The organism is Paenibacillus sp. 481 (assembly GCF_021223605.1).
In the GTDB taxonomy this organism is placed as follows: Bacteria; Bacillota; Bacilli; order Paenibacillales; family Paenibacillaceae; genus Paenibacillus_B.
Genome location: NZ_CP075175.1, coordinates 2823870 through 2881540, shown reverse-complemented (window position 1 = coordinate 2881540; position 57671 = coordinate 2823870). Strand labels below are relative to the sequence as shown.

Sequence of the window (57671 nt, the reverse complement as noted above, 5' to 3'; positions counted from 1 at the left end):
CCTAATATAAAAATAAACTCTATAGCTAAAATGACAGGTAGCCAAAAAACATTTAGAGTTAAATCAATTCCTGTAATCAAAAGAGCAGCAAATACAATAACTAGTCCAAAGATGTAATTCATTAGATTAGTACACACAACGGAAAGAGGGAGAATCATCCGGGGAAAATATATTTTTTTAACTAGATTAGCCCCTCCTACAATACTATTTGTCGCCCCTTGAATAGAAGTAGTAAAGAAAATCCAAGGAAGTAAGGCAACAAAAAGAAACATAGGATAATTCTCTTGGTTATTTCTTAAGATAAACGGAAAAACAATCGAATAAATAATGAGCTGCAATAATGGATTTACAAAGGTCCATAAAAAACCTAAAAATGAGCCTTTGTACCGAGAACGCAGCTCTTTTCGCACCACGCTCACCAGCATTTGTCTGTATTCAAAAATCTCCCCAAAAATTCGCATCATATTATTACTTGTATACCACCCATCAGATTAGTCTTAATAATAAAGGGTTTATGTTATTTAATGTGAGTACGCCAATAATCTAAAATATCTTTAAGTGACTCGGTCAAAGTTATTCTTGGTTCCCAACCAGTTTCCTGTTTCAATTTGCTATAATCCCCAAAATAGCAAGGGTAATCAGAGGGCCTTAATTTTGTTTCATCTCTTAAGATCTCTATACCGTTTGAAACACAACTAACTTCTATTAATGAATCTAGAATTGATTGGGCTGATTTAGGCTGCCCCGAACATACATTATAAACTTCTCCAGGTATTCCACCCTCCATTAGCCTCACATATGCCTCAACAATATCCCTTACATCTGTAAAATCTCGCTGGGCTTCTAAATTGCCAACATTTATTATTGGAGCTTGTAACCCCTTCTCAATAGAAATAATTTGCTTCGCAAAATCACTAGTAATAAAACCTAATGATTGACCTGGTCCGATATGATTAAAAGGCCTAGCATGAATAATATTCAATTTGTAAACTTTAGAGTATTGCCTAGCAAGCATAGAAACAGACGCCTTTGAGATACCATACGGACTGATAGGTTGAAGAGGAGTTCGTTCTGTAATGGCATTTAGATCATTAATATGACCGTATTCCTCTGAAGAACCCACAGTTAAAATTTTCACACTCTCCCAGACTTCACTCTGCCTTATAGCTTCCAGAATATTAATTGTATTAACTAAGTTAGCGTTGATTGTACTCACTTTAGCCTTCCAAGATTCACTCACAGAACTTTGCCCAGCAAGATGATAAATTTCATCAGGTCGAAAGTTATCTAATAACCTCTTCCATGCATCAACATCATCATAGTTAATTTTTAATATTTCAAAAGTTTCCTTAAAATGCAACTCAGGACAACAGTTTCTTGTTGTCCCGATTACAGTGTACCCTTTATTAATTAGACTATTAGCCAAATGTCCCGCTACAAATCCGGTTCCTCCGGTTATAATTGCTTTTTTCATAGCAGTAACTCCATTCTTAACCCTTGTATTTTTCCAAATCACTATCTACCATCATCTTAATAAGCTGCTCAAAGCCTACTTCAAGATCCCATCCAAGTTGCTGTTTAGCCTTTGTACAATCTCCTAGCAAGAGATCAACTTCCGCTGGACGAACAAACTTCGGATCAATAACAACATAGTCTTGCCAGTTAAGTCCTACGTGCCCAAATGCGATTTCAACCAACTCTTGAACCGTATGCATTTCACCTGTGGAAATAACGTAATCATCTGGCGTGTCTTGCTGTAGCATCAACCACATCGCCTTAACGTAGTCCCCTGCAAATCCCCAGTCGCGCTTTGCATCCAAGTTGCCCATGCGCAGCTCAGATTGAAGTCCAAGCTTAATTCGAGCCACAGCATCTGTTACTTTGCGTGTAACAAACTCAACGCCACGACGTGGAGATTCATGGTTAAACAAAATACCAGAGCAAGCAAACATATCAAAGCTTTCGCGATAGTTAATAGTAATCCAATGTCCGTAAACCTTAGCCACACCATAAGGGCTGCGTGGATAGAATGGAGTTGTCTCTTTTTGTGGCGTCTCCATTACTTTACCAAACATCTCACTGCTGGAAGCTTGATAGAAACGCGCTTCCGGCTTAACAAGACGAACAGCTTCCAACATATTTGTAACTCCAAGTGCTGTCACTTGAGCAGTTAATCCAGGTTGTGTCCATGATGTGCCGACAAAAGACTGCGCAGCCAAGTTATACACTTCATCAGGATTAGCAATTTTAACAGCCTGCATAAGCGAGCTAAGATCCAGAAGATCCCCGTCGATAAACTCAATATCGTTCTTAATATGCTCAATGTTCTCCATAATTGGGACACTTGTTCTTCTTCTCAAGCCAAACACTTTATAACCCTTCTCCAACAACAACTCTGCTAAGTAAGAACCATCTTGTCCTGTAATTCCTGTAACTAACGCGCGTTTTTCCATCAAAATCAACTTCCTTTATGATCGATTTAGAGGTAATGCTCCATCTTTTGAACTCGAATTTCTTTGATCAGAGATTTAATTTCTTGTGCTTTATCTTTATTACATATAAGCGTGACATCATCTGTCTCAACAATAATTAAATCTTCAACGCCTAATGTAGCAATCAATTTCCCATTGCTCTCTATGATACATCTTTTCGTATCTATGTTTAATGAATTCCCACGAACAACGTTTCCGTTTTCATCTGATTCATTAATTCGCTCAAGCGCTGTCCAACTGCCTACATCATCCCAGCCAAATACGCACGGAATCACATAAATATGTTTCACTTTTTCCATAATACCATAATCCACAGATTGATCCGGCATTTTTGGAAATTCCGTACTAACGACCACGTTACGGTCATTGTTCTTAAATGATGCTTTCATCGTTTCTAATATATCATGAACCTGCGGCATATGTTCCTTAATATAGCCCCGAATAACGTCTGTTCTCCAAACAAATATCCCACTGTTCCAGTAGTAGTTCCCAGCTTCTATATACGCAGTTGCTTTTTCCAGATCAGGCTTCTCGACAAATTGCTCAACCTTATGCACGTTAAGTCCGTTTACGGCAACGATGTCATCCGAGCTTTCAATATAACCATATCCTGTTTCAGGGTATGTTGGCTGAATACCTAACGTAACAAGACTTTGTCCATCCTGACTAACCTCTACTGCTGTTTTTAAGATGTTCAAAAATTCATCTTCATCTTTAATAATATGATCTGACGGCAAGACTACCATCGTACTATTCGGAAATTTCTCTTCAATAATAATAGACGCAAGCCCTACACAAGGTGCCGTATTACGCCCAATCGGTTCAATAATAATATTATCAGAAGGCAAAGCAGGTATTTGAGCCTTAATTAATTCGGCATACAGTTTATTCGTTACAACAAAAATTTTCTCAATATCTATGTATTTTTGCAGTCTACTTACACATTGCTGAATCATTGACTTGCTTCCAGATATATTTAAAAACTGCTTAGGCAGATTAGTCCGACTTTTAGGCCAAAAACGCTCACCTTTTCCTCCTGCCATAATGACTGCCGTTACATCCATGGTTGTACCTCCAATTGAATCTAAAATAATATTATACTCTAGCTGGAAAAAATAATTCAATTAACGAATCGTCATCACATACCTTATTTCGTCAAAAAGCGGTATAATTGTGTTGAATCTTTACATATCTTATATCGTAACAATAAATTATACATTTTTCTACAAACATCAAATAATTGCTAGAATATTTTATTCAATTGATTTGGAGGAGCATTCGTTTGGAATACAGGTATAAGACAAAAGAGGCAAAAGAAAATCCGTTTCTACCCTCCTTTGAACTTAATCAACGGATACAAAGTAAAAAGTCGATCCTGAAAGTGTTCTCTTTCTTATTCACAGCTAGTGAAATTTCATTAATAACTTTGATCTATTTCCTATTATATTCGTGGCGTATTCATATTGAATTCAATATCCCTTTTGAATTATTCGAACTCGCTAATCCAAGATTTATAAGTTACCTTTATTTCTATTTTATTTTCCTAATCATATACGGTTTCTTTATACTCAAATTTCGCGTTCACTCATTCATCGCATCATCTGGATTAGTTGACGAGATCATAAAGACATCTAGGGCACTCTCGTTTGCAATCATTTTGGCTGTTGGCTTGAGCTTTTTGTTCAAAATCACGGATTTATCACGCATTGTAATTACAAGTTTTTGGCTAGTGACGATCGTAACGACATCGATTGTGCGGTTCATCAAACGTAAGCTGTATTTAAAACTTGCTTCCCAGCAGCTATTAGCTAAATCAGTCATTATTGTTGGTGCCGGGAAAATAGGTCAGGCCCTAATAAAAGAGTTTCAACAATATAAATGGCTAGGCTATCGAGTCGTAGGTTATATAGATGATGAGATAAACATAAATATTGAAGGGATTTCATGCCTTGGAAAGATAACAGATTTAAGAAAATTGATTGAAAATGAGATCCTTATCGATGAAATCATCATTTCTATCCCATCAGAACGTGAGTTAGTACATGCCATTATTAGTGATTTTAGAAAATCACCAATTGAAATTAAAATTATACCGGATATGTTTAATCTCGTATTCAGCTCTGTACAAGTCGGTAATATAAATTCTTTACCTACCGTTTCATTAGTGCGAACACCTATGAAAGGGGCAGGTTACATCCTTAAAAGGACGAATGATTTGTTATTATCTACAATAGGATTAGTACTCGTGCTTCCCGTTTTGCTTTTCACTGCAGTATGCATTAAATTGGAATCAAGAGGACCTATCCTTTACAAGCAAAAACGAATCGGGAAAAATGGAAAACCATTTAATATGTACAAATTCCGCTCCATGGTTCAGAACGCGGACGATTTACTTACAACTTTAGCACAGCAAAATGAAGTTGAAGGTATTGCGTTCAAAATGAAAAATGATCCGCGTATTACTAAGGTTGGGCGTTTTATCAGAAAATATTCGATCGATGAACTGCCTCAGTTATTTAACGTACTAAGAGGAAACATGAGCCTAATAGGCCCTCGTCCCCCTCTTGAAATTGAAGTACAGCAATATGGTGACTGGGAGTGGCGCAGACTTGAAGTATTACCAGGTATAACGGGGCTTTGGCAAGTTAGTGGTCGCAGTGATTTATCTTTTCAGCAATGGATTAATTTGGATATATACTACATTGAGAACTGGAGTATTGGTCTCGATTTCAAAATATTATTAAAAACAATTCCTGTTGTGCTTAAAGGTGAAGGAGCTTACTAATGAAAGTATGCCTTGACGGCCAGCCATTACTCGGCAATCTGTCGGGTATTGGCCGCTATACGGCCTGTTTATATGAGCAGCTTCAACATTTATCTGATGTCGATGTAACACTAGGGTTCAATCAATTATTTACAAATTTAAACAGTGAAAAGTTACCCGTTCAGGCTAGCCAACAACACTTATTTACTTTTCGTTATCCTTATAAAGTCATTCGAAGATTAATGAAACCGAATTTCAGCTACAATCTACCTTGTGACTGGTCCCTTAAGAAAAAATTCGATATTTATCATGGTACTAACTTTACGTATGTTCCAATAAATAAAGGTCGAAAAATTGTATCCATTCATGATTTAGCTTTTATGAAATATCCCGAAACAACAAGTGATAAGATATACAAGCACCATATGAGCTGGGTACCCTATTGCGCAAATAACGCCGACCATATTATTACCATTTCAGAAGCAACAAAGAGAGACATCGTCGAGTTATTGTCAGTTGCACCTGAAAAAGTTACAGTGACACCGCTCGCTGCAACAGACGAGTTTCAACCTATTGCTCGTAATGATTATGTGGATGTTTTGAAAAAGTATCATTTACCCGACAATTACATTTTGTTTGTAGGCACGATCGAAGCTCGGAAAAACCTTACCACGTTACTTCAGGCTTACCATAGCCTAGTTAGTAATCATCAGAGCGATATAAAATTAGTTATTGTAGGCGCAAAAGGGTGGAAAACGTCATCGCTCTATCAATACATTGAAACGCACCGTTTAGAAGATAAGGTGGTCTTTACAGGCTATGTCTCTGACGAAGACTTGCCTTTTATCTATAACGGCGCAACCCTATTTGCAATGCCTTCTTGGTACGAAGGTTTTGGCTTACCCTTAGTCGAAGCCATGAAATGTGGGGTTCCGGTTATAGGTTCAAATACTTCATCTATACCTGAAGTTATTGGTCCTGACGGATTGCTATGCGATCCTAGTGAACCAGAAGATTGGGCAGATAAAATGTACGCTGTTATTAACGACCGTGCGCTACGAGAAAAGTGGTGCCGCTATTCCATTGCACAATCACGACAATTTAGCTGGAAGAGCACAGCCGACAAGACTATTGAGGTTTATCAAAGTCTTCTTTAATAAAGATTAAGGAGATTAATAATGAAGATAGCGATCGTACATGATTATATTAATCAACATGGCGGAGCGGAAAGAGTACTAGAAGCATTTATGGAACTGTATCCTGATGCACCTGTTTACACGCTTATTTCCGATATGAAGAAGATGCCCGCCGTGTTTCAGCAGGCGCAAATTCACAACTCCTTTATACAAAACATACCTTTTTCAAAGAAGCATTATAAAAAAATGCTTTCTTTATTTCCATTAGCCGTGGAGCAATTCGATTTGCGGCAATATGACGTCGTCCTGTCAACATCAAGCGCATTTGCAAAAGGAGTAATTACGAATCCGAATCAGGTTCATATTTGCTACTGCCATACGCCTATGCGATATGTTTGGGATTTGTACCATCAATACATGGAGGAACTTAAAAACCCATTGTTCAAATGGATGTTACCTCGAGTATTACACAAGATAAGGCTATGGGATTATGCTTCTGCTAATCGCGTAGATCATTTTATTGCTAACTCTTATAACGTCTCGAAAAGAATCAAAAAATACTATGGTCGTGATTCCAGCGTCATTCATCCACCTGTTAACTTAGAACAGTTTACTTTCAGTGATGAAAGTGAAGATTATCATCTTATCGTTTCGCGCTTAATCCCATATAAGCGCATTGATTTAATCATTGAAGCTTTTAATCAATTAAAGTGGCCTTTAGTTATTATCGGTGATGGATATGATCGAAAACGTTTAGAACAGATGGCACATTCAAATATTAAGTTTTTAGGGTATCAACCTGATCATGTTATTGCAGAGCACTACTCGAAATGCCGAGCATTTATTTTAGGTGGTGAAGAAGACTTTGGAATTACACCATTGGAGGCTCAGGCAAGCGGTCGACCTGTTCTTGCTTATGGTAAAGGAGGTGCCCTTGAAACTGTAATCGAAGGTCAGACGGGACTATTCTTCTATGAGCCTAACGTAACTGAAATTATTGATAAATTAAAACAAATTAATAATATTGATTTTGACTCTAATTTCATACGCGCACACGCGGAAACATTTAGTAAAGAGAGATTTAAACAAAGCATACAGCAGTTTATTACTTCTAAAATTACGTAAGGAGTTGAATTACTTGTCTTCATATGGGTATACAAAAAGTAATGCAATTGGTAATCAAAGCAACAATAAACCTACATCTACTTTGGAATGGATTCTGCTTGGCTTGGTAACCTTAATATTAATATGGGCTCCTTTTCAAATGAGCCTTTTTAATGGGCAAATAGCTGGTCATGAGCAAAAAATTTATTATAGTGTTATGCTCACCACTTTAGTTGCTGCTGTCAGCGCAGTAGCAATCTACAAGTCTAAATCAGAGATTACAAACAGGGATATCCTACAGTTAGCCGTATTTGTACTACCATTGGTATATCTCATCTCATTAATACCAGCAGTATCAAATTATTTAGCAACAAACATGGTTCTTATTCAGTTTGTTTGTGCGTTCTTTTTCATTGCAAGCATTCAGGTCACTAAGAATGAGAATCTAAATAGTCTTATAGCAAAAATCATCGTGGGAAGCGCTTATAGTATTGTTATTTTTGGTCTTATGCACTGGTTCAAAACAACGACCGTAATTAGCACCTTATTTGGTTGGTTCATACCATTTAAAGAAAATGGCCTTTACCATGATGCCGTATTAGCTACTAGGGACGGCTTCCGTCTCACTTCGGTATTTCAATATGCGAATACGTATGCGGCATACTTAATGGCCTTTTTATTTGTTGCATTATTTTATCTTACATCTGCACGAAAAATGGTTGCTCAGGCTGCACACAGTTTCATATTAGTACCTATACTTTTATCGATACTGCTTACTCTTTCACGCGCAGGCCTAGTCCTGTTGCCTGTTATTTTTATTCTTGTATTGCTATTTATTAAACCTGCTAGACAATTGCTATGGTTTGTTCATTTAGGCATTGGCGTTATAGCAACCGTATTGATCGTGAATCCTGTAACCGAAATCGGCTTAGCGCTACATAATAACACTGATAATCCACAAGCAATGAAAGGCTGGTTCTATGTCATTGCTGCGTCGTTAGTGGTCATGGCCTTAAGTCTTGTTATTCAACGTTACATAGCGCCGTGGTTGGAGCAAAAGCTTGAGCAATTTTCAGCAAAAAAATTCGCTACTGCCATAATTCCTGTAGGTGGTGCACTTGTAGGAATAGTACTCATCGTCATATTAATCGGTACGAATGCTAAAAGCTTGTTGCCAGAAAACATTGCAACCCGTCTCGATAATATTAACTTACAACAACACAGTTTGTTGGAACGTATCGCATTTCATAAAGATGCACTAAAAATGGCAACAGACCACCCGTTGTTCGGAGCAGGTGGCGGTGCATGGCGGGATTTGCATGAAAAGTATGAGGGCAACCCTTACAGAATAGAAAATCCCCACAGCTTTGCGCTTCAATACTTAACGGATGTGGGTTTTGTCGGATTTCTAGTTATATTTGCGTTTTTGATATATATCTATTATCAATATATTCGCACTTATTTTAAAGCGGACGACGCAACAAGAGATAAACATTTTATCTACTTTATTATTGCAACGAGTATTTTAATTCACAGTTTGCTTGACCTAAACATGCATTATGTATATATCGGTATGCTTGTCTTTTTCAGCTTGGGTGGAATGGTGGCGGCCATAGACTCTAAGCCGCTAGCCAAGTTCAAACCAACGGTATTTCGTGCTACAATGACTAGCGTCTTAGCCTTATCATCCATACTGTTATTTATTACTTCCATTGTTTTTGCTCAAGCTTCTAGTTCATATAAAGATTCGTTGGTAACTTTGGAGCAAACAAAAAATTTAGGTGAAACGATGAAGCATCTGGATAAAGCAATGCAAGCTCGTCCAGCACACCCTGAATATGCTGAACAAAAAGGAAAACTGTATACATCTGTATATAAGCAGGAAAACAACGAAGAGTTCTTTAAAATAGCTGAGGACAGCTTTAAAACAGCATTGGAAGAAGAGCCTTATAATAAAATCTTGCTGTTACGATTAATGCAGTTATATGAAGCTAAAGGATTAGACGATGAAGTTTACAACATTATGTCCAAATATGCTTCTCATTTCCCTTGGGACATGGAATGGTATACAAGATATATGGATATTACGTTCCGCAAAGGTTACAGTGCAGTCACTGCACAGCCAGAACAAAAAAGTAAATACTTGAATGAAGTTATAGCTGCATTTAAGCATGTTGAAGCAGGCGTAGAACGAATTAAATCATTGCCAAAAGGGCAAGAGCAAGGCAGACCGTTCCATGTATCTACTCCGATGGCGCTAAACGCTGTCCGCGCTTACTATGTGATGGGTGATGCAAATCAAGCTGCACAAGCAGTGAAACCTTACTTGTCAGAAGATTTAACACAAGAGAGCAATCGAGAATTAGTTCGCTGGTATGTCGCGGCAACTATTCAAGCTGGTAATGTTGATCAGCAATGGTATGACAAACTATTGGCAGCAGCTCCTTCCGAAAAAGAGCAAGTAGAACAAATCGCAGCAATGAATTTTAAAGCTAACTAATATGGAAAAAACGGCTCCGGTTAATCCCGGGCCGTTTTTTTGTGTGCCTGTTGAAGCTGCTGCTCCATGTAGTGCAGCAAAGGTTCCCTAAGCTCCGAATGCTGCAACGCATAGTGAATTGTCGTTTCAATGAAGCCTATCATCTCGCCAACATCGTGACGCTGGCCCTCAAAGTGATAGGCCAACACGTTCTCTTTCTCACCTAGTCGGGCGATGGCATCAGTTAATTGAATCTCTCCGTTAACGCCTACCTCTTGCTTTTCCAAGATCTCAAATATGCGTGGCGTTAAAATATAGCGTCCCATAATGGCCCAGTTAGAAGGTGCTTCTTCAAGCTTAGGCTTTTCAATTAATCGCTCCGCGTGAATAAGTCGGTCGTTAATCTCCTGCCCCGCAACTACACCATAACGAGACACATGCTCCCAAGGTACAGGCTGCACGCCGACAATAGAAGATTCGTGTTCTTCATATGTCTCTATTAATTGCTGTAAGCAAGGCTTGTCCGCCTGCACAATATCATCGCCGAGCAATACGGCAAACGGCTCATTCCCAATAAATTTACGTGCGCACCAAATCGCGTGACCGAGACCGCGTGGCTCTTTTTGACGAATGTAATGAATGTCAGCCATTTCCGATGACTTACGGACTTGCTCAAGTAAGGAGAATTTATCTTTTTCACGAAGTATGTGTTCCAATTCAAATACGTTATCAAAATGATCTTCAATCGCTCGTTTGTTTTTACCTGTGACGATGATTATATCTTCAATTCCTGAAGCCACGGCCTCTTCAACAATAAATTGAATGGTTGGTTTGTCTACGATAGGAAGCATTTCTTTCGGCATAGCTTTCGTTGCAGGAAGGAATCTTGTCCCTAAGCCCGCTGCTGGGATAATCGCTTTACGAACTTTCATATATATCCGACTCCTTCCGCCCCTAATATATTGTCTGTTCAAGTTATGATAGTAAAGCCATTATACAGCATCTGGAACCTCACATGCATCCTTATAAAAAAGAGGCTCTCACTAATGAGAACCTCTCCAAAAATAGCTCAACTACGCTATTGAAACGTAACTTCGTATCCTTACTTCACCAACTGCCCACGCGTAACGCCAAGCTGGTTCGTTGCTTTCAACTTGCGCCATACTTGCGTACCGCTGATCTCCCCACGAAGTGCACGGCCATACAGGTCGATGACCTCTGTCACCTGCTCCGGCGTCTCCTCCAAGAACTCAACGCGGTATGAGCTTACGCCGTGCTCAAGGAAGTTCGGCAAATATTCCGCGCCAGACTGCTCAACAGCGTTGTATACCGTGTTACGGCAGCCCTCGTCCACACGGACTGGGTGTGACATGCCGATACGGTCACGCAACGATATGCTGCGCTCTTCGCATGGACGTCCGCAGTTCGTGAAGTCCGTTCCTTCGCTCAAGAACGTGCAGTATACACAGTGCTCAGTATGGAACATCGGCAAATGCTGATGAATAACGATTTCGAGTTTGGACGTATCTGAACGACCGAGCATATCGATCATTTGCTGAATGTTCAAGTCATACGACGGTGTGATGAGTTGCAACCCAGCATCTGCGAATAGCTCAACTGCCTTATGGTTCGCAACATTCAGCGAGAAGTCGCCAATCAGTGTTGGGAACGTCTCTCCATTGTTCGCGCCGCCCTCTGCCTGCTGCTTCGCCTCAAACTCCGCCTTCGCCTGCGTATAAAAATGCAGTGCGCCCGTGTTACGCACAAGCACCGCATCCGGCTTCAACTTCAGGATGTTGCGGTGGTAGCCATTTTCGTTCGGCATGTGGATACGCGGTGTTACAAGCGCGATTGGCTTGCCAGCCGCACGACATGCCTCGATAGCTGCTGGGAACTGCTTAATAAATTCGAAATCGGCGTAAATTAACGCCACATCGGTCTTCACCGCAACCTGCACCTGCTCCAACGTACGGCACAGCGCTGTAAGCTGCGCTCCGCCAAACGGAACCACTGTGCGTTCCTGCTCACGCGCAGCATCACCGTACACGTCTACGTCACGTTGTACGTACACAGGAGGCTTCGGACGCTCTCCTGCCAAGTAATCAACCGCACGACGGCGAATTGCATTCAGTTCGCGCATCGGCACAATGACGTCGCCTTCTAATTTCACTTCCATTTGCTCAAGCTGATACACCGTGCCGCCCAAGCGGCCAAGCTGCTCTTCCAGCAGTGCTGCGTCCATCGGGCGCTTCTGTGCCGCTTCCAGTTCCAGCTCTGAGTCTACTTGCACTTCAGTACCCTTTTGCACATCTGTCCACCACGTGCGCAGAGGCTCGCCTACACGGCCTTCTACACGCACATGGACAGGGAACACTCGGTAAGGCTTCTCCGTCTCGTACGTAGCACGCATGCGCTTCTCAAGCGCTTGGTCGCCCGTCTTCCAGATACGGTCGCCAACTTTCACTCGGCGCAAGTCGACATCCTGACGACCAGGCACAATATCAACGATCCAGCCTTCCTCAGCTTCGCCTTCCAGCTTCACACCTTTACGACGCAAGTCATAAATGCGTCCGCCTTCTTCCTTTTGCGTCGGATCACCTGCATCGAACCCAATCCCGTCTCCACGTTTAAGCGGCGCCTCTATCTTACAGACCACGCCATCACGCAACACTTGCTGCACCGTGCCCAAATAAACACCACGGCTCTTCGGGAACGTCCCGTCCACAAGCATCTTGTTGTTCGTACCACTCAAGAAGCCATGCGTAAATCCACGCGAAAAGCTCTGCTGCAACTCACGTACATCTTCCTTCGTAGGTCCCGTCCACGTACCATCAAAATGATCATCAATCGCCTTACGGTACTTGCTCACAACGTTCGCTACATACTCCGGGCTCTTGAGACGTCCTTCAATTTTAAACGATGTCACGCCCGCTTCAATCAAGTCTGGCACCAATTCAATCGCCGCCAAATCTTTCGGCGACAACAAATACGTCACATCGCCCATCGGGAAATGCTCCCCATCGACCATCATGTCATATGGCAAACGGCACGCCTGCGCGCACTCACCACGGTTCGCCGAACGGCCGCCCCACATTTCAGACGTCAAACACTGACCACTGTACGATACGCACAACGCGCCGTGCACGAACACTTCCATCGGCAGCTTCGCCAATTCACCAATTTTTTTAATCTGCTTCAAATTGTTCTCGCGCCCAAGCACGACCCGCTCCATATCAAACGGCTTCGTAAACTCCACCGCCTCAGGCGACGTAATCGTCATCTGCGTCGAACCGTGAATCGGGAAGTCCGGCGAAATTTGACGAATCAGCTTCACCAAGCCCAAATCCTGAACGATAACAGCGTCAACACCCGCCTCAACACAAGCGTCGATAAGTTGCTTCGCGTCTTTCAACTCATCCTCAAACACCAAAATATTAAACGTCAAAAAACCTTTCACACCATAGCTATGCAAAAACGCCATAATTTCTGGCAGCTCGTCCATACGGAAATTGTTCGCACGCGCACGTGCATTAAATTTTTCCACTCCAAAAAAGATCGCATCCGCGCCGTTCGCCACCGCCGCACGCATACAATCCCAATCGCCCGCAGGCGCCAACAATTCAATATCTTCTCGTTTCAACGTAGTCATCCTCATCCTCCGTAACAATGCTTTATAGCAGCTTCCACCAAGCTTTTCTCTATATAAAAGGTGTACTCTACAATCTACGACAGTTAGCAATAGCTTTTACGCTAATCACACTAACTTTTTAAAAATAAATATAAGAAACACTAACTATATAGTTTACCCTAAAGTCCTACAATCTATCCACAACAAAATATCGAGCAAACCACCAGATCAACCCATTTATTAAATTTCAATTGACTGAACATGAAAAATAGGTGCACACATGACAAATCAAGCTAAGTTCATCCGTCAATGCACTTTCTTTTCATTTAAACAAAAATGCCTCTCAAACGAGTTCACACTCATCTTAAGAGGCATATAGTATCATTCTTTCGTAACTCATCATTTCATTCTCTATCGCTCAATGCATTTCATATGCTCTATAACGGTAGGTACACCATCGTCGTTTATGCGTCCATCGATTTGCTTTAGCACATACCACCCAGTCTATAGCTGCATCCCTTTTTCTGCTCAAATACAAACCCTATTTCTTAAACGTGACACTCTCCATCACTCGGTCCATCATTTCCAGCATCTCTGGAGTACGTGCCGTATCATACATCGTGGAATAAATAACTACCTGTCGCCCTCTATACTCTACTAACAGCAGTCTGCTTGTGTAAGGAGAGCTATCATTTTCAAAAATAGAGGCGCCTTTAAAACTAAGCTCATACGCTGGCATTCCCTTAAAAGTGGTCGATTTCCATGTATCAAATTTGATACCGGAATCGGACCCTTTGTAGTAAACTTCCATCGCCTTTTTCGCAGCACCCGTATTTTTTTCCGTTAATAACATCAATGAAAAATGACTATTAGGCAGTTTGTAACTAGCCAGTATTTTGTTCTCCGAGCCTTTCAAGGTGACCTTTAAATCTTCATATTGACTCTGAGTTAATAATTCCCGCCACCATTTCGGAATATCAACTGTGATTCCTGCACTAGCAAAATGAAGCTTATCCGTTACTTGCCAATCTGCTGACCACTCTGTCTGAGTTGGCACGTTACTCAAGATCTTTAGATTATTGGTAAACTGTAAAGAGCGCACGATACGCTCTCCTTCTTTACGGCTTTGTGCCGTCTCGTCTGCATTGTAAGCCAAGTGAAACTTCAATCCCTGCTCAATGACGAACACTTGATAACCAATCCGCCACTGCTTACCATATCTATGCTTCGTTACTACATACTTAGCAGTGATGTTATTTTTGAGCTTTATATTTTCCTCTTGTAGTACTTGTAAGTGCTCGGGTAAGTAAGTCTTCTTTAAAAATGCCAGCTTCTGCTCTGTTAGCTTCTGGACAGTCAATCCTTGTTCTGCCTTAGCCACAAACGATTCCAACTGGCCATTATAGACCTTGTCATGGATGTACAAGTCATCTTCTCGAACAACCCAATTACTAGGCACGTCAAAAGACATGCCACGTTCCCTTACATGCACACGACGGAAGCCGTGTTCCTCCGTGCTTACATCGGTAACTAACGACTTGCCGTGTTTGTAATGCGGACGGAAGCTATTTAGCAGTGCTGCATGCTTACTTAATTGGGTCGCCTGTTTCACAGAGCTATCATGCACGCGATACAAATAGCGGTTCCCATTCGCATTCATCATCCTCATCAAATAGCTTCCTTCATCACTGGTACCGATTACTTCTGCAAACGTTAGATTTCCGATTTTTCCAATACGCTCATTTATTACAGCTGTTTGTTGAACATAATCCTTTAAATGGAGTAGCATTGCCTTCCCTTCGACTGGGACTTTAAATGGCGCCTTGTACAGATTAAACTCGGATTCAATATCTTTCCACGATCGAACATCTACAATTACAGCTACTGTTTCTTGTGCATTCCAAATGCCCATCATATCTTCTTCATACGACAACGAACCATATGTCCAGTCCTTTGGATACGCCATTGACCACTGATAATAGCTATCTCCAATTCTGGATTTGTTGGCATTTGGATGAATAAGCTTATCTAATAGGGATAGGCCCTTCGCTTCGGATTTAACTGCTTTAGCCTCTACCTTTCCTAAATCGGGCAGCACGCTCACCTGAAGCAAGGAGATCAGTATTAGCGTCATTATTGCCCGATTAAGTGTCGTCTTGCTTAACACGCTTGATGCTATCTTTCTTGATCTTGAATCATTTACAAGTGAACGTTTCATACTCATGTAAAGCCTCCTGTTAATACGATATATTAAATAAAAACAGGACTCACAATTAAAGCTTATGCTAATATAAACGTTCTCTTGGTTGGGGAATCCTGCTCAGATTTCACATCTACTTATTCCACAGCTTCTTGTTTCGGCTCATCCGTCAAAGTGACGACTCGAGACACGACCTTCCCTCGCGAAAGCATCGTCAGCTTCACCTGTTTGCCTGGCAGTACCGTCTTCAACGATTCGACAACATCGACGAGGTTGTTCATCTTCTTACCGTTAATCGCCACCAGCACGTCGCCCTTTTTAAGGCCTGCCTTCTTAGCAGAGGCACTGACGACCTCGCTGACCTTCACAGCATCCTTAGTTGGTAAGCCCACAAATGCTTCCCAGCTCTCTTCGAGCTCAGCTCCGATTGAAGCACGCTTTACTTTGCCGAATTTAAAAAAATGCTGCACCGCTAACGTTACCGTGTCCGCAGGCACCGTAAAGCCCATATTTTCAATACCGATAGCCGAATATTTCATCGTATTGATGCCCACGACTTCACCTTTCATATTGACGAGTGGCCCACCGCTATTGCCTGGATTGATTGCCGCATCGGTCTGAATCAACTTATAGCTGGATTCCAGCGCTCGATCAAGCCCGCTTATGACGCCTGCTGTCGCGGAGTTGCGTAAATTGAACGATACAGGAGTCCCAATTGCTACAACAGGCTCCCCTACTTTGAGGGCCCCGTCCGCGCGGACAAATGTAGCCGGTTTAAGCCCTTTAGTATCAATTTTAACTAGTGCAATATCGCTCAGTTCGTCCGCAAAAAATTTCTTCACAGCATGCGTCTTTCCATCAGGAGTCACTACGACGGGCTTCTTCAACGAAGTAATAACGTGCGCGTTAGTCACGATCCAACCATCTGCTTTGACGATAACACCTGTACCGTGTGATAACATTTCAAGTGGATTTTCGCTCTCTTCGGCCTCCTTGTCACGACCAATAATCGCAACTACTGAAGGACCGACCTTTTGGACAACTGTCGATACGTCATTGGGTATGTAACGGAATGAATTTGTCTTTGCATCGTACGTACCACTGCCACCGAACATTTGGACGAACGCATCTGCTTGCACAAACACTTTGCCGCCTTCTTTTTTCGCTGGTAGAGAAACGGAACTACTCGTATTTACCGTACTGGCTGCCACAGTGCTTGCCGCAAACGCTATAGGCACTGAACTTGGCACTGAATTTGGCATTGCGCTTGAAATCGCACTTGGTATTAGCGTGTACCCGATAATAGTCGTTAAACCAAATAATAAAAAGCAGCTGCATAACCTGCGCCCGCACCATTTTTCAAATGTATATCGCTTGTTACTACGCATTCGTATCACTCTCCTTTGAAGCCTGATCGATCAGCAACCTAATCTTAAAAACTACAAAAAAAACTCTCTGATGTTCCCATCAAAGAGTCTGTTCGCGGTCTGTTTGAACTTTATTTTATATGTTAGCTCGCGCTTTCATACAATTTGTCTGTTCTATAACGTACCATCAATCCAACCTTTAATCAAAATGAAGTCAGCTGCTAAAAAGACGAGTAAGCTAACAACGGCAAATCCTAGCGCAAACCAGTTGCGAGGACGCTGTTTGATCTGGCGTACAACTGCCCATAATAAAAGCAATGTAAACGCAAGCATAATAATATTAAAAGGGTCTTTAATACTTCCTAATGCAACTGCCGCTTCGGCCAATAACATGTTGTGACCTCCTTCTACACGTACATTTTACCTATCTTCATCTATGTTATATTTACCCAACATCGGATGCAAGTCTAATTTATTATATTTAACAAGATTGTCACCAATTCTTCACGTTTTTTGCCGCTATGATGTGTAAATATGTATAATTTCATAGATTTCATTCATAAATGAAACACGAAATCACAAAAACATGTAACCGATTACGATTGAACCTTTAATGGCATTAATTCAATTTCATCGTAACCACGAATCATCACATCTGCGGAATCTGGAGCAGCCTCGAACCGATATTCATCATCAATAAATACTTGCAGTATCGATCCAGCGCTGTGCCCCATCTCCATATCACCTACAGAATCGCCAATAACAGCTACCTCGTGAGGCTGTAAACCAATTTCGCGGCACGCGAGTTCTACCATATCTGGATACGGCTTGCCCCGCTCCACACAGTCGTCACCGATGATAGCATCGAATAAATGCCGGATGCCCATCTTGTCTAAATGCTGCTCTGACGGACGTTTGTCGTCAGCAGTTACAACAGCCGTGCGCACGCCTAGCTCGCGACAGCGTTCCAGAAATGCCGCAACACCTGCAATCGGCTGTATGTCGGCCTGTTCAATTAGACGCTCATTCGCGCGTTCATATACCGCTGTCACCCTGCGAACAGCGTCATTCCACGCGACGCCTTCTTTGTAGAGCAAATAAGCAGCGATGCCGATCATTTGCGTCGGCGAACCCATCGCTAACGGCCCCATTCGATCATGCGCCTTTACTTTGCCGTCCGGCTCTAAATAAACGCCTAATATATAGCCAGGCTGCTCGGGCAAATCTGCCCCTTCCTTTTTCAGCTCCTCCTGTAAACCATCGAGCACAATTTCTGCCCACGATCCCCACAAGCTAATAAATTGCAGCAACGTGCCATCCTTATCGAACAAAATGCCGCGTACCTGTACGCTTTGGCCGCCAACGCTCATCTGTACCATCGCCATCATCCCTTTTCGCTTGATGATCTACCTTTCGGCATCAAGGGAAATCATTCCTGCTTATGAGCGTATGAAGATTTTGTTTAGATGAAAAATGAGCGAAAAGACACGGTGCCTCTACTGAGATCATACCGTGCCTTTCCGTACTATTTCGCGCCTTTAATGTTCCTACCCTAAGGACAAACAGTCGATTTGTCTATACAAAAGTGGACAGGCTAATCGGTCCAGCACGAGCTGGCACGAATTAAAGCTACACCTGCTGTGTTTCCTTATCTTCCAGTTGCTCCGTCCGCTTCCGATCGCGCTCCAAGATCGGCTTCAAATAGCGGCCTGTGTACGATGCCGCCACATCTACCACGTCCTCCGGCACACCTTGCGCGACAATCATACCGCCGCCGCTGCCGCCTTCTGGGCCAAGGTCGAGTATATAGTCGGCCGTCTTAATAACATCGAGATTGTGCTCGATGACAAGCACCGACTCCCCAGAATCGACGAGGCGATGCAACACTTCCAGCAATCGCTCGATATCAGCGACATGCAAACCTGTCGTTGGCTCGTCCAAAATATACAGCGTCTTGCCGGTGCTACGACGATGCAGCTCTGCCGCCAGCTTCACACGCTGTGCTTCACCGCCTGACACCGTTGTCGCAGGCTGACCCAGCTTCATGTAGCCTAGACCAACATCAAGCAGCGTTTGCAGCTTGCGATGAATCTTAGGAACGTTCTGGAAGAACTCTACCGAATCCTCTACGGTCAACTCTAGTATATCGGCAATGTTCTTCCCTTTATATTTCACTTCCAGCGTCTCTCTATTGTAACGCTTGCCTTTGCATATCTCGCAAGGCACATAGACGTCCGGCAAAAAGTGCATCTCAATTTTAATAATTCCGTCGCCGCGGCAAGCCTCACAGCGGCCACCCTTGACGTTGAAGCTGAAGCGACCCTTTTTGTAGCCGCGAATCTTTGCTTCGTTCGTTGTCGCGAACAAATCGCGAATATCGTCAAACACACCGGTATACGTCGCCGGATTCGAGCGCGGCGTACGACCGATCGGCGATTGATCGATATCAATAATTTTATCGATATGCTCAATACCGCGAATTTCACGATGATCGCCTGGACGAACCTTCGCTCTATTCAATTCACGCGCCAACGACTTGTACAAGATTTCGTTAATAAGCGTTGATTTACCCGACCCGGATACGCCTGTTACCGCTGTAAACACACCTAGCGGTATCTTCGCGTTGACGCCACGCAAGTTGTTCTCCTTCGCGCCCCGCACTTCAAGCCAACGCCCGTCTGGTTGACGGCGTTCCAACGGTACCGGAATGAACTTGCGGCCACTTAAATATTGACCTGTCAGTGACGCGCTGTCAGCCATAACTTCCTGCGGCGTTCCCGCGGCTACAATCGTACCGCCGTGAATGCCCGCACCAGGACCGATATCAATAATATAGTCGGCTGCTAACATCGTATCCTCATCATGCTCTACAACAATAAGCGTGTTGCCTATATTGCGCATATGCTCCAACGTTTTAATCAATCGATCGTTATCCCGTTGGTGCAACCCGATACTCGGCTCGTCCAAAATGTACAACACACCCATTAAGCTTGAGCCGATCTGGGTAGCCAATCTAATTCGTTGCGCTTCGCCGCCTGATAGCGTGCCCGCCGCACGGTTTAACGTTAAATATTCTAAGCCGACGTTCACTAAAAAGCCGAGTCGCGCGTTGATTTCCTTTAAAATAAGATTTGCAATTAACTGCTCTTTCTCGGTTAACTGCAAGCCCGCAAAGAAGCGCTCTGCTTCGCCAATTGATAGCGCAGTGGCAAAGGCCATATTTTTGTCGTTAATCGTTACGCCCAAGCTTTCCTTGCGCAAACGATGCCCTTTGCATCCGCCACAAGGCTTCGCGCTCATAAACGCTTCAATGTACTCACGAATGCCTTCAGATGCCGTTTCCCGATAGCGACGCTCCAAATTATGAATGATGCCCTCAAAGACGACTTGCGCTTCTTTCGTATGGCCGAAATCGTTCTCATAACGGAAGACTACTTTTTCACTGCCTGTGCCGTGCAGTAGCTTCGTCATCTGTTCAGGCTCCAGCTGTGAGACTGGAATATCGGTCGGAATTCCGAAATGTCTGCACACCGATTTCAAAAACTGCGGATAATAGTTCGACGTACTGCCAGCCCACGCCTCGAATGCGCCATCATCAATCGACTTATCCCCATCCGGTATGAGCAGTTCAGGGTCAACGATCATTTTATTACCGAGGCCGTCACAGTCTGGACAAGCCCCAAACGGGCTGTTGAATGAGAACATGCGCGGTGCCAGCTCATCAATACTGAAGCCGCACTCTGGACATGCCAAGTTAGAGCTGAATACAAGCTCCTCTTGATCGATAATATCAACAAGCAGCTTGCCACCAGATAACTGCAATGCCGTTTCAATCGAATCTGCCAAGCGCGACTGCACGTCTTCTTTGACAACGATACGGTCAACCACAACCTCAATGCTGTGCTTCTTGTTTTTTTCCAATTCGATACTTTCAGATACTTCGCGTATCTCACCGTCCACACGTACACGTACGAAGCCCTGCTTCTGAATGTCGGCAAATACGGTTTTATGCTCGCCTTTACGACCAGACACAATTGGCGCAAGCAATTGTAACTTCGTGCGTTCCGGATAAGCCATAATCCGGTCAACCATCTGTTCGACGGTCTGCGACGTAATTTCAATGCCGTGATCCGGACAGTGTGGACGACCGATACGGGCAAACAACAGCCGCAAGTAATCATAAATTTCCGTAACCGTACCGACTGTCGAACGAGGATTGCGGCTCGTCGTCTTTTGATCGATCGAGATCGCAGGCGACAAGCCTTCGATGGAATCTACGTCCGGTTTCTCCATCTGACCGAGAAATTGCCGAGCATATGCGGACAGCGACTCTACGTAACGACGCTGTCCTTCCGCATAAATCGTATCAAACGCCAACGATGATTTTCCCGAGCCACTCAATCCAGTTAACACAACAAATTTATCACGTGGAATCGTAACGTCGATATTTTTTAAGTTATGGGCGCGCGCCCCTTTAATGACGATATGTTCAATAGCCACAAATGTCCCTCCTGCTTCTAGGTCCACGCGGACCGGCTTTAGCATGTTTCTATAAACACAGAGCACACAATCTTATTCCATTGCCCGCAGCTCCATCAACGCATCGCGCAGCTCAGCTGCACGCTCGAACTGCAAGTTTTTCGCTGCATCTTTCATCTCTTTTTCCAAACGCTGAACGAGCGACTGACGGTCTTTTTTCGATAGCTTCTCCATCGATTTGCCGCCATCGTAATCTGCCTTCGTCTCAGCCGTCTTCGTTGCTTCGATAACGCCCCGAATCTTTTTCTGAATCGTCTGTGGGGTAATGCCGTGCTGTTCATTATAAGCGATTTGGATCGTACGCCGACGCTCGGTTTCTTGAAGCGCCTTGTTCATCGAGTCCGTTATCTTATCTCCGTACATAATAACGCGACCTTCTGCGTTACGAGCCGCACGACCGATCGTCTGAATGAGCGAGCGCTCTGAACGCAAGAAGCCTTCCTTGTCCGCGTCCAAAATGGCCACCAGCGTCACTTCGGGCAAATCCAAACCTTCCCGCAGCAAGTTAATCCCGACAAGCACGTCAATAACGCCAAGCCGCAAATCACGCAACAGCATCATCCGTTCCAGCGTCTTTATATCAGAGTGCAAATAGCGCACCTTAATGCCGATTTCCTTCATATAGTCTGTCAGATCTTCAGACATCTTCTTCGTCAACGTCGTGACCAATACCCGCTCATCTTTACTTATGCGCACGCGAATTTCCTCTAAGAGGTCATCGATTTGACCTTTCGTTGGACGCACCTCTACCACTGGGTCAAGCAGCCCCGTCGGACGAATAATTTGCTCGACCATTTCAGGACAATGCTCAAGCTCATACGGCCCCGGCGTTGCCGACACAAATATCGACTGCTTGCGCTTCTGCTCGAACTCGTCGAATTGGAGCGGTCGGTTGTCGAGCGCCGACGGCAAACGGAAGCCGTGGTCGACCAAGACCGTCTTCCGCGCACGGTCACCATTATACATACCGCGAATTTGCGGCAGCGTTACGTGCGACTCATCGACTACGATTAAGAAGTCGTCAGGGAAAAAGTCGAGCAGCGTATACGGTGTCGCCCCCGGCTCACGGAACGTAAGCGGCCCCGAGTAATTCTCGATGCCTGAACAGAAGCCCATCTCTTGCATCATCTCAATATCGTAGCGCGTCCGCTGCTCCAACCGCTGCGCTTCCAGCAACTTTCCTTGCTCATGCAATACAGCAAGCCGCTCTTCTAGCTCCCGCTCAATATTGACGAGCGCAACCTTCATCGTCTCTGCAGCTGTAACGAAGTGCGATGCAGGGAATATCGCCACATGCTCCCGCTCCGCAATAATTTCGCCTGTCAACACGTCGATCTCCGTAATGCGCTCAATCTCATCACCGAACATTTCGATCCGCACCGCATGCTCACTTTTGGAGGCAGGAAAGATTTCAACAACGTCACCGCGCACCCGAAACGTTCCGCGCACAAAATTCATATCATTACGTTGATATTGAATATCGACCAACTTGCCCAAAATGTCATTCCGCGATCTCTCCATACCAACACGCAATGACAGCACAAGGTTTCCATACTCAATTGGCGAACCCAAACCATAAATACAAGAGACGCTCGCTACAATAATGACATCGCGCCGTTCAAACAATGCGCTTGTAGCCGAGTGGCGCAGCTTATCTATTTCTTCATTAATGCTCGAATCTTTCTCGATATACGTGTCGGAGGAAGGAATATATGCTTCGGGCTGGTAGTAGTCATAGTAGCTGACAAAATACTCTACCGCATTGTTAGGAAAGAACTCTTTAAACTCGGCACATAGCTGTGCAGCCAAAGTCTTATTGTGTGCGATAACAAGTGTAGGACGGTTTAGCTGGGTGATCGTCTGGGCGATCGTAAACGTCTTCCCCGTTCCTGTTGCACCAAGCAGCGTCTGCTGTCGTTCCCCTTTGCGCACACCTTCCACCAATTTCTGAATTGCCGCTGGCTGATCCCCTTGTGGAGAAAATTCCGATACCAGCTCAAACGTCTTCGAGCTTATCTCAAATTGTGCCATCTCGTTATCCTCACCGCTCCTTTAGCATATCGTTCAATTATGTTCTGGCGCATCATCACAACGCTATATATAAGTTCTTGTATGGAACTAAAAACCTCATGTACACCGTTCATAAATAGCTTAAAATATACATTATGTCTTACGTACTAGGATAGCCTCTATAGCCCTAGACTAAGCATTCTTTTTAAAATTTCATATGGTTTCACACAATGGAGTAGGACTTCTGAATCAAAACTGCGTCAACCGCTCCCTAATGCATGATTTTGCTAAACTTTATGTTTGATTTACCCGATAATAGGATTAAGATTGCATCATTAAAATAAGAATGTTTGTTCCCGTTTTATTATACTCCTTTCGTAGATTGGATGCAAATGGGAAACGTTAACCACAGCGATAGGGAGATGACTATATTTCATGGATTTAACAACGATAATAGGTATTATAGCCGGATTAACCGCACTCATCGGTGGCTTCATTTGGGAAGGCGGGCATTTAAGCGGATTGTGGGAAAAAACCGCATTCCTTATCGTATTCGGCGGTACGTTCGCTGCTGTAGCAGTCAGTTTCCCTATAAATCGACTGCGCAGCATACCGCAAGCATTCCGCATGGCGTTTCGCCGTTCCGAGACGAATGCCGAGCAAATCATTGACGACATCGTTGCCATGGGCACGATTGCACGTCGCGAAGGTGTACTATCGCTCGAAGATCAAGCTCTGCAACATCCCAACAACACGGTACGCGAAGGGATGATGATGGTCGTAGACGGCACAGACCCTGAACTCGTTAAGCAAATGCTTGATTTAGAAATGGACGCGATCGAACAGAAGCACGACAGTTACGCTAAAATATTTGAGGCAGCTGGCGGCTATTCACCCACGATGGGTATTATCGGTACCGTAATGGGACTGATTCACGTGTTGAGCAACTTGTCAGATCCGTCCTCTTTAGGCCCTTCTATTGCGGTAGCATTTACAGCTACGCTCTATGGTGTAGCGGCAGCCAACATTATTTATTTGCCTATCGCAACGAAGATTAAGACTCGCAGCGAAGAAGAGCTGCGTATTATGGAAATGATTCAGTACGGCGTTCTTGCTGTACAAGCTGGGGAGAACCCGCAAATTTTACGCAAAAAGCTTAGCTCCTTTCTGTTAGCAGACGACTCGTTCAAGTCGCTTAAGACAGCATCTGACGCGAAGCGGGGGTTCGCTCATGAGACGCAGGAATAGACGAAATTCCGAAGGCGGGAACAGCAGTCATGAGCGCTGGCTCATTACGTATGCCGATTTAATTACGCTGTTAATGATCTTCTTTGTCGTGATGTACGCGATGAGTCAAGTCGACGCTAGCAAATATGCATCGCTGTCCCAAACGCTGCAATCGTCGTTCGGCGATAGTGCGGCGTTGCCTGCGGGAGCTGGCATTTTAGAAGGTGCCTATACGAAACCGGGCGACACGGGCGCGCTGAAGACAGCCAAGGATGGCGGCTCGGGTGACATGAAAGACGATAAGCCCGTAGCTATTGGGGCGATTACGGAAAAAGATTTAGCTTTCCGCAAGCAAGAAGCCCAGTTGCGTAATTTTATGAACGTTATTCAGCAATATGTTAATGAGAATAAGCTAGGTGACCAGATTGAAGTTGCCGACACGCCAAAAGGAATCGCCATTCGGATGAGCGATAAGTTGCTGTTCGATTTGGGCCGTGCCGATTTAAAAGCTAACGCCATTCCAACTATGGACAAGCTTGCTAGCTTATTCCCACAATTAGATACAACAGTCAGCATTGAAGGACATACAGACAATTTAAAAATGTCTGCTGGCGGTCGTTATAAAGATAATTGGGAGCTGTCCGCAGAACGCGCTTTGTCCGTGCTGCGCTTTTTCGTGGATGATAAACATATGGATGCGAGCAAATTCCAAATTGCTGGTTATGGCGACACACGTCCGATAACAGACAACGATAGTGCGGAAAATAGACAAAAAAATCGTCGCGTCGAAATTATCGTACTACGTAATATGATTCAATAAAATATTTGTAAACCGTACGCCACATTTAAATCCGATTATTTTAGCCTGTTGAACGTTCAACAGGCTTTTTTGCACCTATTTTTAGCGCATATCCTTTCGACATTGTTCGACTTTTGGTCACAAAAAAGAAGCTCCACTAGCTCTTTAGAGTCATGCCCAAAACGATGCCCGCTTGTATACTGCTTCTAATAACATTGTACATCTTATTTCTGTTCCCATTGGAGGAGTAACATTTGCGCAAACCATGTAGCCGAAAAATTATACTGCGGACTCTAGTCTGCTGCCTTCTCTGTTCATCCCTATTTACAGCATTGCCCGTTCAGGCCAAGCCTGCTTCTCAACCATTAAAAATCGGCATTACGAAAGACGAGAACAGCTTAACTCCCTATACATACGTAACGGGTGTGCCAGGCCGAGATTTGGTTGATCTGATGTACGACACTTTGTTTCAATTAGACGCGCAAAATGTCCCCAAGCCGTGGCTCGTACAACAATTCGAAGTAAGCACAGACAGCAAAATGATTAAACTCACGTTGCATCAAGACGTCAAGTGGTCTGACGGCAAGCCTCTGACCGCACATGACGTGAAGTTTACGATCGATTACTTTTTACAGCATCCGAAATCTCGGTTTACGAATCCACTAAAAGCGATTGCCAAGGTAGACGTTCAAAGCAACCATCAATTAAGCCTTCTCTTAACTGAACCACAGCCTAACTTTATGATTCAGCCACTAGCGGATATGCCTATTCTTCCGCAACATGTGTGGGGCGCTATTTCCGAACCAGAGAAACATACGCAGCCGATGGGTAGCGGCCCTTATATTTTGAATGAGTACGTTGCTGGTCAATATTATAAGTTCAGTGCCAACGCGAACTATTTTAAAGGAAAGCCTGTGGCTAAGGAACTTATTTTACCGATCATCGAGGACCAGACAGCATTGTTTACGGCGTTAACTGCCGGACAGCTAGATGCGGTAGCAGCCACTGTGTCACCTGAAGTTGTGAGTCAATTTGAAAGCAACGCTAAGCTCAAATTAGAGCAAGGGGCAGGCTTAGCAACAAGCTTGTTGCTAATGAACCATGAACGATATCCGATGAGCGAGCCCGCATTTCGGCAGGCAGTTACCCGCTCCATTGATACACAGGAGCTTGTGGATACCATCACACTAGGCCGCGCCATTGTTGGTAATCCTGGCTTTATTCATCCGTCCTCACCGCAATACAAACGAGATTTAGCTGTCAAAACTGATCGTGCAGAAGCGAAGCGTATCCTAGACAGCGCCGGCTTTACTGATCGCAACGGCGATGGCTGGCGGGAAGGTGCACAAGGGGAAAAAATAGAGCTTGAGCTGCTCGTTTATTCAGGCAAAGCCGCACGTATTCGCTCAGCGGAAATGATAGCAGGTTGGCTCAAAGAGACGGGCATTAACATCAAAGTAAAATCAATGGACATGACGACTGTTGATGCGCTTGTATGGCCTGATTTTGATGTTAAAAAAGGGCGTAATTTCGACTTGTCCATGTGGAGCTGGTCGTCAACGATGCAGCTATTTCCTGATCGCCTAGTCGACTTATTTCATTCTAATCCCGATATCGGCGCATCCAATTTAGGCGGCTATCGCAGCGCCGAGTTCGATCGACTTGCTGCACAGTTGGCAAAGACACATGACAACGCGGCAAGAACGAGCACGCTACAAGCGATGCAAACGTTAATCGCAACTGACGCGCCAATCGTCACGCTATATTACGAGCATATCGTAAATGCGTACAATCCGACGGCCTTTAATCAATATGTATTCCAGCAAGGCAAAGGGATTTTGAATAAGTGGTCATTAGTAGCAACATCAGACCATGCAAACCGAGCAGCGAGCAAGACTTCAAATGAGAAGCTAAGCGAGAACTTGGACGCAAGCAAGACTACCGCATCTGCTCAAGTAGAAACGAGCAACACGAGCAGCACGAGTAGCTCGAGCAGCAGCACTCGATCGCTTCTCATATTGCTTGTCCTAGCAGGCTGTGTCCTCGCTGCCGTGTTCCTGCTGCGCAAACGCTCCAAGCATAAACAAGCTGGCAACAGCCATACGCGTAAATGAGTATGGAACGTACGCGTTTTGTCGCCCGCAAGCTGCTGCAATATGCCATCGTCGTATGGATCATTGCCTCGCTGAACTTTTTGCTGCCGCGCATGATGCCTGGCAACCCGCTCGTGTATTTAGCGGGCGAAGATGTCGGCCTTATGACTTCCACACAGAAGGCCGCTATTATGGACGAGCACGGATTGAACGATCCGCTGCTCGTTCAATATGTGGACTACGTAGGCCAGTTGTTGCAGGGCGACTTAGGCTTTTCCTATCAACAGAAGCGCCCTGTCACGGAAGTGTTAGCTGAGCGGCTTCCGTGGACGCTGCTGCTGGCAGGTGCCAATATGGTCATCTCGACGATCATCGGCGTGCTGGCAGGCTCTCTGTCCGCTTGGAGGCGTGGGACGAAGACCGATATGAATATGATGATTTTCTTTATCTTTTTAACGTCCATGCCGTCGTTCTGGATCGGCATGATGCTTGTGTCCGTATTCGCTGGCAAGCTCGGCTGGTTTCCCGTATACGGCGCAGAAACAGCTTGGGCTAACTATGAGGGTTGGGCGCGCGTGCAAGACATCGCTTATCATCTCGCCCTGCCGCTGACAGCTACTTTAATTGTGTCAGTGACAACGCTGTATATGACGATGCGCTCCTCCATGATTCAAGTCTTACAGGAAGATTATATGCTGCTAGCTAAAGCAAAAGGATTGCGTGAGGCTACGGTGAAATACCGCTATGCGATGCGCAACGCCTTGCTGCCTACGGCAACCGTATTTATGCTGAATATCGGCTTCATGTTCGGCGGGGCTGCCGTCATCGAGACCGTATTCTCTTACCCGGGCATCGGCAAGCTAATGGTTGAAGCTGTATTAAGCCGCGACTACCCGCTGATTCAGAGCTCATTTCTCATGCTCACCTTCAGCGTGCTTGCGGCGAACATCATCTCGGATATGTTGTATCCCCTACTTGATCCGAGAGTAGGGAGGCCATCATGAATATAGTAAAGCGAAATAGCCCGCTATGGACTGCGTTTGGACGAAATAACGCAGCATTAGTGGGATTAAGTATTTTTATCTTTTTTGTACTTATCGCCCTATTTGGGCCGTTAATCGTACCTTATGATCCAGCAGAACAAGTTGGGCCGCCCTTTGCGGCACCTAGTGCTGCATTTCTATTAGGAACGAATGACGCAGGGCAAGACATTTTCAGCGAACTCATTATGGGAACACGTGTATCGCTGCTAATTGGCATACTAGCCTCATTGCTTGGCATTGGCGTCGGATGTGTAATCGGCATCATCTCAGGTTATTTTGGCGGATTCATCGACACTTGCTTCATGCGACTGGTTGATATTGTACTCGTAGTGCCATTTTTGCCACTTATGATTATGCTATCCGCATTTGTCGGGCCGAGCTTCTGGAACATGATACTCGTAATTGGTCTGCTGTCTTGGGCAAGCCCCGCGCGCATTATCCGAGCGCAAGTGATGTCCATCAAGACACGCGGCTATATCGAGGCCGCCAAATCAATGCGGACGCCTCATTTCGTCATTTTGTACAAGCATTTGCTACCAGGTGTGCTGCCTGTTATCGCTTCGCAATGGATTATGGCAGCAAGCCATGCCATCTTATCTGAAGCGTCGTTAAGCTTTCTTGGCTTAGGCGATCCACTGACAAAGAGCTGGGGCTCCGTCCTATTTTACGCACAAGCACGCGGTGCATTTTTGACAGAGGCTTGGGTGTGGTGGATCTTACCTCCTGGTTTATTAATTACTACGCTAGTCGTTGGATTCGCGATGGCTGGCTATGCAGTAGAAGAGGCTTCGCAACCGAGATTGCAGAAAGGAAGAATGTAATGGAACCGTTGCTTACCGTTTCTCACCTTACAACTTGCTTCGAGCATAACGGCCATACGGTCAAAGCGGTTGACGACGTGTCGTTTACAATCGAGCGCGGTGAAATGCTGGGCTTAATCGGCCCTTCCGGCTGTGGCAAAAGCACGATCATTCGTTCCTTGCTTCGCTTGCTGGAACCTGCTGGCTGCCATGTATCTGGCGCAGCTTGGTTTGACGGCATCGACTTGCTCCAAGCATCGGAAAAGGAGTTGAACCGTGTCCGTTGGGCACGTATTTCGGTCATTCCACAAAGTGCGATGAATGCACTTAATCCGGTCTGCACGGTCGGGGAGCAGATCGTAGAAGTTATTTTGCGACACGAGCATGTCTCGCGCGCGCTTGCACAGACACGTATGCGGCAATTGTTAGATACGGTGGCCGTGGGCAGCGAACGTGGCAATGATTATCCGCATCAGTTCAGCGGTGGCATGAAGCAGCGGATTGCGATTGCAATGGCGTTGGCGTGCCAGCCTGATTTAATCATTTGTGATGAGGCCACGACGGGCTTGGACGTCATCATTCAATCACAAATTGTCGCTCTGCTCAAACAACTGCAAGTGGAGCATCAGTTGGCCGTGCTGTTTGTATCGCATGATTTGCCTCTAGTGACCCAAATTTGTGATCGAATAGCGGTCATGCAAGCTGGAAAAATAGTTTCCAGTGGCGCAGCAAGCGAACTCACATACCATCTGACCGCGAGCAAGCACACGAGTGCGAACATGAGCACGAACATCAGTACGAACGCGAGTACCAATAACAGCAATAAGAAGACGAACACGCAAACAAGCCTTAATAGCCAACCGCATGCACAAGCGGTGCATGCGGTACAAGCGGCGCACAGTAAAGAGATGTTAGAACAAATTAAAATCGTCCACATCGAACAACTGCACAAAACGTTTGCCAAACGGTCGCTGCGCTCTTTTTTCCGACGGCGCAATGACAATAGCAAACAGCAGCAAGCAGCCGTGGCAGGCGTGGATCTCCATATCCACCAAGGAGAAATCGTTGGCCTGATTGGGGAGAGCGGTAGCGGAAAATCCACTTTAGGTCGCATGTTGATCGATCTAGTGAAGCCTAGTAGTGGACGCATCTTTTTTCAAGGCACCGATCTGTTACATGGAGAGCGTAAGCAAATCGAACTGCTGCGCAGCAGCATGCAAATGATTTTCCAAGATCCTTACGATACGTTGAATCCCGATATGAGTACGTTAGAGCTGTTATTAGAGCCGGTGCAAACGCATATGAGACAGCTATCGCAGCAACAGCAAGTTGAAAAAGCGATGGACATGCTGTCAGCCGTCGGTCTTACTCCAATCGCAGACTTTGTGCATCGTTATCCACATGAGCTAAGTGGTGGGCAAAGGCAACGGGTCGCAATAGCTAGAGCCCTAATCTTAGAGCCAGCGTTTCTTATTGCGGATGAGCCCACATCTATGCTTGATGAAGCGGTACGCAACGATATTTTACAACTATTGTTACAGTTGAAGCAGAAGTTGCAACTAACGATTTTACTTATTACGCACGATCTAACGACAGCTAGTAGTATGTGTGATCGAATTGCGGTTATGTATCGGGGAAAAATAGTGGAAATGGGACCCGCAAACGAAGTTCTCTGTGAGCCGAGCCACCCTTATACACGGGCACTCGTCGCTGTAAATTCCGATCTACGGCAATTTATGCAGCAGCCCACGAAGTTTTTGCTAGAGCCAAACGTCAATGAAGGGATATTATCGACTGAAAATAGGTGTGCTTTCGCTCCTCGCTGCCCGCAAGCCGTTGAACAATGCCGAACAACTGCACCCAATAAACAATGGTTAGCGGACAATCATTACGCGGTTTGCTTCACACCACATATTTCACCCGATGTTGCAACATATGAACAATCCACAGATTCTGCACATTTTGGACATGTCGGACGGCGTTCACCAACGCCACAGTCTGTTCATTCTGTGTAACCTGTTAATAAATAGAGAACGTTTACAAAATAAATAACTAGTTACTCACCTTTTGTTGAAAACGCGTGCATAACTTGCCTTTTTGACACGTATCGGATGGTGAAAAAGTCAGTCACTCACAGTTTACTCACAGTAATATTCGAGTTATACACAATGTTAACCACATTATCAACAGATTGTTAACAAGTCTGTATACAATTTATTCGTTTTCAAAAATGTTGTCCACAGTTAACAACTGAGCAACGTTTGCTCGTTTAGGTTGCACATGTGGACAATAAAAAAAGATTCATACTGTGTCATGGTCCGTTCATATACATGGGACACATACTATATCACATATGCGGAACAAAGAAACGCACAAGTTTGTACCATTCCGGTACGTACTTGTGCGTTTGTTATTAGACCGACGAGCTAACCTCTGCTCCGCCGTCCTGTTTTTTCCCTTTGTTAGCTCCACGTCGTGGTAGGGGCTGCGTAGTTTCTTCGCTACTCGAACTACTTAAGCTATCCGGGCTACTTAGGCTATCCCGGCTTCCCGAGCTACCCATACCACCCGGGATATCCGAGCTATCTAGACTATTCGAGCTATGTGAGTTGTATGAGCTATCCAAGCTGCTCACCTCTGATACAATCGCTACACCACCCGAATCCGCCATTTCAGAGGTGGCTGCTACCTGCTCGTCAGCACGCTCCGCCTTTCTATTTCTCGCTTGCCGCCAAGGCGCAACGAGTAGCAGTGCGAACAGCGAAGGCTGACGTGCAACCGCGACATACGATACGCGGTTGTCCGGCGCCAGCAGCGCCCCTAATTGGTGATGCTCGCCCGCATATAGCGCTCGCTGCAAAAAGCGCACCTCGCCTGCGTAATTCAGCACCTCAAGCTTGCAAAAAGCAGCATTGGCACGCAGCGCCTGATGCAACTGCTCCTTCGTGCGTACCTGAATCCCGTTCGCCCTCACAATAACTTCGCCAGTGCGAATACCAAGCTCAGCCGCCGGACTATCCGGCAGTACCGCCAACACGCGCAAGCCACGACCGTCATGCGTAAATATCGGGCTGCGCTCAATCTCCTCACGGCGGCTAAACCAGATTAGCCCTTCGTGCAGCACCACAGCCATTATAGCCGCTACAGGCAGTAACGGCGCCCAGAACTTAGCTGCTAAGCCAAGCGCCAGCAGCACAGCTGCGTAAGCGAATAGCCTCGAAGCGCTAACAGACGCCTTTTCCTGCGGTAGCCGTGTAAACGTCAGCTCGGAGAAGCCGATCACGATCGGGAATGCGATTACGCTCCACCCTTGGAGCCATACATCGCCACCAAACAGCGGCGTCCACGGTATCGTTGTTCCCGCAGTCATCGTCGGAAATAACATAAATAGCGGCACAGGCCACATGCTCTGCATTTGGTACGCTCCGACGATACGCCCCCGCTTGCTCTCCAAGAAGAGAGGACTAGCGAAGCGCACTGCCTGCTTGCGAATCAACCACGCCTCTGCTGCGTGCAGCAGCGCAACTAGCACAAGCAGCCCAGCAGCATCAAACGTGCGCACCGCATGAACCGCGGTGCCCATCCATCCCTCAGGCACCCAGCCTTGAGCGAACACATTTAGACCCATCTGAATGAGCGCGAGCGCACCCGCTGCATAAGCCAAGCAAAGAAACCGTACTCTTATGAGCATAAATAATAGCGCTAGTCCCCATAGAACAAACATAATCTCACGCGAAAATGTAATTCCTAGCCCGATCACGGCTGCAGATACGATTAGACCCGCGATTAATCCACCTAACATCGTATGCCAAGTTTGTTCGATCCAACTGCGCATTTTCACCGCAAACAATCTGCGTTCCATCACAATTTGCCGCCTGTAATACAGAGCAATAAACAGCATGGACAGCCAGTAAAAAGGCGACAGCAGCCACTGTAATAAAGCTCCCGCCACCTGATAGACGATTTCGGTTGCGAGTTCCACCTCATCCGCTCCTTTCTTCCTCTATTGTTGTGCTTTCTCTATATCCCACGCCTCACACAGCATTGTTCGAGCGACGCACAATACGCAAGGCTATGCCTGTAATGCACCTATCATTTCGAAACAGCAAAGAAGGCCGAAGCCGAAGCTTGCGACCTTCCATGTATTCGACGACAGTTAGCGAATTTCCTTCTGCAGTGTTTCAACTGCCTTCTGCAACTGCTTGTCGTTTTTCGTTTCTCTCATCGCTACCAGAATCGCCTGCTCCAGCTGCTCGGCTGTCTTTGCATCGACTTCGCCTGTTTCAGACAGCTTATGCGCGCGTTGGAACTGTTTCAACGCAGTAGCCGTTCCTTGTGAGAAATAGCCATCTTTACGGTCCGTTTTATAATCCAGTCCGTTCAAGATCACTTGCACATTTTTCACATCGGCATCATTCATATCAAGCTTCAACGTCTTCTCACGCGAGACAGGAGCTGCATGATAGAAATCTGGCTGCTGAACCGAAACGTCGGGCTCAAGCCCCTTTTGATGTATCCAATTGCCTTCTGGCGTAAGCCATTTCGCAATAGTCACCTTAATGAGACTGCCCTCAGCTGCCTTCGTCGTGTAGCTGGATTGCACCGTTCCTTTGCCGAACGTATGCTCACCCACGATTTTCGCTCCAGCTGATTCCTTCAACGCACTTGCGATAATTTCCGATGCGCTGGCACTGCCTTTATTCGTCAACACCGCAATCGGATACGGTTTAACTTTGTCCGTACCTTTGGAGACGAATTTGTCGCGCTCCTTATTGCGGTATTCAACCTGATTAATTAATTTGCCTTTCGGTACAAAGTGCTCTGTCATATCCTGTACGACTTCCAGTACACCACCTGGATTGTTCCGTACATCAATAATGAGTCCTTTCATACCTTGCTTCTCTAGCTTCACCAATTCTTCCTCGAACCGCTTGTGCGTGTTCATGGCAAATTGGCGGACTTCAATGTATCCGATTTGACCGTCCATCATTTTCGGATATACCGTTTCCATATCTACCTGGTCACGCACGACCTCGATTTCGATTGGTTTCGAAATACCACTCCGCAATACCTCAAGCTTCGCTTTTGTCCCTTTCGGTCCACGAATCTTGGCTACTGCTTCGCTTAACGTCTTCCCTTTTAAGCTCTCACCGTTAACAGACAACAGCACGTCTTTCGGACGAACACCCGCCTTTTCAGCAGGCGAGCCTTTAATCGGCGAAATAACGGTTACTTGACCATTTTCAGTCGTCACTTCAGCACCGATGCCTGTAAAAGCGCCCTCGATACTCGTATTAAACTGCTCCGCCTCTTCCTTCTCCATATAAGAGGAATACGGATCATCAAGCGACGAAATCATGCCATGCACAGCCCCATTCACCAGCTTCTCGCGATCCACCGGTGTATAGTATTTACTCTCGATAATGGACAGCGCCGCATTCAGCTTATGCAGTTCTGGCTGCGATAATCCGGTACTGTTCGCGCTAGCTTGTCCTCCGCTTGCAAATATGGGCAAATCCATTGCTGTCATCGTCAATGTACTGCTTACAAGTACTGCTGCTCCTACGAGGAGCGCAACTGTTCGTCCTTTGAACGCCATCAGATCACCGCCTTCGTCAAATCCAACTTGTCTGCGTTTGTTCAATCCTTATTAGTATATGCATATTCGTTCAACATTATTTGAGATAATTTGCAGGGTCGACTCGTTCTCCATTTACACGCACTTCAAAATGCAAGTGGTATCCCGTCGAATAGCCTGTTGTCCCTACCTTCGCGATTTGTTGACCACGTTTGACCTCTTGGCCCTCTGATACTAATATGCCGCCTCTATCAATATGTGCATAAAGAGTCCACAAATTATTGCCGTGGTTAATGATGACCGTATTACCGAAGCCACCTTGCCATCCTGCTACGGTTACAACACCGTTCTCAGCAGCATGAATCGCCGTACCACGTGGAGCTGCCATATCCAGTCCGCCGTGGAATGCACCACGTCTGCCTGAAATCGGATCTCTTCGACCGCCAAATCCCGATGATATATAATGCTTGCTCTGTAACGGCATACCGAGTTTACCACCCGTATACGTGTATCTTGTACTTTTCTTCGTATTCGCGCCCGCGATCGCCTTGGCTTTCCTGCTCTTTTCTATGAGACGATTTTTTTTATCATACAACTCTGCGCGCTTCTTGGCAAAGTCCATCAACATGCGATCCTGTTCTTCGGACGCTCCATGCGCACTTTCTTTTTGCTCCTGATAGCCAGCAATCATGACTTTTTTCTCTTTTTGCTTGATCATCAATTCGCGCTTCGTCTTGTCCCGCTTCGTATACAGCAGCTCCAAGTGCTTCAAATCAACTTCGATTTCCTGCTTCTTTGCTGCACTCAACTGCTTTTCTTGTCGTTGAACCTCTAAAATCTCTTTATCCTGCGATACGATCAGTTGCAAAGAGTCGATTCGATCCAAGAAGTCGGAGAAGCTTGTCGCATTGAATAAGACGTCTAAATAGGACACGAACCCGTTGGTGTACATTAAACTCACACGTGAATCAAGCAACTTTTCACGCGATTTGATTCGTGAATTTAGTTCCTCAACTTCAAGAGCCGCCTCTTCTAATTTATACTCCGTGTCATCGATTTGCCCCGACAGTTCGTACATTTTCTTCGTTTCGGAGTTAATAAGATTGTTCACATATTGCAAATCCGCCTCAGTCTTGATGATTTGCTTCTCTGCCTGCGCCACTTGCTGCTCTGACGCTTGCTTCTTTTTTTCAGCAGCCCATCTTTCACGTTGGATCTGCTTAATTTGTTTATTTACTTTATCTAATTCTGATGCTGCTCCTGCTGATGGTGGTGCCATAGTAAACAGGATGGCAAAGCTGACAAGAAGCCCAGCATATTTTCGCTTCCACTTGTTGTGCTGTTGCTGCATGAACATGGTTCCTCCCATCTGAGCCGTTACACTTTTAAAAATTTACGAATCGAAATCATACTTCCCCAAATGCCGATCACGACACCTAGACCTAAAATAATACCGCCTACTGATAACCAAATGTCCTGCAACGGAAGCAACTTGATCATCATCAGACCCATTTCGATATTAGTAGCGTACACAAGTCGATAATAGCCAAAAAACAAAATTCCAATTGTCACGAGTGAACCGAGCAAACCGAGCAAAGCTCCCTCGATAAAGAACGGCCAACGAATAAATGAATTTGTCGCTCCGACCAGCTTCATGATGCTAATTTCACGCTGACGCGCCATTATCGTAACTTTAATCGTATTGGAAATGAGGAACATCGCCGTAATACCCAGACCGATTACGATAATCAGACCGACGCTTTCCACCGCATCCGTAAACGTAAATAGCTTCTCTACCGTGCCTTTGCCATACTGCACTTTTAAGATCGGCTTTGCACTGTTCGTTTCATTGACTGCGGCTATCTTTTTGGCAACGATAGCAATCGTTTTGGGCTCATATACTTCCACTGTAAAAGAATCCGGCAAAGGATTTGTCGCATCCGTATACCCACTTAGCAAGTCTTTCCCGTCCTCGCCCAAGCTTTCTTGCAACAGCTTCATGCCGTCAGCCTTCGAGACGAACGTCACTTTGCTTACCTCTGACATATTGCCGATGTCCACTTCCAACAGTTCGATTTGCTTTTTATCAATATTGTTTAAAAAGACACGAACTTGCACCTGATTTTCAATCTGCTGTGTCAGTACATTCACATTCAACGACAGCAGCATAAACACGCCTAAAATAAAGAGCGAAATTACAATTGAACTAACGGACGCAAATGACATCCAACCATTGCGAACAACATTTTTGCCGCCTTCTTTCAAATGACGGGTTACTGTGTTAAAGGTCATAGCCGTATTCCCCCCGCACTTCGTCGCGAACAATATGACCATGCTCAATGGCAATAACGCGCTTGCGCATCGTATTTACGATTTCTTTGTTATGTGTAGCCATAATAATCGTTGTGCCGCGGTAATTAATCTCTTCTAGCAGCTTCATAATTTCCCACGATGTCTCAGGGTCCAAGTTGCCTGTCGGCTCATCCGCTACGATGACAGACGGATTGTTTACAATGGCGCGCGCAATAGCTACACGCTGTTGTTCACCGCCCGATAACTGCGATGGCAAGCTGTTCAGTTTATGCTTCAAACCAACAAGCTCCAACACTTCAGGCACACGACGCTTAATCGCACGCGTTGGAGCCTCAATAACCTCCATTGCGAACGCTACATTTTCATAAGCTGTCAGCTTTGGCAGCAGACGAAAATCTTGAAACACAACGCCAATGTTACGGCGTACGAACGGAATTTTACGCTGCTTCAATCTGCCAATATTGAAGCTGTTTACGTAAATTTGTCCTTTAGTCGGCAACTCTTCTCTATAAATACATTTCATAAAAGTCGATTTACCAGCACCAGATGGCCCAACCAAGTATACGAATTCGTCCTTATCAATGCGCACCGAAACACCACGCAAAGCATGTGATCCATCCTGGTACGTTTTCCAAACATCCTGCATTTCGATCAAACATATCACTTCCCAAGTCATTATGATCAGCCCTTATGTATTCGACACTTGTTTTCCAAATCCTTTAAAACGACGCGAATTTCAACATGTTTTAACGAAATGCTCACATTTCGGCGAGCCAAAAAGACCAAAATTGTCGAATAAATCAACAGTAAAGTTTTGCATATGGAAAGCATATAGTAAGAAGTACGGGACGCCTTACACAAGCATCCGCATCTGGTTGCCACAAGAGCTTGTCCCTTTCGGCATCATATTTCTTCTGTGGCAGGAGGCTGTTCTTGAGCGTGAAAAAAATACATGCACTATTTATCGCGGTAGCTTTGCTCTTTCTTATTGCGACCTCATTGTGGGGATGGGCGTATACGTACGTCTCACAAACGACCGTTCCGCCGGAAGTTCGCTTGTCCGCTTGGCAAATCGGAGGTACACCTATCGAAAAGTTTCGTAAACAATTAAACGAACGTGTGCAGCAATTAGAAAACGTACCGATTGTGTTCGCCTTCGGGCAAGCCCATACACCCCCTGTTCGCACGACACTCTCTCAGTTAGGTGTGCGTTACGAAGTAAGGGAATTGTGGAACTCGCTGGACAAATTACAACATGGCTCGTTATGGGAGCGATTCAAGGCAAGATGGGATTTCAAACAGGAGTGGCATCTTTCTTTTCGGTGGGAAGATAATGTCTGGAAGCAGCGCTTTACGCCTGCTTGGGAAATGACGACCTTCGGCAAGCCGATTAACGCCACAAGACGGATAACGGAAAAGGATCAAGTGGAATACGTAGAGGAAAAAAAGGTGTATCGCATTGACCGACAACAGCTCGTCCAACTTATCCGCACTTCGATTCCACACGCGTGGAAAAATGGCGGCACGATCCAAATTGAAATGCCACTTGTCATTACTTCTCCACCTGAAACGGTACAGTCCCTGAAAGCAGAAGGGATTGATCGTAAAATTATCGAGTTTTCGACTGTATTTCCTATCGCAGAGGATGGCCGAACTCATAACGTCACAGCAGCTTCCAAAACGGTGCATGATACGACCCTCAAACCAGGCGCTATATTTGACTATAACAATGTCATCGAGGAAACTGCACGTCGGTATGGATTCAAAGAAGCACCCGTCATTTATAACGGCAAGCTCGTCCCCGGCATTGGCGGAGGCATATGCCAAGTGTCCAGTACGCTGTACAATGCCGTTCTTAGAACAGGCTTGGAAATTGTAGAACGTCGCAATCATTCACTCCCAGTGACGTACTTGCCACTCGGGCTTGATGCCACCTTTTCCGAAGGATACATCAATTTTAGATTTCGCAACACAACAGGCAAACACTTACTTATTCGCACCGCAACGGAAAATGATCGTCTGAAAATTAAACTATTCGGAACGATGGACCCAAGCGTTTCTTACAAAATGGAGACCAAAACGATCAAAGTGCTTGAGCCGACCGTGAAGTACGTTAAAAATCCGAACCTACCTATCGGTGAACATGAAACACTGCAAAAAGGGAAAAAGGGCTACAAAGTAGAAACATACCGCATTAAGATCGTACATGGAAAAACAGTCGCACGCGAAAAAATATCCGTAGATACATATCGACCACAGCCTACCCTAATTGCGATAAATACCGGCGATGCTACGTTGCCTCCAACCTTACCTAAACAAGAGCAAGGCCCTTTGTTGGAAGACGGTGTTAACGGCCCTAATTTTTAATGGGGCTAACGAATGTTTACGGTTGACGCTATAAGCATTTCCTTCTTCTTGCCTTAGAAGAGGGAGATGCTTATTTCTGCATATTCCTAGCTGAACAGCACATGCTAACGACAGGTGATAACAATGATGAAATATGTGCAGCCTCCTACTTTTTTAACTTGGGTAGAAGCGTTAGCTAGCTTTATTATTCCGTACTCTATTTACAAGCTGTTCAGCTGGCTTAGCCATAACGAGCGCTTTATGAAGCGATGGAGAGATATCAAATCCAAACCGACCGTCGCAAATCAACCCACACAATGCCAGTTGTTGCATCAACCTCATGCCACAGGTAAAGATAGCGAGCAACAGTTACAGCGCTCGCTCAACGACAACTTGGATATCATTTGTCAGCAAGTCGGGCATAACACCGATCTGTACATGCGTCCGTTTGGATTTTGCAAGCATAATGCCATGCTGCTCTACATGGATTGTTTGGCTGATAAAGCTGTCATTAATCAGTTTGTGTTGGAGCCGCTTATGCGGGCAGAGGCAAGCGACATCGGTGCAGATGTGATGAATGGCGATCAGCTTGCACGCAGCTTAAAGAACACTTGGATTCCACTGAGTGAAATTGAAGATACGAACGACATTAAGCACTTGGTTACGTGCTTACTTACGGGCTCGTCCATCTTGTTAATAGATGGCTCGGCTACGGCCATTGTGCTCGGTACAAAGGCGAAGTTGATGCGAAGCATAGAAGATCCTCCATCCGAGCCTTTAGTACGTGGGCCTCGCTTAGGTTTTATTGAATCGCTGCGGGCAAACACGACCATTTTGCGCGATCGGATAAATGATCCAAACTTTACCGTATCAGGCTTTGAGCTCGGGGAACGCAATCGCAAAAAGGTCGCTCTATTCTACATTAAAGACATTGCCGAGCCTGATTTGGTTGAAGAAGTGAAACGCAGAATCGATACGATTCAAGCTGACGATATACCGGAGACAGGCTATATCGAGCAGTGGATTGAGGACAACTACTTGTCCCCCTTCCCACAGCTCCAAAACACAGAGCGCCCAGACCGCGTGATCGCTGCACTGCTAGAAGGGCGCGTCGCCATTATGGTGGACGGGTCCCCGTTCGCCCTGATCGCACCTGTTACCTTCAATATGATGCTGCAAACACCCGAAGACTACTATGATAGGTGGCTTCCAGGTTCATTGACACGCATGTTGCGCTATTTAGCAGCATTCGTCGCCTTGTTTGGCCCAGCCATCTATATTGCGTTTATTTCATTCCATCAAGGCTTAATTCCGACCAAGCTGGCTATATCCATGTCTGGAACGAGGGAAGGAGTACCTTTTCCTCCATTAGTGGAATCTCTCATGATGGAAATATCAATCGAAGTGCTGCGCGAGGCAGGTTTACGCTTACCCGTACCTGTCGGCTCTGTCGTGCTCGTTGGCGGTCTAGTGGTCGGCACTGCGGCTGTTGAGGCCCATCTCGTCAGCCCTATTATGATTATTGTTGTAGCACTAACCGCCATCTCTTCCTTTACGATCCCACAATATGTGTTAAGTATATCGATTCGGATGCTGCGGTTTTTGGTCATGTTCTGTGCTGCTACACTAGGCCTGTACGGTGTCATTATGTTCTTCATTGTACTGACAGCACATGTCGTAAAGTTAAAAAGTTTCGGTGTTCCTTATGTCTCTCCTGCGGCGACTTTTCGGACAAATGACTGGGAAGATTTCATTGTCCGTTTTCCCATCTTCAAAATGGTGATGCGACCAAAAATGCTTAAATCGAAAAACAGAGACAGACAACCACCATCTCCAGGTGATAAGAGCGATAAGGGGTGACATCAAGTATGAACTTAGTTGACAGCGGCACGAAACACAATAAAATTAATACGCCGCAAATGTCAATCATCCTTGCCAACAACATTTTAGGCACAGCTATTTTATCGCTGCCGCGCAATATGTCTATGAGCATGGATACACCCGACGGTTGGATTTCGATCTTTTTAACAGGCTTGATCTGTATCGGCATCGGCTACTTAATGGTCTATATTAGCAACAAATTCCCGGGATTAACGGTATTTGAGTACAGCCAGCTCCTAATCGGAAAATGGTTAGGACGCATTTTGGTTGGCTTTATGATCGTCTTTTTTATCGGAATGGCCAGCTATGAAGTCAGAGTACTTGCCGAGGTGGTCGATTTATTTTTACTCGAGCAAACACCCAAATCGGTTATTATCATCGTGATGATGATGGCCGCAGTCTATATCGTTTTTGGCGAGCTGGGGGCCATTGCACGGTTATTCGGCATTTTATTGCCGATAACGGTACTCGTCCTGTTTGGTTGCCTCCTGCTCAGCTTAAAAACGTTTGATATTGAGCATTTGCGTCCTGCCCTATCGCATGGCATTATCCCGATTGTAGCGGGCTTCGATCCCGCTTTCACCTCGTTTATCGGGATTGAAGCGCTGCTTATTTTGCCTGCTTTTCTAACCAATCCATCCCGAGCTCCCCGTGCGGTCTGGTATGGAATTGGCGTTCCGACAGCGATATATTTTTTCACCTATTTAGCTGTTATCGGAGGACTAGGTGTCGAAGTGACGAAAACGGTCCTATGGCCGACGATATCGCTTATTCGTTCATTTGAATACACAGGCCTTCTCTTCGAGCGCTTTGATTCATTCCTTATGGCAGTATGGATTATGCAAATATATACGGCTTACGTCATGTATCATTATTTCATCGTAAGGGCGTTAAAAGTATACATAGCCAAGCCCCTTGGCGGAGTATTCCTGATCATGCCGATCATTTATCTGTTAGCCATGATTCCACGCAGCGTATTTTCGTTGTTCAAGCTTCTACGTTACATCGAATGGATGTTTTACGGAATCGTTATCGTTGTTCCGTTATTGCTCATTTTTATGTACTGGATACGGGGGAAAGCGAATCATGAAGCGCAGTCTTAACACACGTAGAATATGCATACTAGCGGCTGTGGTGCTGAGTTTATTGACAGGATGCTGGGATAGCCGTCAAATTGACGAGCTTTCCTTTACAACAGGAGTAGGGATAGATACAGCTGACGATAGTAAGGCGATCGATGCGTCTCTACTACAGACCCGACCGGATCAGCGTATAAAATTAACGTATCAGCTCGTAATCCCTAAGATTGCTGCTGGCTTACAGGGAGGCTCTCCTGGTACGAAGCCATACTCCAATATTACACGTATCGGTGAAACGTCGCATGAATTAACACGGCGTGTTGCCTTAGAAGCAAACCCTATTTTCGGAGAGCATATTAAGGTGTTGCTTATTAGCGAAAAGTTCGCCCAGAAGCGAGATTTGATTACAACGCTGAACTTTTTTTACCGTGATGAGGGATTCCGCGAAAGCAGCATTGTTCTTCTTTCAAAAGGGGAAGCAAGCAAAACACTGGATGTGGATGGCACCGAAATACCGACGAATATCGTGACAAATATTGCAGACAACCAGTATCGCTCCACCCGAATTCTTCCGGTATTAACGATACAAAAGACGATGGGCAAGCTGCTTAACCATTCAAGCTTTATGGTGCAGACCTTAGCTGTAGATAAAGGAAAGATTACCTTTTTTGGTGGGGGCATCATTAGAGGCGATACGAAAAAGTTAGTTGGATATTTGAATCCGTTACAATTACAAGGCCTTACGTGGCTGACAGGCAAAAAAACAGGCGGATTGCTGCGCCTTAATGATGATCACGGCGCTCCCCTGTTCGTATATGAAAATAAACAATTAAACACAACGATTACACCACAAGTGGAAGGCGAGCACATTTCATTTCACGTCAACATTCGTTCCCGGGGGCGGATTTCCGAAGAACTGCGACCGATGCAAATTACGAATGACGATGAGCAGGTAAATAAAATCATTCGAGAATCGGAACGTAAAGTCGAGCAAGAAGTAACGAAAATGGTACGAGAAGTGTTGACGCTTATTCAAGACAAGTATCAAGCTGATGTTGTCGGCTTTGGCACTGAGCTGAATATGAAATATCCGCAACAATGGAACAAATTGAAGCAAAATTGGCCCGAGCATTTTAAAAAGTCCACAATTAAAATCGAATCACACATTCAGATCGAAGACTACGGACTGGAAAATATGAACGAGGCGAAGTAATAGGCAACAGCGTAAGAGCCCTAGGTGATTGTCGTAGGGCTCTATGTGTATGCAGCAACAAGCCAGCAAAAAAGAGCAGCACGCGTCAGCGTCTCACGGGACGCTATTAACGCGTGCTGCTCCTTGTACAATTGTATTCTTCCTACTATGCGATACATGCTAAGCATATCGATTATATGATTAGAGCGTTCACCACTATGATCTTGTTGATGCGTGCTGCTGCACCCATGATAAGGTATTGCTCAACGCAGAACCCGCACGCTCGATAGCCGCTGTAACTTGCACAGCCGCAGTACCGCCATACACGTCACGAGCATTCACGACATTTTCCGGCTGCAACACATCGTAAATGCGCTCGTCGAATAAGGTCGAGAACTGCCTGAATTCATCCAAGGATAAATCAAGCAAGTATTTGTTCTGCTGTATGCAGTACAATACCGTCTTGCCGATTACTTCATGCGCCTGACGGAATGGCAATCCTTTGTTAACAAGGAAGTCTGCAATGTCCGTTGCATTCGAGAAATCTTGGCGAACGGCTTGACGCATGCGATCACGGTTCACCTTCATCGTCTCAACCATCGGCGTGAACAAACGCAGCGCACCTTCCAACGTTTCCACCGTGTCGAACATGCCCTCTTTGTCTTCCTGCATATCTTTGTTATAGGCAAGCGGCAACGCCTTGAGCACTGTCAGCATACCAACGAGATGACCGTACACACGTCCTGTCTTACCGCGCACAAGCTCGGCAACGTCCGGATTCTTCTTCTGCGGCATAATGCTGGAGCCTGTGCAAAACGCATCGTCCAGCTCCACGAATTGAAATTCAGTGCTCGACCACAACACAAGCTCCTCACACAAGCGAGACAAGTGCATCATAACGAGCGACGAATTAGACAGAAACTCGACGATAAAATCCCGATCACTTACTGCATCCAGACTATTTTCGTACACCCGATCAAACCCTAATTCCGCAGCAACAAAATGACGATCGATGGCGAACGTCGTTCCCGCCAACGCTCCTGCCCCTAGCGGAAGTGTATTAATCCGCTTATAGCTGTCAACGAACCGCTCAATATCGCGCTCGAACATGGACACGTACGCCATCAAGTGATGGGCGAACAAGATGGGCTGCGCCCGTTGCAAATGCGTGTAACCTGGCACAATCGTATCCAAGTTTGCTTCCGCCTGCTTCAATAGCGCTCCTTGCAACTGACCAAGCAAATCGACGAACATGACAACCCGCTTGCGCAAATACAAGTGCATATCTGTCGCCACTTGGTCATTGCGGCTCCGCCCTGTATGCAGCTTGCCTCCAACAGGGCCGATTAGATCGATCAACGTCTTCTCGATATTCATATGAATATCTTCATCCGATACCGAATAATCCATATCGCCGCGTCGGATTTGCTGCAGCACCTGATGCAGACCGTCTTTAATTTTTTCAACGTCCGCCTCTGGCAAAATACCGCATTTCCCCAGCATCGTCACGTGGGCTAAACTGCCCTCAATATCTTCTTCTGCCATCACTTGGTCAAAGGTAATTGATGCCGTGTACCTTTCAACCAGTTGATCCGTCTGTTTCGTAAACCGGCCGCCCCACAATTTGCTCACGTCTGTTCCTCCTTGTGCCTCACTACCCTTATCAAATATCTCAACTACAACGATTAACGATTATAATTAATGGTTCTCAATTAGCGATTAACGCCAGCTTCCTCCAACACAGCACCGTGCACTGTCGAACCGTGTACACTTGCTGCTACCTTCAAACGCAGCGCGTTTAAGCGGATAAAGCCTGTCGCATCATTTTGGTCATACGCTTTAGAAGGATCTGCTTCCATCGTTGCAATATCCGGATTGTACAAGCTAAGCGAGCTTTGCACACCTGCTCCGATCACGTTGCCCTTGTACAGCTTCAAACGTACTGTACCCGTTACGTGCTTCTGGCTTTCATCAACGAGCACTTGAATAGCCAAGCGTTCTGGTGCAAACCAGAAGCCGTTGTACACGAGCGAGCTATATTTGGAAATTAGCGAATCACGCAAATGCATCACTTCACGGTCCATCGTCAAAGACTCCATTTTGCGATGCGCCGTAAACAAGATCGTGCCACCTGGCGTCTCGTACACACCACGGCTCTTCATGCCAACAAAGCGATTTTCCACCATATCAACACGTCCAATGCCGTGCTTACCGCCAATCTCATTCAACGTTTCCATCACTTGCAGCGGCGACAGTTGCTCACCATTCACCGCCACACAGTTCCCCTGCTCAAACGTCAATTCCACATACTCTGCCACATCTGGCGCATCTTCCGGTGCCACGCTCAACACGAACATGTCTTTGTTCTCGTCCGCACTTGGGTCGAACCAAGGATCTTCAAGCACGCCACTCTCAAAGCTAATATGTAGCAAGTTGCGATCCGTGGAATACGGCTTAGAAGCTGAAGCCTGCACAGGAATACCATGTTGTTCCGCATAAGCGATCATTTCTGCACGTCCTGGGAACTGCTCACGGAACGCCTCGGAACGCCACGGTGCAATAACTTCAATCTCAGGTGCTAACGAAGCTGCTGTCAGCTCAAAGCGCACTTGGTCATTGCCTTTTCCCGTTGCGCCGTGCGCGATTGCAATTGCGCCTTCCTTACGAGCAATTTCAACCATACGCTTCGCAATTAACGGGCGAGCGATGCTCGTGCCCAACAAATATTGTCCTTCGTACAAAGATCCCGCTTGGAACATCGGGAATATAAAATCTTGTGCAAACTCATCGCGCAAATCCTCGATATATACTTTGGAAGCACCTGTTGCCAGTGCTTTTTCCTCCAGACCATCGAGTTCTTCCTTCTGTCCAATGTCAGCCGTAAAAGCAATGATTTCTGCGTTATACGTTTCTTTCAACCATTTTAAAATAACAGATGTATCTAACCCACCCGAGTATGCTAGCACGATTTTATCTTTTGCCATCGCCGTTTCTCTCTCCTTATCCAACCTATATTTGTCGTGGCCCATTAGCCCATTACAGCTGCCATGATTGCTTTTTGCGCGTGCAGACGATTCTCTGCTTGATCAAATACGATAGAATGCTTACCGTCCATAATGTCCGCACTCACCTCTTTACCGCGATACGCTGGTAAGCAGTGCATAAATACATAATCGGATTGCGCGTATTTGACTAACGCTTCGTTCACTTGAAATCCGGAGAATGCTCGCTCACGCTCCACCTGTTCTTCCTCTTGACCCATGCTTGCCCATACGTCCGTGTAGATGACGTCTGCATCGGCGATTGCTTCTTTCGGGTCCTGCGTTAACAACAGTTGACTTCCCGATTTGGACGCCTGCTCCATGGATTGCTTCACAATGTCAGCGTCAGGCTCATAGCCTGCTGGCGTTGCTACTGCAACATGTACGCCGAGCTTACTGCCACCCATCATTAACGAGTGCGCGACATTGTTACCGTCACCGATGTAAGCCAGCTTCAAACCTTGAAGCGCGCCTTTATGTTCGAAAATCGTCTGATAATCAGCTAGCGCTTGGCATGGATGATTATGATCAGACAACCCGTTAATAACCGGAATCGTCGCGCCACGAGCTAAATCAATGACTGTCCGGTGTGCAAATGTACGAATCATAATGCCGTCCAAATAACGAGACATCGTTTGCGCCGTGTCCCACACGGTTTCGCCGCGACCGAGTTGCAAATCATTTTTGCTTAAAAACAGCGCATGGCCACCCAACTGAAACATACCGACTTCAAAGGAAACACGTGTCCGCGTGGACGATTTTTCAAAAATCATCCCCAGCGCCTTCCCTTTCAACGGCTGAAACGGCACACCTTCTTTTTGCTTCTGCTTGATGTGAATCGCATAATCGATTAAATATTGCAGTTCTTCTGCTGTATAGTCAGCTAACGCAACAAAATCACGTCCGCGAAAATGAGTTGCTAATGGTGTACTGGCTGGAGTCATATGCCGTAATACCTCCTTCTATGTTGTGTGATCATGTTATGTCTTTGATAATGCGGCACAATGTTTCGTCAGCACTTCCACTAAAATCGCCACAGCTTCGTCCGTTTCCTGCTCGCTCACGAGCAAGTTAGGCAATAGTCGAATAACGTTAGGGCCAGCCGGAACGACCAGCAGCTTCGCTTGCTGTGCGGCACTAATCAGATCCGCGATCGGCTCTGAACATTCAATACCGACAATCAGACCGAGACCACGAATCCCACGCACGATCGGAAAATGAGATAATTTCTCCTCCAACTGCTTGAGCAAGTACGCACTTGCTGAAGCTGCACGTTCAACAACATTTTGCTCCAGCATCGTTTCTATCGTACCGAGCACAGCCGACATCGCCAGTGGTGTACCACCAAATGTAGTTGCGTGGCTACCAGGGCCAAAAGCTTCTTTTAAGTAGCCTTGTGCGAGCATGGCGCCTACTGGGAAGCCACTTCCAAGTCCCTTAGCGACTGTGAAAATATCTGGCGTCAGCCCATAGTGCTCATGGGCAAACAACTTGCCCGTGCGTCCCATGCCCGTCTGCACTTCATCTATGATAAGCAGCAAACCTTGCTCCTTACATAGCGCAGCGACTGCTTGTGCGAACTCCGGCTCGATCGGATGAACGCCACCTTCAGCCTGCACGATTTCTAACATGATCGCTGCCGTACGTTCATTAATGGCACCACGCAGATCATCAATATCGTTGAATGTTGCGTAGCGGAAGCCTTCCGGCAATGGTGAAAATCCATCTTTCACCTTGTCTTGCCCCGTCGCGGTCAACGTTGCCAACGTACGACCGTGGAACGATTGATGGAACGTAACAATTTCGTATCGTCCCGTATTGGCCACTTTTGCGTGATAGCGACGCGCCAGCTTAATAGCCGCTTCATTCGCTTCCGCGCCACTGTTGCAGAAAAATACGGCATCTGCACACGTATGTTGAGTCAATAACTGCGCAGCTTGCTCTTGCTGCGGAATATGATACAGATTGGACACATGCCATAACGTGTCCAGTTGCTCTTGCACACGCAGCTTCACGCGTTCTGGAGCGTGGCCTAAGTTAGTCACGGCCAATCCGCACATAAAGTCCAAATACTCATTGCCTTGGTCATCCCATAAGCGACTGCCTTGGCCTTTTACCATCGCTATTGGATAACGGGAATACGTTTGAAATAGTGCACTTTCTGCTGTTGAATGAGTCATCCGATTTCACCCCTCTTAGTTCAATCCATCGTTATTTAAAGTTCGCACATATTTACACAGCTCGCGTAGATTCGATTAACTCGCTTAGCTTAGATTCATTTATTTTCATATCGATTCGATTAGTTCACCAACACTGTGTTCTCACTGACAGCACTCACAATACGTGTCCCCAACTGCTCGCCAGCCATAATCCGCCGCAATACACCTGGTTCAGATCCGTCCGCAATAACGACTTCCTTTACGCCACCATCCATGCTCTGCATAGCAGCACGCACTTTAGGAATCATGCCTCCGAAAATATCGCCTTGGGCAATCATCAGCTCAATTTCAGTCGTCGTTACAACAGGCAACACGACCTTTTCCCCATCGATTACTTTCATAATGCCTGGCACATCAGTAATCACAATTAACTGTTCAACACCGAGATAAGCCGCTACAGCACCCGCTGCCGTATCCGCGTTTATGTTGTAACGCTGCCCTACAGCATCGATCCCCACTGGAGCAATGACCGGCAAATAGCCGAGTCCGATGATACCCTCGATAAGACTAGCGTCTATTCGCGATACATCACCTACAAATCCTAAAGCTGCCGCATTCGCGACTGGTGTTGCTTGAATGAGACTACCGTCTGTGCCTGACAAACCAATGGCCGAAGCACCTACAGCTGTTAAGCGCCGTACGATTTGTTTGTTGATCGTGCCTGCCAGCACCATTTCAACGACGTCCAGCACTTCCTCACTCGTCCGACGCAACCCGCCTACAAACTCCGTCTCAATACCAAGCTTGCTTAACGTGTTGGAAATAGCAGGACCTCCACCATGCACGATGACGGGCATCGTTCCAGCCGCTTGCAGTTCACCCAACTGTGTGTAAAAAGATTCAGGCAAAGCTGCAAGCGTACTGCCGCCACATTTCATTACGAAGCGGCGCGAGGGTACTAACTTTTCGAACATAACTGGTTCCGTTTCGTCTTGATTGCCTCGTCTAAGCTGCAGATTTGTATTGTCTACACGACCTGCACTATCCATAGTGCTTGAACCGATCACAGCATCATTACAGTTGTTCCTATCCGTATCCTTACTACTCACTGCGCAACTCCTTGTCATTACTCGCTTTGCACCTAACCGTTCAACCGATGCCTGTATTTCGCTCGCCTCGATTACCGTTGTCTGTGTCTCATTTAGCCTGATCAACTGAATGTCTTGAGACATTTCCGGCTTCTCTTGCACCCGCGCCGCTCCGTTTGCCATCGTGCTTCTTCCCCCCTTAAATGTGCTAATTGCCGGCACGTTACCAGCTTAACTGCTCCATAAAATCTATCTATGCGTTCCACGAAATTCGTTCATTCGACACGTTACGTTCTGTAAGCTGCATTAATACGCACGTAATCATAAGTTAGATCGCAACCCCACGCTGTCGCTTCACCATCACCCATATGCAAATCGATCGTAAATACAACCGTATCGCCTTTTAAATAAACAAGCGCTGCATCTTCATCAAAAAGAACAGGCGTAGATTGACGCAGCACTGCAATCGCACCTAAGTCGATATCTACGGTCTCAGGATTCACTTTGATCCCCGAATAACCAACTGCAGCAATAACACGTCCCCAGTTCGCGTCAGCACCGAACACAGCCGATTTCACCAGACTTGAGCCGACAACAGTCTTCGCTATTGCTCGGGCATCGTCCTCTGACGTTGCACCTGTGACGCGCACCTCGATCAACTTCGTCGCGCCTTCACCATCACGTGCGATGGATTTCGCCAAATGCTCGCACACATGTTGAAATGCTGCTGCAAATGCGTTCCAATCCGGATGCTGCTCATCTAGCTGTTCATTGCCAGCAGCCCCGCTCGCCATGGCGACTAGCATATCGTTCGTGCTCGTATCGCCATCAACGGTGATCATATTAAAAGTGGCGTCCGTAACTTGCTTCAACAACCGCTCCAATGCCCGACCATCGATCTCAGCGTCCGTTGTTACAAAGCCCAGCATCGTCGCCATATTAGGATGAATCATGCCTGAACCTTTCGCTGATCCACCAATGTGTACGTCCAGCCCGTTTACACGCACTACGGTACACACTTCCTTCTTGACGAGATCTGTCGTCAAGATCGCTTGCGAAAACTGCTCCGCCCCATTAGCCCCAGACTGCAAATTTCCTGGCAGCTCAGCAATCCCTTGCTCGACGCAGTCCATTTTCAATAGCTGCCCGATTACGCCTGTTGACGCAACAGCAACATGATGAGCAGGCACGCCCAACTGCTCCGCGAATGCGCTCCGCATGCGATAAGCATCTGCCTCGCCTTGCTTGCCCGTACAGGCATTAGCGTTACCACTGTTCACAATGACGGCACGCAACAGCCCTTCTTCAGCTAAGCTTGCGCGTGTTACGTCAAGCGGCGCAGCCTGAAAAGAATTTGTCGTATATACAGCCGCCGCAACTGCGGGCACGTCACACACGATCGCACCGATGTCGTTGCGTGTCGCTTTTTTCAAACCACAATGCAAGCCACCGGCTTGAAAGCCTTGTGGCGTCGTAACAGAGCCTTCTATAACGCGATATAGCAATGTTCCTGAACTCGAAGCAGAATGATTAATTGGCGCTGGCTCAGTCAAATTTTTAGATTGCACAGTATGATTTACTTGTTTCATATGGAATCATCCCTCGACTTTCCTATTCATAACAAATTCGTTCTCGTTATGGATAAACAGGCGTTAACGCCAAACCTAGCGTTTCTTCCCAACCCATCATCAAGTTTAAGTTCTGTACGGCTTGCCCAGCGGCACCTTTCACGACATTATCGATAACAGAGATGATCGTTACCCGATTTGTCCGTTCATCTACAGCAAAGCCGATATCGCAATAATTAGATCCAAACACTTCTTTGGTCGCCGGCCACGTCCCTTGTGGACGGATACGCACGAACGGTTTGCCTGTATAAAACTCGGAATACAATGAGATAAAGTCCGCTGTCGAAAATTGACCATTTATATGTGCATACATCGTCGACATAATTCCCCGCGTCATCGGCGTCAAATGCGTCGTGAACGTAATCGTTACAGGGCTGCCCTGTACATCCGACAACACTTGCTCGATTTCGGGAATATGTTGATGTTTATTTACTTTGTAAACTTTCAAATTCTCATTAATTTCACTATAGTGAGCCATTAAGCTTGTGCCACGACCCGCGCCGGATACGCCTGATTTGGCATCGACAATAATTGATGCCGGATCGATCCAGCCTGCCTTTAACGCAGGTGTAAGACCAAGCAGTGTCGCCGTCGGATAACAACCCGGATTCGAAATAAATCGTTTTCCCTTCACCTGTTCCCCATATAGCTCACACAATCCATAAGTCGCCTCTGCCAACGTGTCGGCATCTGGCTCATCATGCTTATACCACTGTGTGTAAGACGCCGCGTCTTTAAGCCTGAAATCACCTGACAAGTCGATAACTTTTAGTCCTGCCGCCAATAGTTGTGGAACCAGCTTTGCACTTACACCAGAAGGTGTCGCCGTAAACACCAAATCAGCCTTGCTCTTGATCTCGTCTACATCAACACCGTCCAAGGTGTCACACAAAATATGATGCAAATGAGGGTATCCTTCCGTAATCAACGTACCTGCGCTAGATGCCGAAATAACGGACGTCAGACTAGTGTGTGGATGGGTCAGCAACAGCCGAATTAATTCCACTCCCCCGTAGCCCGTCGAGCCGACGACAGCGATACGCAACTTTTCTTTGCTTGACATCGCTCTACTCTCTCCTTCTCCTAAGTGCTGCTTTTTTGTGTAGAACATCCTGTTATGTGTAACGTTGTTTATCTGTCGTCGGACTTACCTTTTACACAACAGATCGCCAGTAGTGAATTAAATATGGAAATTGTTTCTTTTTAGCGATTTACGCATTATTATACTTTTGAAATTATATAAATACAACACTTATTTTTCTAAAATTTTATTACCAGTAAGCCTTTTTTCGTTAATTTGACGTAAATAAGGGTTGTATAACAAGCGGTTTTTTGTGTATTTATGCATTATGAATGAATGGAGGAGGAGTGAATAATTTTTTGCATACAAAAAAAGAGCCGCAACCGCGGCCCTTACAGGACATGTCATGTTTTTGTCGTTAATTTATACCATGTATATTTATGGAATCATGAATGAATTTTGAACCCTTCACCAAGCACTTCATTTGTATTACTAATTATGACAAACGCGCTCGGATCGACAGAACGAACAAGCGCCTTCAACTTGTACACTTCGGTCTGACCGACAACGATCATCAAAACCGTACGCCCTTCGCCCGTATATCCACCTTCACCGTGCAACTTTGTAAGTCCGCGATTTAGATCATGCAGCACAGCGTCAGTCATTTTGTCCGTATCGTCTGTAATAATAAAGGCAACCTTCGTATATCCGAGTCCAATTTGCACGGCATCCAATGTCTTGCTCATGACAAACAATCCAATCAATGCATACATAGCGCTCTCAAATGACATCAAGAAACCAGCAAGTAAAATGATTATCCCGTCGCAAACAGCCACAGATAGCGGCAAACTAATGCCGAGGAACGTGTGAACAATTTGTGCTGTAATGGCGTTGCCCCCTGTAGAACCACGCCCACGGAACACGATTCCAAGACCAATTCCAATTCCAATTCCGCCAAAAATGGACGCTAGCAGCGGATTGGATGTTCCAACTGGGATACTACTAGTTAAGTATACGAATGTCGGCAGCGCGATGGAGCCTACTAGCGCACGGATGCCATATTGTCTCCCAAATAGTACAATCCCCACAATAAACAGCGGAATGTTGAATGCGTATTGTGTAATAGCTGGGTTCCAACCAAACTGGTTCTGTAAAATGATAGATAACCCCGAGATTCCTCCGGAAGCGATTTTGTTCGGAAGCAGCAAGTAGTTAAAGCTTAGTGCCATAATAAAAGCGCCTAACAAAATGAGTCCGTATTCAAGCACGTTCCGCAACGGATGATTGTGCGCAAGAAGCGGTGCACCACGACGACGCGGTTTGCTCGCTGTAAATGATGAACTAGACATATGATCTCTCCTTGGTACTAGCTAGTATCGCTAAATAGACGTTCTCCTATCCTAAGTACAGTATGATCTTGCTCTCTTTTAAGTTAAAGCGTTCAAGCACAGCAAAAAACCTGCCCCGATAAGTTATCGGGCGCAGGTTAGCAAACTTCATTCACGTATTATGTTTCTGAAGTCGGTTTAATTAGCGTGCGTAAGTACGCTTCAATAAACGCATCGAGATCGCCGTCCATGACGGCGCCAACGTTACCGGTTTCCACCTGCGTCCGGTGGTCCTTAACCATGCTGTAAGGATGGAACACGTAGGAGCGAATCTGGCTGCCCCAAGCGATATCCATCTGCTCGCCGCGGATTTCCGCAAGCTGTTTTTGCTGTTCCTCGATTTGGCGCTCATATAGCTTCGAGCGAAGGTGCGTCATCGCACGCTCACGGTTCTTGATCTGTGAGCGCTCCGTTTGGCATGTCACGACGATGCCCGACGGGATGTGCGTAATCCGCACTGCCGAGTCAGTCGTATTAATGTGCTGACCGCCCGCACCGCTTGCACGATACGTGTCGACCTTCAAGTCTTCTGTACGAATGTTAATATCCACATCGTTCGTAATTTCAGGGACAACGTCGCACGATACGAACGATGTATGACGACGACCAGAAGAATCAAACGGCGAAATGCGGACAAGTCGATGGACGCCTTTTTCCGCTTTTAAGTAGCCGTAGGCGTTAAAGCCCTTGATCAGAAGCGTTACACTCTTAATACCTGCTTCATCACCAGGCAAATAATCCAGCACTTCTACTTTAAAGCCACGCTTCTCAGCCCAGCGGGTATACATGCGTAGTAGCATTTGTCCCCAGTCTTGCGACTCGGTACCACCAGCGCCTGGATGAAGCTCTAAGATCGCATTGTACTTATCGTAAGTTTCGCTAAGCAGCAACTGAAGTTCAAAGTTCTCCACTTTGCTTAACAGTTGCTTAACTGTCTCACCTAGTTCAGATGCTAAATCCTCATCATCTTCCTCTTCCGCCAGTTCAAACATCATTTGCGCATCTTCATACTCTTGATGCAACGCGCTATATTGGTCTGTAATTCCTTTAATGCCGTTAAGCTCAGCAATAATACCTTGGGCGCGCTCGTTGTCGTCCCAGAAATCAGGCGCAGACATTTTCTCTTCAAAATTCGCAATCATCTCTTGCTTCACATCGAAGTCAAAGAGACCCCCTAAGGTTCGTAAGTTTCGTTGCGATGTCTCGCAAATTGTGACGTACGCTTGCGTCGATCATCGAATCAGTCCTTTCGGTCTCATATAGCTAAGCAAGCGTGGCATAGACTTGTGGAGTAGTTAGCTTAGCGGAGCACTTAGTGGAGTACTACTCAAAGCACACATTCTCTATGCGTCTCGACTCTGCACTTTTGTACACGCCACACTCGCGTCTTGCTGAACAACGGGCGGCACAGAGCCGCCCGTTGCAATTATGGTCTATCCAAAATTATAGCATGTTTACCCTTGTTTACCATGGCACTGCTTATACTTCTTACCGCTGCCGCATGGGCAAGGCTCGTTGCGACCAGTTCCCTCGTCCTTTGTTACCGGACGCTTCACTTCTGGCTCTGCATTTGTAGAAATCTGGCTCTCTTCTACAACAGATTGACGCTCAACGTTCTGCTCGACTCTAGACTTCATAATGTAGTTAGCGACTTCTTCTTGAATAGCAAAAATCATCGCGTTAAACATTTCATAGCCTTCGAACTGGTACTCGCGCAGCGGATCTGTACCGCCGTAAGCACGCAAGTGAATACCTTGACGCAAATGATCCATCGCATCAATATGATCCATCCACTTCGAATCTACAGCACGCAGCACAACGACTTTTTCGAATTCGCGTACAAGCTCTTCACCAAGATGCTCTTCACGCTCATTATAAATATGAACGATCTTACCAAAGAGATACTCAACGATCTCTTCCTTCTCTTTGCCCCACAGGTCATCTTTTGTTAAAGAGCCCTCTTCAAGCAAATGGCGGTGCATGTAGCTAATAACTTCTTCAAGCTCCCAGTTCTCTGGAACCTCTTCTTCGCTACAATGCGCATCAACGATACGCTCGACACAAGGCTTAATCATATCCATCACGATTTGACGAATATTTTCCGATTCAAGCACATCACGGCGCTGACGGTAAATAATTTCACGCTGTTGGTTCATAACATCGTCGTACTGAAGAACGACTTTACGCATGTCGAAGTTGTTACCCTCAACACGCTTTTGAGCAGATTCTACAGCACGTGTAATCAGCTTGGACTCGATTGGCTGGTCTTCCTCGAAGCCGAGGCGCTCCATCATGCCAAGTACGTTGTCCGCACCGAAACGACGCATCAACTCATCTTCAAGCGACAAGTAGAACTGGGATGAACCCGGGTCACCTTGACGACCTGCACGACCACGCAACTGGTTATCGATACGACGGCTCTCGTGGCGCTCTGTACCGATAATATGAAGACCGCCCACTGCTGGAACGTCTTCGCCCAACAAAATGTCCGTACCACGACCAGCCATGTTCGTTGCAATTGTAACGGAACCAGCTTGTCCTGCACGGGAAATAATTTCAGCTTCCTCTGCGTGGAACTTCGCGTTCAAGACTTTGTGCTGAACACCTTTTTTGTGAAGCATATCCGACAATAACTCTGAATTCTCAATGGAAACTGTACCTACGAGAATAGGCTGCTTCTTCTTATAACGCTCCACGATTTCATCAACCGCAGCACGGTATTTAGCCATTTCAGACTTATACACAACATCCGGCAAGTCTTGACGTTGGTTCGGTTTATTCGTCGGTATTTGGAGAACTTCCAAACCGTAAATGCTCTTAAATTCTTCTTCCTCTGTCTTCGCTGTACCTGTCATACCTGACAGCTTGCGGTACATACGGAAGTAGTTCTGGAACGTAATCGTTGCAAGTGTCATGCTCTCGTTCTGAACTTCGAGCGATTCCTTTGCCTCGATCGCTTGATGCAAACCGTCGCTATAACGACGACCAGCCATCATACGGCCCGTAAACTCATCGACGATGACGATTTCGCCTTCGCTAATGACATAGTCAACGTCACGGCGCATAATCGAATGCGCGCGCAATGCTTGCTGCACGTGGTGATTAAGCGTTACATTTTTGATATCGTACATATTCTCGATACCGAATGCTTTCTCCGCTTTCGCCACACCAGCCTCTGTAAGCGCAACTTGGCGAGTCTTCACGTCAATCGTGAAGTCATCCTCAATCTTCAAGCGGCTAACAAAGCGATCCGCAGCAAAATACAAGTCCGTAGAC

The 57671-nt window shown here is 45.8% G+C and carries 41 protein-coding genes (2 of these 41 cut by a window edge); 14 read left to right on the top strand and 27 right to left on the bottom strand.

What is annotated here, in order from left to right; translation table 11 throughout:
- The 4 genes in view from KIK04_RS12570 to KIK04_RS12555 are tightly spaced (at most 53 nt apart) and all read right to left on the bottom strand, a layout consistent with a single transcriptional unit that may run on beyond the window.
- Positions 1-464: the 5' portion of an ABC transporter permease gene (locus KIK04_RS12570; RefSeq protein WP_232274058.1), read on the bottom strand. It extends 313 nt beyond the left edge of the window; only the first 464 of its 777 coding nucleotides appear in the window; the start codon lies at positions 462-464; the stop codon falls past the left edge of the window.
- A 53-nt stretch (positions 465-517) separates the two neighbouring features.
- Positions 518-1474, bottom strand: a complete 957-nt coding sequence (locus KIK04_RS12565) for a GDP-mannose 4,6-dehydratase (RefSeq protein WP_232274057.1) — start codon at positions 1472-1474, stop codon at positions 518-520.
- Between the two features lie 16 nt (positions 1475-1490).
- Complete coding sequence (gene gmd, locus KIK04_RS12560) at positions 1491-2453, bottom strand: GDP-mannose 4,6-dehydratase (protein WP_232274056.1); 963 nt, start codon at positions 2451-2453, stop codon at positions 1491-1493.
- 26 nt (positions 2454-2479) lie between these two features.
- Positions 2480-3556 (bottom strand): mannose-1-phosphate guanylyltransferase, encoded by a 1077-nt coding sequence (locus tag KIK04_RS12555; protein WP_232274055.1) that lies wholly within the window; start codon positions 3554-3556, stop codon positions 2480-2482.
- Positions 3557-3873: 317 nt separating this feature from the next.
- On the opposite strand from KIK04_RS12555, the gene KIK04_RS12550 reads away from it, so the two are divergent.
- From KIK04_RS12550 to KIK04_RS12535, 4 genes are read left to right on the top strand one after another with little or no spacing between them, the layout of a single operon-like run.
- On the top strand, positions 3874-5277 hold the full coding sequence (locus KIK04_RS12550; protein WP_232278714.1) for a sugar transferase: 1404 nt from the start codon (positions 3874-3876) through the stop codon (positions 5275-5277).
- Complete coding sequence (locus KIK04_RS12545) at positions 5277-6413, top strand: glycosyltransferase family 4 protein (RefSeq protein WP_232274054.1); 1137 nt, start codon at positions 5277-5279, stop codon at positions 6411-6413. Before KIK04_RS12550 ends, KIK04_RS12545 begins: the two co-directional genes overlap by 1 nt.
- Positions 6414-6434: 21 nt before the next feature.
- A complete protein-coding gene (locus KIK04_RS12540; protein ID WP_232274053.1) occupies positions 6435-7517 on the top strand; it encodes a glycosyltransferase in 1083 nt (360 codons plus the stop codon).
- Positions 7518-7530: 13 nt separating this feature from the next.
- Positions 7531-9996 carry an O-antigen ligase family protein gene (locus KIK04_RS12535; RefSeq protein ID WP_232274052.1) on the top strand — a complete coding sequence of 822 codons (2466 nt, stop codon included), beginning with the start codon at positions 7531-7533 and terminating at the stop codon, positions 9994-9996.
- Positions 9997-10016: 20 nt separating this feature from the next.
- On the opposite strand, the gene galU is transcribed toward KIK04_RS12535, so the two are convergent.
- The 8 genes from galU to uvrB all read right to left on the bottom strand — a co-directional run bounded on the left by galU (position 10017) and on the right by uvrB (position 23740).
- Positions 10017-10907, bottom strand: coding sequence for a UTP--glucose-1-phosphate uridylyltransferase GalU (galU, locus tag KIK04_RS12530; RefSeq protein ID WP_232274051.1), 891 nt, complete (start codon positions 10905-10907; stop codon positions 10017-10019).
- 170 nt (positions 10908-11077) lie between these two features.
- Positions 11078-13630, bottom strand: a complete 2553-nt coding sequence (locus KIK04_RS12525) for a U32 family peptidase (protein WP_232274050.1) — start codon at positions 13628-13630, stop codon at positions 11078-11080.
- A gap of 514 nt (positions 13631-14144) precedes the next feature.
- Positions 14145-15827, bottom strand: coding sequence for a hypothetical protein (locus KIK04_RS12520; RefSeq protein WP_232274049.1), 1683 nt, complete (start codon positions 15825-15827; stop codon positions 14145-14147).
- A gap of 113 nt (positions 15828-15940) precedes the next feature.
- On the bottom strand, positions 15941-17191 hold the full coding sequence (locus tag KIK04_RS12515) for a S1C family serine protease (protein WP_232274048.1): 1251 nt from the start codon (positions 17189-17191) through the stop codon (positions 15941-15943).
- Positions 17192-17344: 153 nt separating this feature from the next.
- Positions 17345-17563 carry a DUF2759 family protein gene (locus KIK04_RS12510; RefSeq protein ID WP_232274047.1) on the bottom strand — a complete coding sequence of 73 codons (219 nt, stop codon included), beginning with the start codon at positions 17561-17563 and terminating at the stop codon, positions 17345-17347.
- A gap of 203 nt (positions 17564-17766) precedes the next feature.
- On the bottom strand, positions 17767-18558 hold the full coding sequence (locus KIK04_RS12505; protein WP_232274046.1) for an HAD family hydrolase: 792 nt from the start codon (positions 18556-18558) through the stop codon (positions 17767-17769).
- Between the two features lie 241 nt (positions 18559-18799).
- Positions 18800-21670 carry an excinuclease ABC subunit UvrA gene (gene uvrA / locus KIK04_RS12500; RefSeq protein ID WP_232274045.1) on the bottom strand — a complete coding sequence of 957 codons (2871 nt, stop codon included), beginning with the start codon at positions 21668-21670 and terminating at the stop codon, positions 18800-18802.
- A gap of 72 nt (positions 21671-21742) precedes the next feature.
- Positions 21743-23740: an excinuclease ABC subunit UvrB gene (uvrB, locus tag KIK04_RS12495; RefSeq protein ID WP_232274044.1), complete on the bottom strand. Its 1998-nt coding sequence runs from the start codon at positions 23738-23740 to the stop codon at positions 21743-21745.
- 414 nt (positions 23741-24154) lie between these two features.
- Here uvrB and KIK04_RS12490 point away from each other — a divergent pair, with 414 nt between their 5' ends.
- From KIK04_RS12490 to KIK04_RS12465, 6 genes are all read left to right on the top strand, one after another.
- Positions 24155-24967 (top strand): flagellar motor protein, encoded by an 813-nt coding sequence (locus KIK04_RS12490; protein ID WP_232274043.1) that lies wholly within the window; start codon positions 24155-24157, stop codon positions 24965-24967.
- Entirely contained in the window at positions 24951-25766 is an 816-nt protein-coding gene (locus KIK04_RS12485) for a flagellar motor protein MotB (RefSeq protein ID WP_232274042.1), read from the top strand. Before KIK04_RS12490 ends, KIK04_RS12485 begins: the two co-directional genes overlap by 17 nt.
- Positions 25767-25999: 233 nt before the next feature.
- Complete coding sequence (locus KIK04_RS12480; protein WP_232274041.1) at positions 26000-27859, top strand: ABC transporter substrate-binding protein; 1860 nt, start codon at positions 26000-26002, stop codon at positions 27857-27859.
- Complete coding sequence (locus tag KIK04_RS12475) at positions 27856-28842, top strand: ABC transporter permease (RefSeq protein WP_232274040.1); 987 nt, start codon at positions 27856-27858, stop codon at positions 28840-28842. The genes KIK04_RS12480 and KIK04_RS12475 overlap by 4 nt, the downstream gene beginning before the upstream one ends.
- The gene (locus tag KIK04_RS12470; RefSeq protein ID WP_232274039.1) at positions 28839-29702 is read left to right on the top strand and encodes an ABC transporter permease; all 864 of its coding nucleotides are present in this window, start codon (positions 28839-28841) and stop codon (positions 29700-29702) included. The genes KIK04_RS12475 and KIK04_RS12470 overlap by 4 nt, the downstream gene beginning before the upstream one ends.
- A complete protein-coding gene (locus tag KIK04_RS12465; RefSeq protein WP_232274038.1) occupies positions 29702-31696 on the top strand; it encodes a dipeptide ABC transporter ATP-binding protein in 1995 nt (664 codons plus the stop codon). Before KIK04_RS12470 ends, KIK04_RS12465 begins: the two co-directional genes overlap by 1 nt.
- Positions 31697-32094: 398 nt before the next feature.
- Here the strand turns inward: KIK04_RS12465 and KIK04_RS12460 are convergent, their stop codons facing one another.
- From KIK04_RS12460 to ftsE, 5 genes are all read right to left on the bottom strand, one after another.
- Positions 32095-33663, bottom strand: coding sequence for a PDZ domain-containing protein (locus KIK04_RS12460; RefSeq protein WP_232274037.1), 1569 nt, complete (start codon positions 33661-33663; stop codon positions 32095-32097).
- 174 nt (positions 33664-33837) lie between these two features.
- Entirely contained in the window at positions 33838-35280 is a 1443-nt protein-coding gene (locus tag KIK04_RS12455; RefSeq protein ID WP_232278713.1) for a S41 family peptidase, read from the bottom strand.
- Positions 35281-35356: 76 nt separating this feature from the next.
- Complete coding sequence (locus KIK04_RS12450) at positions 35357-36610, bottom strand: murein hydrolase activator EnvC family protein (RefSeq protein WP_232278533.1); 1254 nt, start codon at positions 36608-36610, stop codon at positions 35357-35359.
- 26 nt (positions 36611-36636) lie between these two features.
- Positions 36637-37551 (bottom strand): permease-like cell division protein FtsX, encoded by a 915-nt coding sequence (gene ftsX / locus KIK04_RS12445; RefSeq protein WP_232278532.1) that lies wholly within the window; start codon positions 37549-37551, stop codon positions 36637-36639.
- Positions 37541-38227, bottom strand: coding sequence for a cell division ATP-binding protein FtsE (ftsE, locus tag KIK04_RS12440; RefSeq protein ID WP_232278531.1), 687 nt, complete (start codon positions 38225-38227; stop codon positions 37541-37543). The genes ftsX and ftsE overlap by 11 nt, the downstream gene beginning before the upstream one ends.
- A 284-nt stretch (positions 38228-38511) precedes the next feature.
- Between ftsE and KIK04_RS12435 the strand changes: the two genes are divergently transcribed.
- The 4 genes from KIK04_RS12435 to KIK04_RS12420 all read left to right on the top strand — a co-directional run bounded on the left by KIK04_RS12435 (position 38512) and on the right by KIK04_RS12420 (position 44091).
- Positions 38512-39939 carry a VanW family protein gene (locus KIK04_RS12435; protein WP_232278712.1) on the top strand — a complete coding sequence of 476 codons (1428 nt, stop codon included), beginning with the start codon at positions 38512-38514 and terminating at the stop codon, positions 39937-39939.
- Between the two features lie 240 nt (positions 39940-40179).
- Entirely contained in the window at positions 40180-41778 is a 1599-nt protein-coding gene (locus tag KIK04_RS12430) for a spore germination protein (RefSeq protein WP_442951170.1), read from the top strand.
- 8 nt (positions 41779-41786) lie between these two features.
- Positions 41787-42902 (top strand): GerAB/ArcD/ProY family transporter, encoded by a 1116-nt coding sequence (locus KIK04_RS12425; RefSeq protein WP_232278529.1) that lies wholly within the window; start codon positions 41787-41789, stop codon positions 42900-42902.
- Entirely contained in the window at positions 42886-44091 is a 1206-nt protein-coding gene (locus KIK04_RS12420) for a Ger(x)C family spore germination protein (protein ID WP_232278528.1), read from the top strand. The genes KIK04_RS12425 and KIK04_RS12420 overlap by 17 nt, the downstream gene beginning before the upstream one ends.
- Before the next feature lie 195 nt (positions 44092-44286).
- Here KIK04_RS12420 and argH read toward each other — a convergent pair whose 3' ends face one another.
- The 10 genes from argH to secA all read right to left on the bottom strand — a co-directional run.
- The gene (gene argH / locus KIK04_RS12415; protein ID WP_232278527.1) at positions 44287-45702 is read right to left on the bottom strand and encodes an argininosuccinate lyase; all 1416 of its coding nucleotides are present in this window, start codon (positions 45700-45702) and stop codon (positions 44287-44289) included.
- Positions 45703-45782: 80 nt separating this feature from the next.
- Positions 45783-47054, bottom strand: coding sequence for an argininosuccinate synthase (locus KIK04_RS12410; protein WP_232278526.1), 1272 nt, complete (start codon positions 47052-47054; stop codon positions 45783-45785).
- A gap of 44 nt (positions 47055-47098) precedes the next feature.
- A complete protein-coding gene (gene argF, locus KIK04_RS12405) occupies positions 47099-48055 on the bottom strand; it encodes an ornithine carbamoyltransferase (RefSeq protein WP_232278525.1) in 957 nt (318 codons plus the stop codon).
- Between the two features lie 36 nt (positions 48056-48091).
- Positions 48092-49291 (bottom strand): acetylornithine transaminase, encoded by a 1200-nt coding sequence (locus KIK04_RS12400; RefSeq protein WP_232278524.1) that lies wholly within the window; start codon positions 49289-49291, stop codon positions 48092-48094.
- 119 nt (positions 49292-49410) lie between these two features.
- A complete protein-coding gene (gene argB / locus KIK04_RS12395) occupies positions 49411-50244 on the bottom strand; it encodes an acetylglutamate kinase (RefSeq protein ID WP_232278711.1) in 834 nt (277 codons plus the stop codon).
- A gap of 401 nt (positions 50245-50645) precedes the next feature.
- Positions 50646-51947: a bifunctional ornithine acetyltransferase/N-acetylglutamate synthase gene (gene argJ / locus KIK04_RS12390; protein ID WP_232278523.1), complete on the bottom strand. Its 1302-nt coding sequence runs from the start codon at positions 51945-51947 to the stop codon at positions 50646-50648.
- A 46-nt stretch (positions 51948-51993) separates the two neighbouring features.
- Positions 51994-53049 (bottom strand): N-acetyl-gamma-glutamyl-phosphate reductase, encoded by a 1056-nt coding sequence (argC, locus tag KIK04_RS12385; RefSeq protein ID WP_232278522.1) that lies wholly within the window; start codon positions 53047-53049, stop codon positions 51994-51996.
- A 404-nt stretch (positions 53050-53453) separates the two neighbouring features.
- On the bottom strand, positions 53454-54356 hold the full coding sequence (locus KIK04_RS12380; RefSeq protein WP_232278521.1) for a YitT family protein: 903 nt from the start codon (positions 54354-54356) through the stop codon (positions 53454-53456).
- A gap of 158 nt (positions 54357-54514) precedes the next feature.
- Positions 54515-55631, bottom strand: a protein-coding gene (prfB, locus tag KIK04_RS12375) for a peptide chain release factor 2 (RefSeq protein ID WP_232278520.1) whose coding sequence is annotated in 2 segments (ribosomal slippage) — positions 54515-55558 and positions 55560-55631 — 1116 coding nt in all. Because the reading frame shifts where the segments join, the coding sequence is not laid out codon by codon here.
- 218 nt (positions 55632-55849) lie between these two features.
- Positions 55850-57671: the 3' portion of a preprotein translocase subunit SecA gene (gene secA / locus KIK04_RS12370; RefSeq protein ID WP_232278519.1), read on the bottom strand. It continues 689 nt past the right edge of the window; only the last 1822 of its 2511 coding nucleotides appear in the window; its start codon lies beyond the right edge, outside the window; its stop codon occupies positions 55850-55852.

Excerpts from the sequence above, each read along its gene's own strand:
- KIK04_RS12465 (WP_232274038.1), top strand. The coding sequence starts at position 29,702 with ATGGAACCGTTGCTTACCGTTTCTCACCTTACAACTTGCTTCGAGCAT.
- KIK04_RS12380 (WP_232278521.1), bottom strand. The coding sequence starts at position 54,356 with ATGTCTAGTTCATCATTTACAGCGAGCAAACCGCGTCGTCGTGGTGCA.
- KIK04_RS12540 (WP_232274053.1), top strand. The coding sequence starts at position 6,435 with ATGAAGATAGCGATCGTACATGATTATATTAATCAACATGGCGGAGCG.
- KIK04_RS12430 (WP_442951170.1), top strand. The coding sequence starts at position 40,180 with ATGAAGCGATGGAGAGATATCAAATCCAAACCGACCGTCGCAAATCAA.
- KIK04_RS12470 (WP_232274039.1), top strand. The coding sequence starts at position 28,839 with ATGAATATAGTAAAGCGAAATAGCCCGCTATGGACTGCGTTTGGACGA.
- gmd (WP_232274056.1), bottom strand. The coding sequence starts at position 2,453 with ATGGAAAAACGCGCGTTAGTTACAGGAATTACAGGACAAGATGGTTCT.
- KIK04_RS12515 (WP_232274048.1), bottom strand. The coding sequence starts at position 17,191 with ATGCGTAGTAACAAGCGATATACATTTGAAAAATGGTGCGGGCGCAGG.
- KIK04_RS12455 (WP_232278713.1), bottom strand. The coding sequence starts at position 35,280 with ATGGCGTTCAAAGGACGAACAGTTGCGCTCCTCGTAGGAGCAGCAGTA.
- KIK04_RS12420 (WP_232278528.1), top strand. The coding sequence starts at position 42,886 with ATGAAGCGCAGTCTTAACACACGTAGAATATGCATACTAGCGGCTGTG.
- argC (WP_232278522.1), bottom strand. The coding sequence starts at position 53,049 with ATGTCAAGCAAAGAAAAGTTGCGTATCGCTGTCGTCGGCTCGACGGGC.
- KIK04_RS12485 (WP_232274042.1), top strand. The coding sequence starts at position 24,951 with ATGAGACGCAGGAATAGACGAAATTCCGAAGGCGGGAACAGCAGTCAT.
- galU (WP_232274051.1), bottom strand. The coding sequence starts at position 10,907 with ATGAAAGTTCGTAAAGCGATTATCCCAGCAGCGGGCTTAGGGACAAGA.
- KIK04_RS12425 (WP_232278529.1), top strand. The coding sequence starts at position 41,787 with ATGAACTTAGTTGACAGCGGCACGAAACACAATAAAATTAATACGCCG.
- argB (WP_232278711.1), bottom strand. The coding sequence starts at position 50,244 with ATGTTCGAAAAGTTAGTACCCTCGCGCCGCTTCGTAATGAAATGTGGC.
- KIK04_RS12525 (WP_232274050.1), bottom strand. The coding sequence starts at position 13,630 with ATGAGGATGACTACGTTGAAACGAGAAGATATTGAATTGTTGGCGCCT.
- KIK04_RS12400 (WP_232278524.1), bottom strand. The coding sequence starts at position 49,291 with ATGACTCATTCAACAGCAGAAAGTGCACTATTTCAAACGTATTCCCGT.
- KIK04_RS12505 (WP_232274046.1), bottom strand. The coding sequence starts at position 18,558 with ATGATGGCGATGGTACAGATGAGCGTTGGCGGCCAAAGCGTACAGGTA.
- KIK04_RS12555 (WP_232274055.1), bottom strand. The coding sequence starts at position 3,556 with ATGGATGTAACGGCAGTCATTATGGCAGGAGGAAAAGGTGAGCGTTTT.
- KIK04_RS12545 (WP_232274054.1), top strand. The coding sequence starts at position 5,277 with ATGAAAGTATGCCTTGACGGCCAGCCATTACTCGGCAATCTGTCGGGT.
- KIK04_RS12410 (WP_232278526.1), bottom strand. The coding sequence starts at position 47,054 with ATGGCAAAAGATAAAATCGTGCTAGCATACTCGGGTGGGTTAGATACA.
- KIK04_RS12510 (WP_232274047.1), bottom strand. The coding sequence starts at position 17,563 with ATGTTATTGGCCGAAGCGGCAGTTGCATTAGGAAGTATTAAAGACCCT.
- KIK04_RS12520 (WP_232274049.1), bottom strand. The coding sequence starts at position 15,827 with ATGAGTATGAAACGTTCACTTGTAAATGATTCAAGATCAAGAAAGATA.
- argF (WP_232278525.1), bottom strand. The coding sequence starts at position 48,055 with ATGACTCCAGCCAGTACACCATTAGCAACTCATTTTCGCGGACGTGAT.
- KIK04_RS12565 (WP_232274057.1), bottom strand. The coding sequence starts at position 1,474 with ATGAAAAAAGCAATTATAACCGGAGGAACCGGATTTGTAGCGGGACAT.
- argJ (WP_232278523.1), bottom strand. The coding sequence starts at position 51,947 with ATGAAACAAGTAAATCATACTGTGCAATCTAAAAATTTGACTGAGCCA.
- KIK04_RS12490 (WP_232274043.1), top strand. The coding sequence starts at position 24,155 with ATGGATTTAACAACGATAATAGGTATTATAGCCGGATTAACCGCACTC.
- uvrB (WP_232274044.1), bottom strand. The coding sequence starts at position 23,740 with ATGGCACAATTTGAGATAAGCTCGAAGACGTTTGAGCTGGTATCGGAA.
- KIK04_RS12450 (WP_232278533.1), bottom strand. The coding sequence starts at position 36,610 with ATGCAGCAACAGCACAACAAGTGGAAGCGAAAATATGCTGGGCTTCTT.
- ftsX (WP_232278532.1), bottom strand. The coding sequence starts at position 37,551 with ATGACCTTTAACACAGTAACCCGTCATTTGAAAGAAGGCGGCAAAAAT.
- KIK04_RS12475 (WP_232274040.1), top strand. The coding sequence starts at position 27,856 with ATGAGTATGGAACGTACGCGTTTTGTCGCCCGCAAGCTGCTGCAATAT.